Here is a 56,390-nt window from a genome sequence, read left to right on the forward strand (position 1 = left end):
ACCTCAGCCTGGGCATGAAAACGCCCCAAGAGGTACATGAAAAAGCCAGCCCCCATAAGGCGCTGGCTTCAACAAAAACCGTCAACGTATTTTAGGACGGGTCACAGAAAAAATACCCGGCTGAGTCCCGTCCACGTAATGACTACGAGAAAATCCGTCACGCATCTTGTGGGAGCGGGCCGGAAAACCAGCCCCGAATCAATCGCATCACCACAACCCCACCGGAGTCATAGACCTTCCCGTCGGTTCGCTTTACATGTTTCTCCTACCGGTGGTCCCCATAGGATTTTTTGCCCCGGCCTATCTGAGACATCACAGAACCACGGGCGTCGGAAAAAAGGGGTTGCGTACAGCGATATCCACCAGGCCACACCCAGCGTCGATATAATTTACATGTATGTAATGACAATAGGCTTTCAGACCCTGACCATCTGCTCTAACTCCCGATATGACCTGCAGTATCTTTGTATGGCCTGATAACTGCATGTGTGCGCGGGAGTTCGGGCCAAAGGCCCTGCTCTCATTTCTGATTTATCTGGAACAGGAAGACTGGGAGGTCTGAATATGAAATCGAATAAGCTAGTCGCTGCGCTAACGCTGTGTGGCGCCATCTTTGCTGCACCCCTGAGTGCGGCCCCCATCCTCAGCGATATTGTGTTCGTGGTGGATGAGTCCGGCTCGATGGGCACTGTCCAGCAGAACCTGCGCAACAATATTGGTCTGTTCGCGAGCATTCTGACCGGCACCGGTCAGGTTAACGCCAACTACGGCCTAGTGGGCTATGGCGACTATAACGCAGCCCCGCGTATGGTCACCGATCTGACCGACGTCAGCAGCTTCTCTACCGCAGCAGGAAGCCTGACGGCCGGCGGTAGCAGAGAGCCTGGCTATACCGCCACCGCTTTCGCCCTGAATGCCCTGGACGGCCAAAGCGACCTTTTCTCGTTCCGCTCCAATGCGGTGAAAAACATTATTATCCTGACGGATGAGCCGCACGACTCATACAACAGCTCGTCATACGGAACCATTGACGGCAGCGCCGTTGATGAAGCCGCGGCCGATGGCGCTCTCGACGACAATAACGCACTGTATAACGGTGTTCTGTCCGGCACTAGCACCACCTACTCCTATGAGACGCTGATTACCGACCACGGCGGCTCGGTATTCGATCTCACTGCGTTTAACACGACCGACCAGGACACGATTGAAGATTTCGTGACCTATTTTGCCAACGCCAAGCTCAAGGAAACCCTGGATTTCTGTGACCTGAACCCCACCGACCCGGCCTGTAACGGAAGCAGCAACCCGGTTGCCGAACCTTCCGCCTTTGCCCTGCTGGGCCTCGGCCTGAGTGGTCTGGTAGCCATCCGTCGCCGGAAGGCTGCCGCAGCCTGAACCTGAAGGGTTAATTCCCGCTCAGAAGAAGCAGAAAGGCCGGAGCCCTTGGCTCCGGCCTTTTTCGTTTTCCCTGAACGACTCGCCCCCTTCAGCCCGGCCCCGGGCTGGCCTGCATCGCCTCTCCATCAATACGGTCGGCGCCCCAACTTCGGTGTACCAGCGCCGTAATCCGTTCGATTTCCTGCGCAGACACTGCCTCCGGATTGCCCCGCTCAAGTGGATCGAAGTGGAAGATATACAATCGCGATGCAAACTCCTCGAAGGGCAGCGAGGCCTCACCGAAACGTTCACCGTTGCCCGATGTACTGACGACGATATCGTCGCCCCAATTCTGACCACTGTCGTTGTTGGGGTTGAAGAAATAGACCCGCATCCGCTCCTGCTGGTCCAGGGCTACCCGCAAGACGGTGATAGCATGCCATCCGATAAACCGCGCGGCACTGTCCGTCACCGCAATGCCAGCTGGCTGGGGATGAATCAACGGTTGATTGCCGTTGTAGTAGGGGTGATAGCTCACATAGAAGTGGCGCAGAAAGCCCTCAAGATCCTCCAGCTGACCGGTGGCGACGTCCACATTGATACGGAAACCGCGCCCGGACCACCAGCCATGGAACTCGGGATTTACCCAGCGATGGGGATCGCCCTCGCGCCCGACACAGAGTCGGCCCATTTCTGCGTATATCCGGTCCAGGTGGGGCACAACCAGCAGGGACACCGGATCAAGGTCGAGCGTGATTTCAGCGGCAACGCCGGTACCACTCATGCGGGACGACACCGGCTGCCCCTCGAAATGCATGATGATCTCGTCATCCCGGGCAGCCCAGGCAACCATCTGCAGCAAGTAGTCGGGGTCGTTGTAGGCCCACATCGACAGGGCCCGGGCTGATTGGCAGGTGGGGTTGTTGCCCTGCCCCACCCCCAACGGCTGACCAAGCATGGACAGCACACCCTGAATCAGCCAGGCACGGGGCTCCGCCCCCCCACCATAGGCCAGCGCTATCCGCTCACGGTTGTAGGGCGACAGGGGAAGCTGCACCTGACGCCATAGCGCCGGAGCCACCGGGGGCTGGTAGAGAATCCCCCGCTCCAGCATTAGGGCCAGACCGTAAAGGCCCTGGCAGGTTTGCGGGTAGATACCCTGCTGGATTAATGCGTGCACCAGATCCTGGTAACACAACAGACAATCGCGCCCCGTGCTGGAAAGCCCCAGCGCTTCGGAGAGCAGGGTCGAAGCGTGCTCCAGCAGGTAGCGGACCAGTTCGCCATGGTAGGGCGACACCAGCCCGGTATCGTGCATGGCCCGGGCACAGCCGGTGGCCTCACTCTGCAGGGCGGCGTTGTCCATGGCGGCCAGCCGCTCACGATAGATGTCTATTCCCGGGTCTTCGCGACAGGCCTGGGTCGGCCCGAACAGACTGCTGACCAGCCGGTCGGCGCCACTGCCGCTGCCCCCGAGATCAATATCGGGATTATTGCGGCAGATGGCTATCTGGGTGATCATCTGATGAACCCCCGCCACCTGGATCGGACGCTGGTTCAGCACCCGCCAGATCTCGTCGATCAGCCGGTCAATAATGTGTTCATAGCCAATACGCTCCGCCAGATGGCGGATGACACCGCGACTGATCGTGGCCAACCGCCCCTGCTGCTCCCGCTCAGCCTCCGTGGGCACACCGAACAGTAACTCCAGGTTGATGGCCAGCACCTGCGCCAGGTAATGGTGAGCCTGTTCCGCGGATAGCTGGGGATGCTGGTAGCCCCCCTTGGCCACCGCCAGCAGACGCAGCTCGCTGAGCGCCTCGACCACGACCGTTTCCATCTGCGGGCTACGCAGTGAATAGGTGGTCAGTGACGGAATCAGGATCTGGGGGTGCGCCCAGTCCGATCCTTCAAAAATTCCGCAGCGCTCGATCGCCTCGGCCCGCGCCTCGACCGCGGCGCAACCGCCTTCAAGCATCAGCACTTCCCGCACACTCTCGTACAGGCCGGGTATCTTCGCGGGGCGGGTGATGGCCAGGCTCACGGTGACCAGTTCCAGGGCGTCGTCCAACTGCCGGACCCTGGTCGCCAGTTCCTGTTGGCTATCGTCCGATGGCGAGTTTTCATTGTTGTTGGTCAAACCTGAAATCCTTAGGGCGTTTGCCCTGTATCAGTGCTTCAGGTTGATTATACATAGAAGTCCACCGCCTCCTGTGATGCATTATGTTACTGCATCACAAAGAGGCCAGACGACACAATAGCCAGAGGGCGGGTCAGTCTTCCTTCAGGCGAAGGGTATTGAGCGTGCGCTCACGCACCCGGGTCAGAAGTTCGTCATTGTCCACAAGGGACTCACCATAGGACGGAATCAGCTCTCGCAGGCGTGCCTGCCATTCCTCCGTCTTGACCCGCTCCGGGAAACAACGGTGGATCACGTCCAGCATTGCATGGGCCGCGGTAGACGCGCCCGGGGAGGCCCCCAGCAAGGCAGCCAGAGTGCCATCCTTCGCGGCAACGATTTCGGTACCGAACTCCAGCTTGCCGCCGCCACCCTTGGCTTTCTTGATGATCTGTACCCGTTGACCCGCATCCTGCAGTTTCCAGTCCTCTTCCCGCGCATTGGGAAAGAAGTTACGCAAAGCCGCAACCCGGTCACCATGTGACTGGAACACTTCGCCGATCAGGTAGCGGGTCAGATCCATATTGGTCCGGCTCACGGACAGCATGGGTCGCAGGTTAGTGGGCTTGACCGAACCGAACAGGTCGAAAATCGATCCCTGTTTGAGGAAGCGGGTGGTAAACCCGGCAAAGGGGCCGAACAGCAACGCGGGCTTGCCATTGATAATCCGGGTGTCCAGATGGGGCACCGACATGGGCGGCGCACCAATGGGTGCCTTGCCATACACCTTGGCCCGGTGCTGCTCGACAATATCGGGCTTCTGGCAAACCAGCCACTGGCCGCTGACCGGGAAGCCACCATAACCCTTGGACTCATCAATGTCCGATTTCTGCAGCATGGGCAGGGCACCACCGCCGGCACCCAGGAATACGAAACCAGCTTCCAGCTTCTTGCGCTCTCCGGTTTTCTGGTCCTTGACCTCCACTTTCCAGCGACCGTTCTTGCGCCTGGACAGGTCCTGCACCGGGCAGCCGAGCATCAGCTCGAAATTCTCGGTACTCTCCAGGTGCTTCACCATGCTGCGGGTGAGAGAGCCAAAATCCACATCCGCGCCATGGCCGATACGAGTGGCAGCGACTTTCTGCATGGGGTCACGGTTGTCGACCACCAGTGGCATCCACTGCTTGAGCACATCCGGAGATTCGGTGTACTCCATCTCGCGGAACAGATGATGGCCCTTGAGCTTCTCGAACCGGCGCTTGAGAAACGCCACGCTGTCATCGCCCCACACAAAGCTCATGTGCGGCGTACGGTTGATGAAGGACTTCGGGTCCGGGAGCATGCCCTGCTCCACCAGCCAGGACCAGAGCTGGAGAGAGATCTCAAAGGACGCATTGATGGTCAGTGCCCGGTCAATGGCCACGTCACCGTCATCACCTTCGGGGGTATAATTGAGCTCGCAGTAGCCGGCATGACCGGTACCTGCATTATTCCATCCATCCGTGCTTTCATGGGCAACGTGATCGAGACGTTCAACCATGACGATGTCCAGGGACGGATCCAGTTGCCTGAGCATCATGCCGAGAGTGGCGCTCATGACGCCACCTCCGACCAGCACTACGTCTGCCTGTCTTACAGCCATTTTCAAGTGTCCCGTTTGATTAATTCGTTGATCTACTGAGCCACTGAGAGCCTTGAGAGCAAGGCGCGGTGGCGAAGGTTTGGTGGTTCCAAATCAAGTCAGCGCAACGCGGCTATCAAGGCTCTCAGTGGCTCCCGAAGGGCGTGACACTGGGGCCTCTGGCCGGTGTTGCCAGCCCTTGATGTGGAACCACCACACCTTCGGACTGGCGCCTTGGCCAGAGGCCCCAGCGTCACGCAGTAGGTCAACGAATTAACCAAACGGGACACTAATCACCTTAGCGAGTTATCGAACCTGTCGGGCCGCCACGATCAGCAGCAGTGCCCGAAAAGTGTGACATTATCCCCGTTTCAGCGAGGATAATAAAATGCTGAGCATGCCAACTATCTGCCACGTGATAGGCGCGCTCTTCGAATGCCCGTTACACCGAGGACGGTTGAGCCCATATCATGCGTACCAACACGTACGCAGTCACCGCAACTTTAGTCGGATGGTGGGGAAAAGGGCCCCTCCTCGCCATAGGGGATTACCGGGTGCTTACCTTTGAAGCGCTTTTACGGTAACGTCTGCCACCGATAGATACGACAGGAATCATCAGCCCGTTCAGTCTTCTGCTCGGTCACGGGCCTCCAACACAGGAAACTTCGATGCTGCTCGCTTTGCTCGCCATTATCGCAGGCCTGGTCCTGCTGGTCTGGAGCGCCGACCGCTTCGTGGACGGCGCTGCGGCCACCGCTGCTCACCTGGGCATGCCGCCACTGCTGATCGGTATGGTGGTTATTGGCTTTGGCACATCCGCTCCGGAGCTCGCCGTGTCCGCCATTGCCGCGACTGACGGCAACCCGGGCCTGGCCCTGGGCAATGCCTATGGCTCCAACATCACCAATATTGCCCTGATCGTGGGGCTGGTGGCTCTGGTCAGCCCCATAGAAGTTCACTCCCAGATCCTGCGCAAGGAACTCCCGATCCTGATCGGCATCACGCTGCTGGCTGGCTGGCAGCTGCTGGACGGCGAGCTCACCCGATTCGATGGCTGGGTACTGATCGGCGTGTTCGCCGTTGTCATGGGTTGGTCCATTTTTCAGGGCATCCGCGGCAAGACCGATACCCTTAGCGGAGACACCGAGAAAGAGTTGGCGAGTCACCCCATGCCTCTGCCCCGGGCCATAATGTGGCTGGTCGTCGGGCTGGTGCTCTTGCTGGTGAGTTCGCGGATGCTGGTCTGGGGCGCCGTCTACGTGGCCCAGACCCTGGGGGTGAGCGATCTGATCATCGGTCTGACTATCGTTGCCATTGGTACCTCACTGCCGGAGCTGGCTGCCGGCATTGCGTCCGTGCGCAAAAACGAGCATGACCTGATTCTGGGCAATATTCTTGGCTCCGGTATTTTCAATACCCTTGCCGTAGTGGGAATGGCCTCCGCCATCGCCCCAATGACCCCAGACGCCGTCGTGCTCTACCGGGACTGGTCGGTGATGCTGGCGGTAACGGTGGCACTGTTCCTGATGGGCTACGGAGTCTTCGGCGGCAGGCGCATTATCCTGCGATGGGAAGGGGCTGTATTGCTGGCGGCCTATATCGGTTATACCGGTTATCTTGCCTCCACCGTCGTCAGTGCCGCCAGGGCGACCGGGCTTCCGGCTCTCTAGTGTCCCGCAGGCGAGCTGATGCAGATCCGCTGAACCGGCACACTAGCCCGCCTCACCATCACCCAGCAGTTCCTCGAGCTGACCGCGCACCTGCGTCATCAGTTCTGGCACCTGGTCCTTGGTCATGCCTGAAGTATCAATGGGTGTACCAACTTTGACTTCCACCGGTTGACCCAGGTTAATCTTCCAGCTTCGGGCCTGTAACACCCGATGCACGCCGCGGATGGCCATGGGCACGATGATCGCTTCAGTGTCCAGTGCCAGATGGAAACACCCTTTCTTGAACGGTTGCAGGCGGGCGTCCGGTGAGCGGGTACCCTCCGGGGCGGCCCACAGCACAATCCCGCTCTCCATCATGGCGCGGGCGCGAGCGAGGTCCTGGACCGCACGGTGGCGGTTGTGGCGGTCAATAGATGGAAACTCCGCCGCTTTCATGGCTGCGCCCAGCAGCGGAATGCCGAACATCTCTTTTTTGGCCAGCATGCGGACCGAACCAGGCATGGACACGAACGTAACCGGGATGTCGTACTGGCTGGCATGGGTGCTCATGATGATATACCGCCGCCCATCACCAAACTCCGGTATTTCCCCCCGAACGGTGAGGTTCACCCGGACCATGTGTAGCAGCGTGGTTGACCAGCCCCGGGTGTAGGCATCAACGGTCTCCCGGTCAAGCCGACGGATCGCTGCCCGGCCCAGCACCAGCAGGCTGTAGAGAGCGGTCAGTCCGAAGGAGCCGAGAATCACGGCCACCCGCCGCAACAGGGTGGCGGATTCGGTGAGGGGATTGGATCTGAGTCGCATAACTGGCAGCTCCTGCCGGGCTGGCATCCTGCAAGGTTCGTCAACCATTCAGGACGCTGGTGGGAAAAGCCGGAGATTATAGCCCGGGTCAGCAACCGTGATCCAAGGACCTGTGGCCGGTTCCTTGAACATCCGCATGGTTCAGGCAGCTGAACATGGCTCCATCCACCACAAACATGGATCGGTGGTCGTGGCGGATTTGGCGCAGGAAGCGTCAGGGCGAGTAACGCGACGCTTACAGCTTGCCTATTCCGGGCGGAAAATCATCGCAACAGAGTTCAGGCAGTAACGCTGGCCAGTCGGTGGAGGCCCGTCCGGGAATACATGGCCCAGGTGACTGTCACAGCGAGGGCAACGGATTTCGGTACGGGTCATGCCGAGGCTGCTGTCATCCAGATAGCGAATATGCTCCGGATCATACGGCTCGAAGAAGCTTGGCCAGCCAGTTCCGGAATCGAACTTGGACCGGGAGCTGAACAGCGGCAGGTCGCACAGACGACAATGGTAGGCACCGCTCTGCTTGTTATCCAGCAGAGTGCCGCAGAACGGCCTCTCGGTGCCGTGGTCCAGCAGCACGGTGCGCTCTTCGCCGGTGAGGTCGGCGGCAAGACGGTCGACCTCCTGGGGGGATAGTGGAGTCAGATCATACCCTGAAGCGGATTGGGTCATGGCTTAACCTCTGTTGACAGGCCGGATCGCATGCCCCTCCTCAGGTCGTCGCCGGATCAGGCCTTCTTCAACCTGTCCGGATAGACTTCCCTGACCTTTCTCAGCTTGGGAGCAGCCACCGCCATAATATACGGTTGCTGGGGATGCTTTCCGGCAAAATTCTGATGATACTCTTCCGCCGGATAGAATGTGTCCAGCGGCTCAAGCGTGGTGACCACCGGGTCCGGATACACGCCCGATGCATCGATCTGGCGAATATAGTCTTCGGCAACCCGTTTTTCTTCCGGTGACGAAAAGAAAATCGCAGAACGATACTGAGGACCGCGATCATTGCCCTGCCGGTTCAGTTGGGTCGGATCGTGAGCCACGGAGAAAAAGACCCGCAGCAATTCACCGTAACTGATCACCGTTGGATCGTACTGAATTTCCACCGCCTCTGCATGCCCGGTCGTGCCAGTACAAACGGCTTCGTAGCTGGCAGACTCGCGGTCACCACCAGTGTAGCCCGAAACAACACCGTGAACGCCGTCCAGCGCCATAAAGACGGCTTCCACACACCAGAAACAGCCACCGGCAAAAACGGTAGTGGAAAGGCCGGCCCCCTCTGACACCAGATCATGCCCGGGAACCGGGAAACGGCTCCGGGGGACAGTCAATCCGGGAACGCTACAGGTCATACTCATTACCTGACTCCTTCTGTTCAGCGCTTTCGACAGCCAAACCCCCTGCCAGGTTCCGTGGACGGGGAAAGCTGCACTCTCTCAGTTGCCATTCTGTAACGTTTGGTTACATAGCGCCAGTCGTATTAACAGCCCTGTGAACAGGTCGTCCCAAGAACTGAAACCTGCCCCTCAGAAAAACGCGGCTCCCAGTGCAGCACTGCCCGGCGCCAGCAACCAGACCGGCACCCTGACCACGGCCAGCGCCCACCAGGCGGCCAATACAAACGCCACCCCTGCAGGTGAATGTACGGCTGAGGTCCATACCGGATCAAAGAGCGCCGCCAGCAGCAGCCCCACAACGCCAGCGTTCACACCGGCCAGCATCGAGCGGGCCTGATCATGTTGACGCAGCCACTGCCAGAGGGGAAGTCCGGCAAAAACCAGCAACACGCCGGGCAGGAACACCGAGACCAATGCCACGATACTCCCGGGAATCCCGCCAACAGCGCCCCCCAGAAACGCTGAAAAAGTGAACAGCGGGCCTGGCACAGCCTGGGCCGCGCCATATCCCGCCAGGAAAGTATCAGCCGTGACCTGGCCCGAGGCAACAAACCCCTCTTCAAGCCAGGGCAACACCACATGCCCGCCACCAAAGACCAGCGCCCCTGAGCGGTACATCTCGGCCGCCAGCCAGCTCTGTGTTCCTGCCTGCATCGGCAGGAACGACATCAATAGAAGTAGCGCAAAGAGCATCAGGAACACCATCGGACGACGCCCCTGAACCGGAAGTGACAATACCGCCTGTCGGTCGCCGGGCGGTACCCGCAGCGCCAGCCCGGCCACTCCGGAAATTCCCAGGGCCACCAGTTGCATGGCGGCAGAGCCTGCCACCAGCAGGATCACGGCCACCAGCACCGCCAGCCCCTGGCGTACCCGGTCCGGACACAGGGTGCGCCCCATCTGCCACACAGCCTGTGCTACCACTGCCACCACAAACAGCTTCAGCCCGGCCACCCAGCCGCCCTGTGCTGCCCCGGGCCATACACCAAGCCCCAGCGCAAATAGGGTCATCAGCACGGCAGAAGGCAGGGTAAAGGCCAGCCACGCAGCCAGCGCCCCACGGTAGCTGCCCCTCAAAAAACCGATGGCCAGCCCCACCTGGCTTGATGCCGGCCCAGGCAGTAATTGGCAGAGCGCCACCACCTCGCCATAGGCGCTCTCGCTCAGCCACTGGCGGCGACGCACGAATTCATCGTGGAAATAGCCAAGATGCGCCGCCGGGCCGCCAAAGGACGTCAGTCCCAGTCGGAGGAATACCTTGAACACTTCACGGAACGTCGTCACTTCGCTCACGCTATCGAATCTCCGCTATTTCCGGTCCGGGTTAATGATAAATGACATTTGTCGGCACGCGGTTCAGGAACCATACTGTTGTCCTTACGACAGGAAAACCGACGGAGGTGGGCACCGATTCCATGACAGCACAGGCGCCTGTACCCAACGACGATGACCTATTGCGATACCGGCTGAGCCTTCGGATGGGGCCTGTACACGCCCGTCAACGGCTGAGTATCGAGAATGAATCAGAACAATGGGTGACCGGCCGTGATCACCGTTCCTTCCATCTCGAGAACCTCTATTCAGCCCATGGCTTCATACGGACCTGCCTTAAACTCTCCGGCCTGCTTGGCCGGGGCCAGGCCAACAGCCGCGTCCTGAAAACCGTTGAACACACCTTCCGGATCGCCTCCCTGCCGCCGGCGTTCGAAGGTTTCCGGATCCTCCACCTCACCGATCTGCACGTCGATATGGATCCGGCCAACCTGGAGGCCGTCATCCGGCAGATCGAACCACTGGAGTATGACCTGTGTGTATTGACCGGAGATTACCGAAAGCTGACCTGGGGCCCGGTGGATGCCGCCCTTGAAGGCATGGCGAGGCTGCGGGAGGCAATCCGGGGCGAGGCCCTGGCCGTACTGGGAAATCACGACAGCATCCGCATGGTACCCGGACTTGAGGACATGGGTTTCAGGCTCCTGCTGAACGAGCACCAGAGCATCCGTCGGGATGACCAGATCCTCTACATCGCCGGTGTCGACGACCCCCATTTCTACAAGGTGCACAACCTGCAACGGGCCGGTGACGACATACCAGACGGGGCGGTGTCATTGTTGCTCAGCCACAGCCCGGAGATCTGGCGGGAAGCCGCCCATGCCGGCTACGACCTGTTTCTTTGCGGCCATACCCACGGCGGTCAGATCTGCCTGCCCGGGGGTTTTCCCGTAACCCTGGATGCTGACTGCCCGCGCGCCATGGGCAGGGGTTACTGGCGACACAACGGCATGCAGGGCTATACCTCGCCCGGTGCCGGCACCTCCGTCGTCAACGTGCGCCTTAACTGCCCGCCGGAGGTGACGATACATGAGCTGACACAGGGACCGGAATAGTCAGCCGGAAGCTAATGAGGCCTTTTACGAATACCCAGCCGAAAGAGCAAAGGTGACGTCAGCATATTGCCGGCAACAAACATCAGCACCACCCCGATGGCCTGCCAGGCCGGCCATTCCAGTGACAACCAGGCGAATACCACCGGGATCACTGATTCCGGCAACTGGTCGAGACCGGTCGCCCGGGCACTCGCCTCCAGCCTCAGACGGCGCTTGATGAAACTGCTTAACAGGTCTCCGCCCAGAGCCAGCGCCCCGTAGACGGCGCCGAAGGCCAGAGTCAGGCCAAATACCGGCGCACAGAGCGTACAGGCCGCAAAACCGGCCACCAGCCCACGCCAGGTCTTGCTGACCCCGAACACCGGGCGGCCATCCCGCCAAAGCCGACCACCATCAACCGACGAGGAGAAGCGATGGCGGAACATCCTGGCGGCGATCACGGGTGCCCCGTTCGCCAGAATCAGCAAGACCAGCAACCAGACGGTGAGCATCCGCCAGCATTCTCCTGTCTATCTGCGATCTATCTCAGCCCTTGAGGCCACCCTTCGTGAGTTCCAGCGGGTCGAGCAGCTTTTCGAGCCTGCTGCGACTCAGCCCACTCTTCTCTTCGGCCACATCCATGATCGAGCGTCCGCTGGCGTAGGCTTCCTTGGCTATTTCCGCAGCCTTGGCATAGCCAATTTCCGGATTGAGGGCGGTCACCAGAACAGGGTTACGCCCCACCGCCTCATCCAGGGTGGCCTCGTTTACGGTGAAACCGGCGATGGCCTTTTCACCCAGCAGGTGGGCGCTACTGGCCAGAAGCTGCCCCATGTCGAGCAGGTTCGCACCCACCAGGGGCAGCATCACATTGAGCTGAAAGTTGCCCGACTGGCCGGCAATGGCCACCGAGCTGTCCAGGCCCATCACCTGGGCCGACACCATGGCGACAGATTCCGGAATCACCGGGTTGACCTTGCCCGGCATGATCGAACTGCCCGGCTGCAGGGCTGGCAGGCTGATTTCCGCCAGGCCATGAATAGGTCCGCTGTTCATCCAGCGCAGGTCATTGGCGATCTTCGTCAGCACGATCGCCATGCCGCGATACTGCGACGACAGGTTCACCGGCGCGTCGATGGCACTCTGCCCGACAAACTTGTGTTCCATCTCCCGGAAGCGGAAGCCGGTCAATTGATACAGCACCTTGACGAATTCGCCGGCAAATCGGGTATCGGCATTGATACCGGTTCCGACGGCGGTACCGCCCTGAGGAACGGCGAGCAGTTCCTCACTGCTGTACTCCAGCCGCCGCCCCACACCTTCCAGTTGCTCGCGCCAGGCCCTTAGCTCCTGCCCCAGAGTGACCGGCATGGCGTCCATAAGGTGAGTGCGGCCGGTTTTCACCTGGCCATTGAGCAGGTTTTCCCGCTCATAGATCACCCCCTCCAGGTGCGTGAGGGCCGGCAGCACCGAGGTCTGGAGCGCTTTCACGGCACTGACATGGATCGCTGTGGGAATCACGTCATTGGAGCTCTGGCTCATGTTCACGTGATCGTTGGGATTGACCGACAGCTCATCCGTACTGGCCAGGCTGGCAATCACCTCGTTGACGTTCATGTTGGTGCTGGTGCCCGATCCCGTCTGGTAACGGTCCACCGGAAACTGGTCCTCAAGGCCACCCTCAAGGATCCGGTCGCAAGCCCTGGTGATAGCGGCATAACGATCATCATCAAGCAGCTTGAGGTGGTGATTGGCCTGGGCCGCCGCCTTCTTGACCAGGACCACAGCCTCGATAAAGCCCGGCGGCATGGGTTGCCCACTGACAGGAAAGTTGTCCACCGCCCGCTGGGTCTGGGCACCCCAAAGCGCGTTAACCGGTACCTGAACTTCCCCCAGGCTGTCTTTCTCGACCCGCGTGTCGCTCATCCCGTACCTCCTGTTGTCCTGATTGACCAATGTCTACAGCCCCCGGCGGGACCCGGCGTTGCCATACAGCCTCGAGCATTAACATCCAAAAGGAAGCCACGCCTCGGCGTTTTCCAGGGGCTTCACCTACTGTGTAGTTGTAGGGTGGCAGGAGAGCAATAACAACCATCGAACATTCATGGCGCCGGACTGTCCGACAGGATATCCAGCTCCTTCACGCATCTGTCCAGGAAAGCATCGGGATCAGCAAGCACCGCCTCGTCAGCCACCACACCGAACTGCACGTTACCGGCATAGCTCACGATACTCACACCCAGACCGATGTCTCCGGCCTGGGGCACCCAGAACATTTGCTCAAGCACCCGGCGCCCTGCCAGGTAGCGCGGCTCACGGGTTCCGGGCACATTGGACACCACGGCACTGGCCTTACGGTAGAACAGGTCCGCGATGGGGCGCCGCAGGGATGGCGGCAGTAGTGACGCCAGACCACTCAACCCCCAGGCGATAACCGGCTGCCAGCTCCGTTTGAGTCGACGGGTTTCATGCTTGATGCGCCAGAGCCGCTCCAGGGCGAAACCACCGTCCACCGGCAGGGGCACAAAGACGGTGCCAAAGTAGTTCCCGGGCATTTGCGGTGCCGGTCTCAGGCTGGCCGGCAGGCTCCGGCGAATATCCACCGGAACGGCGGCATGGACAACCGACTGTTTCAATACACGCGCAGGAACCGCCATGGCATCTCGCATGGCTGCGGCCACGCAGGCCAGGAGCACATCGTTGGGGCTGCAACCATAACGCCGGGCCACAGACAGGAAGCGCCGTAACGGCAGCGGGCCAGACCACCGGCAGTGACGACGCCCCAACAGCGTTCGCCTGAGAGTGGAGGGCGTATCTTCCTCCTCGGTGACCATACCGGTCATCTCGTTCAGGGCTCGCAACCCAGCCATCACCCCTCGCTCCATCGCACCCGCCTGATGGGACTCCGGCAGTTCATCATGCTGGCTGCCCGACACACCACCGGCGGCGGCACCGGAACTCTCCCGCCAGCCGCGAACGCCCGCACTGACAGCGTCACGGCAGGCCTGAAGCACCTGAGGCCAGCGCCTCGCGGTGTGGTGCTCACGGTTTCCGCAGGTAGCGGGCCGCTCATCAGCAGAGCGGGTACAGATGCTGTCAAACACATCCAGCAACGACATGCCGTCACCGTAGCAATGATGGATGCGAAACAGCAGCGCGGCCCCGCCCTTGGCATTGGGCACCAGCCAGAAGGCCCATCGGGGCCGGTTACTGCGCAAAGGCTGGTTCAACCGCGCCGACACCCACTGCTGAAGGCGCGCCTCATCCATGGCTTCCGGTACCTGAACCAGATGATTGGCCAGATCAAAATGGCGGTCACGCTCCCAGCACCAGCCGCAGGACCTCTCCACCGGCATCATGCGAAAACGCTCCCAGGTCAGCCAGTAACGCTGCAGGAACGCACGCAATTCCCAGAAACTGAGCCCATCGACGCGCATCAGCACCGTAATAGTCAGCGGGTTCTGCGGGCTTTCAAGGTTCAGCCACGCCGCATCCATCGGCAGTAATCGCAGCGGCTCCCTGTCATTTACGGCGTCACTCAAAGTGTCGGATCCCGGGTTTCCTGATCATTATGTTTTTGACGTTTTTGAAGTCAGTCATGATAAGCGTCACTCAGAGGCTTATCAGGTCTCAAAATACCGATCCGGCATTGTGACAGAGGCAGGAAACCTGCTCCACTCCCATACAGGCGGGTAGATTACTATTGCGCCACAACAGGCATGTAAACGTATACTCGGGTAAAGGGCCAGCCATTCAGGCTTCGGAGGTGGCCATGAAAGCAAGCCATATACGCAAACTGATCAAGCCCATCGAGATCGCCTACTCGGAGATGTTCTCCGGCCAGGTATATCTCATTGGCGAGGGTGCCGTGTCGGTACGCAATCACAGTGGCGAAGCGCTGCACACGGTCATCTGCGTCCATGGCTACCTGGCAAACCATTGCTATTTCACCCAGCTGTACGACGCTCCCACGACCGAACTGATCCTGCTTACCTGCAGCAACTATCACATTCCGGTCAACGGTGTGACGCCGGAGGACGCCTGCTGGCAGTCTCCCATCAATGAACTGGAAGGCACCATCGGCTACGATGCGGAATTGCTGATACAGGCACTGGAACTGCTACCCTCTTCTGAGCATGTCCGTGTTCATGGGCATTCCCGTGGCGGTGCGGTCATCCTCGAAGCGGCCGCCCGTCGCCCGGACCTTTTCCGTGATGTGGAGCTGTTGCTCGAGGCCCCCGCCCTGCCCCAAGGCCGGCCCCACGCCCTGGTGACGATGATGCTGGAACCGGTCAGTCACGGCATGTGGCCCTGGCTGATCCGCCTGATCAACAGCGCACCCTCATCGGTTTATGGCCAGACTTTCTTCGGCCGCATGAACCCTCGCAAGAAAACACTGCTCGGCAAGCTGTTCTCCTCCACCCGCGATCACCTTACCATCGTCCGCAATCTGGAGGATGTCCTGGAATGGATGGATACCACGCCTACCGATATATACGACAATGTCAGTCGCGGCACCGTCCTGATCCCGGGCACCGACCGGATACTGGACAAGAGTGCAATGCTGGAGAGTGCCCAGGCCTGCGCTAACCTGACTGTCCAGGAAACCGATGCCCCCAGCCACTTTATCGCCCTGGATGACCAGGCATTTATTCCTCCACTGGAGGGCGTGGCCGACGGCGGGAACGCCGACCAGTCCGGGGCAGCCCGTTAACAGCCGGCCTGTCAGGCGATAATCGTATCCAGCTGATTATGGATCTCTTCCTCGATCCGCCCCTTGAACGGCCTCAGCATCATGCCGAGCTCGAGATGCACATGCAGTTCGCTGGGGGAAATGTCCAGGTGCCCCTTGACCCCGGACCGGTGGAAGCGCATCAGGTCGCCGTCCCATTCGTAGTGCACGTCAAACTTCTGTGACAGATCCTGAGCCAGGGTTTCAGCGGCTTCACGGGCGTGCTCCCGATCCAGGGAATGGCTGCGGCGGACATCAATGGATGACATGAATGGTTACCCTCTGACAGTTGATTTGCGCCCAGTTTATGGGCGCCCGCGCTAACAGGCCAGGCATTGTGTGGCAAAAAACTTTAGACTTACCCGAAGGTTCCCTAGAATAGGGGCGCCTGCAGCCCACTGCAGACCCGGCTCAGCCGTCTTCAGGTGGCTGCCCCAGTGCCCCGACGCCGAACTCCACAGGACATTCCATGAGCCAACAGCAGTCAGCCCCGGAATCACATCAGAACGGCCCCGGACAGGACGATACCACCGACTTCGGCTTTCGCAAGGTACCGAAAAACCAGAAGGCCGGCCAGGTCGCCGAGGTATTTCACTCCGTGGCCAGCAAGTACGACCTGATGAACGACCTGATGTCCATGGGCATTCATCGCCTGTGGAAGCGCTTCACCATAGAACTCAGCGGTGTCCGCCCGGGCCACCAGGTACTGGATATTGCCGGCGGCACCGGCGACCTGACCATGAAGTTCTCCGATCTGGTGGGCATCAACGGCAAGGTGATACTGGCCGACATTAACGCCTCCATGCTGGAGGTTGGCCGCGACCGCCTGATTGACCGGGGCTACGCAGGAAACATCGAATACGTGCAGGCGGATGCCGAGCATCTGCCCTTCCCGGACAACTCGTTCAACGCCGTCAGTATTGCCTTTGGTCTGCGCAACGTCACCGACAAGGACCAGGCCCTGCGGGACATGACCCGGGTACTCAAGCCCGGCGGCAAGGTCATGGTGCTGGAATTCTCCAAGCCCACCAACCCGCTGCTAAGCAAGGCCTACGACACCTACTCGTTCCGGGCCCTGCCATTGATGGGTCAGCTGTTCGCCGGTGACTCCGAGAGCTACCGCTACCTGGCGGAATCCATCCGTATGCACCCGGACCAGGAAACCCTCAAGGGCATGATGGAGGCTGCCGGCCTGGTCAACTGCCGCTACTACAACATGACCGGTGGCATCGTGGCCCTGCACGTGGGAACCAAGCCCTGATGTCACGGATACCCACCCTGCACGCGGCCATTACCGGAACGCTGGAACTGGCGCTGAACCGGGCCCTGGAGCTGGACCCACCGGGTCGCCGCGACCTGCTGACAGCCCTCACCGGCCCGGTCTGCTTCGAAGTCAGCGAGCCGGTCGGCATGGTGATCAGTCTGCAGGGAACCCGCCGGGGAGTGGCGGTGTCCGGCACCCGTCCGGAGGCTCCGGCACTGGTGATGCGGGGGCGCCCCCTGGCACTGGCGGCCCTGGCCATCGGTGACAATGACGCCATCAGCGACGGCCGGCTCAGCGTTGAAGGCGATACCGGCCTCGCCCATCAGTTGCAGCAGGCCCTGGCCCGGCTGGATCCGGACTGGGAAGCCGCCCTAGCCCGCTACACCGGCGATATCCCGGCCCACTTTATCGGCCAGCGCATCCGTGGCGCCGTGCGCTGGAGCCGCCAGGCCATGGCCTCGATGACTGCCAGCCTGGAAGAATACATCCACGAGGAAACCGGCGCCCTCCCGGGCAAGCGGGAGCTGGAACCCACCTTTGAGGAAATCGACCAGCTCAGTCTGCGAACCGAACGCCTGGCAGCCCGGGTCAACCACCTCGAAAATCCTGCATCCACAAGCTCCGGCCAGTCCGGGACGGAGATGCCGTGACCAGACTGCAACGCCTGTTCCGCATTGCCTGGGTTTTCTGCAAGTACCGGCTGGATACCTTCCTGCCGATTGCCGAGTTGCCGGCCCCGCTGAAGCTGTTTTTCCTGTTCGCTCCGTGGCACATTTTCCCCAAGGGCAGGCTGGATCGTGGCGACCGCCTGCGGCTGGCCCTGGAAGAACTGGGGCCGGTATTCGTCAAGTTCGGCCAGATCCTCTCCACACGACGGGACCTGCTACCGGACGACATGGCCGAATCCCTGCGCCGGCTGCAGGATAACGTGCCGCCTTTCTCCAGTGACACCGCCCGGGCCATCGTCGAGGAATCACTCGGACGCCCGGTGGACGAACTGTTTGCCGAGTTCGGTCGCGACCCCATGGCCTCGGCATCCGTGGCCCAGGTGCACGCAGCCACCATGCCCGACGGTCACCGGGTGGTGGTGAAGGTCATCCGCCCGGGCATCGAGCGGGTCATCAGTCAGGACCTGGCGCTGATGTACCTGATGGCACGGCTTCTGGAGAAATACTGGTCCGAGGGCCGTCGCCTGCGCCCGGTAGACGTGGTGGAAGATTACGAGCACACCATTCACGATGAACTCGACCTGCAACGGGAAGCCGCCAACGCCAGCCAGTTGCGCCGTAATTTCGAAGGCTCGTCACTGATCTACATTCCCACCATAGACTGGGATCACACCAGCAAGCGGGTACTGGTGATGGAACGGGTCTCCGGCATTCCCATTGCCGATGTCCCGGCGCTGCACGACGCCGGAGTGGACATGAAGGTGCTGGCGGAAAAAGGGGTGGAGATCTTCTTTACCCAGGTGTTCCGGGACAGTTTCTTTCACGCTGACATGCACCCGGGCAACATCTTTGTTGACGCGACCAACCCCGCCGACCCGCGCTACATTGCCATTGATTTCGGCATTGTCGGTACCCTGGCGCCCGACGACCTCAGCTACCTGGCCCGCAACCTGCTGGCCTTCTTCCGGCGTGATTACCGTCAGGTGGCGGAATTGCATATCCAGTCCGGCTGGGTGCCGCCGGAGACGAGGGTCAACGACTTCGAGGCGGCCATTCGCACCGTGTGCGAACCCATCTTTGAGCGACCACTGAAGGATATCTCCTTCGGCCATTTCCTGCTGCGGCTTTTCCAGACCGCACGGCGCTTCAATATGGAAGTACAGCCGCAGCTGGTATTGCTACAGAAAACCCTGCTCAATGTAGAGGGCCTTGGCCGCCAGCTTTACCCGGACCTGGACCTGTGGAGTACTGCCCAGCCCTTCCTGGAGAACTGGATGAAGCGGCGCATTGGCCCCACCGGCCTGTTCCACACCCTGCAGTCGCGGCTGCCGTCCTGGCTCGAACAGTCACCGGAAATGCCCCAGCTGGTACACGATGCCCTGGTGCAATTACGCAACTCCGGCAACCAGGCGCCGGCAAAACAGGATACACTGGCAGCTATAAAGGCAGGCGAGCGACGGGCTGACCGACGCTGGCGCCAGCTGGTGCTGGCTGCCGCCCTGGTCGCAGGCGCCTGGCTTGGTGTGCAGGGTGAACTGGAGCCCCTGGTACGGGCCATGCCCTGGTATGGCTGGGCCATGATGGCCAGCGCCACCTGGCTGGTCGCCAGGGGCAGCCGCTAAGCCGTTAAACCATAAAACAGCGCAACCGAACTGTGTCATGACCATGCAAGATTCAACCGATACCTTAACCGGCGCCGACTGGCTCGACAGCGTTCGCTGGAACGCCGACGGCCTGGTACCCGCCATCGCCCAGGACGCCGACACCGGCGACATACTGATGATGGCCTGGATGAACCGTGAATCCCTGGCGCTGACCGCGCAGGAACAGCAGGCGATCTACTGGTCCCGTTCCCGGGGCAAGCTCTGGCGCAAGGGCGAGAGCTCCGGCCACGAACAGCGGGTAAAGGAAATCCGCATCGACTGCGATGACGACGTCATCCTGCTGAAAGTGGAACAGCGTGGCGGCATCGCCTGCCATACCGGGCGTCGCAGCTGCTTTTACCGGGCCCTGGAAGACAACACCTGGATCACCAAAGACCCGGTACTGAAAGACCCGGATGCCATCTACGGAGACGGAGGCCACCGCCATGAGTGATGTACTTGAGCAACTGTCAAAAGTGCTGGAGGCCCGCAAGGCGGCCGACCCGGACAGTTCCTACGTGGCGAGCCTGCACGCCAGGGGCCTGAACAAGATCCTCGAGAAAGTGGGCGAGGAATGCACCGAAACCCTGATCGCCGCCAAGGATGCCGAACGCTCCGGCAAAACCGATGAAGTAATCTACGAGACAGCCGACCTCTGGTTCCACACTCTGGTCATGCTGTCACGGTTTGGACTTGGACCGGATGCTATTCTTGAGGAATTGGGTCGGCGTTTCGACCTGTCGGGGCTGGAGGAAAAGGCGGCCCGCCAGAAATGACCGGGCAGCAGACTACCCCTTTCGGGAGCAATATAGCCTTCCTTATGGGGTGTTCGGTTGGCGCCGGGGTTGGCGTACAATACTAACAGGCAAGTTAATCTAAAGAGGTCGTGAGACATGGGAATTAGCATCTGGCAGCTTCTGATTGTTCTGGGCATTGTGATCCTGCTGTTCGGAACCAAGAAGCTGCGTAACATCGGCACCGACCTCGGTGGTGCGATCCGCGGATTCAAGAAGTCCATGAGCGATGAAGAAAGCCCGGAGGACAAGACCGAAAACAACTCTATCGAAGATCAGGAGAAGTCCACGGTCCAGGAATCCAGCACCGAGAAGAAAACCGAAGAAAAAACCCATAGCTGAGCCGCCCCCGCATGTTCGATATCGGCTTTATTGAGCTGGTGATCTGTGCCGTCATCGCCCTGCTGGTTCTGGGTCCGGAACGCCTGCCTGCGGCAGCCCGGACGGCTGGCCGCTGGGTGGGCGGTGCCCGTCGCATGGTCACCCAGTTCACCTCTGAACTGGACCGCGAGCTCAAGGCTGACGAACTGAGGAAGGAACTGCGCAAGGCCGGTGATATCGGACTCGACGACGTGGAAAAGAGCGTACGTGGGGCGATCGACGAGGCCAAGCAGTACGAGGACATGATCCTCTCCGACAAGGACACCCGCAAACCGAGACCCGCACCGGCCACACGCCGGGTCGCCGGTGAAGGGGAGGAACAGCCTGACAGGGCGGACACTCCGGATGCCCCGGCGGAACCCCCGCAGGATGCAGGCCACGACCAACAGGATGATGGCGATGGTGGCGAAGACAACAAACACCAGCGTTTCAGGGACTGGGAGCCACCGGAAAAGCCCGGCTATGACCCCCATGCCATGATCCGCAAGGGCAGTCACACGCCCCCCGCCAGCGAACCCACCGACTCCGCAGAGCCGGAGACGCCTAAGGATAAACCGGAACGCCATTCATGAGTTCAGCCTCTCCGGGCAATCTGCCTCCTGGTTCCGAACAGCAGGAAATGCCCCTGATCGAACATCTTCTGGAGCTGCGCAACCGTCTGCTGAAAATGGTGCTGGCCGTGCTGGTGTGTTTCGCGGTGCTGTTCCCGTTCCGCAACGAGCTGTACCTGATCATGGCCGGGCCGCTGATGGAACTACTGCCGGTGGGCCAGTCCATGATCGCCACCGACATCACCGCCACCTTCTTTGCCCCCATGAAACTGGCGCTGGTACTGTCGGTATTCGTAGCCATACCCATCATTCTCTACCAGCTGTGGAGCTTTATCGCCCCCGGGCTCTACGCCCACGAGAAAAAACTGGCCTTTCCGCTGCTGTTCTCGTCGATACTGCTGTTCTACCTGGGCGCCATATTTGCCTATTACGTGGTCTTTCCCCTGGTGTTCGGTTTTTTCACCGCCGTTGGCCCGGAAGGCATTGTTGAGCTGCCAGACATTACCAGCTACCTCAATTTTGTCCTCAAGATGTTCTTCGCGTTCGGGGTCGCCTTCGAGATTCCGATTGCCACCATCCTGATGATCCTGTCCGGCGCCACCACACCCCAGGAACTGTCCGCCAAACGGCCCTATGTGGTGGTGGGCTGTTTCATCATCGGCATGATGCTGACACCACCGGACCTGATTTCCCAGACCCTGCTGGCGGTGCCCATGTGGCTGCTGTTCGAGATCGGCGTGCTGTTTGGGTACCTGGCCGTGCGCCACCGCCCGGATGACGGTTACCCCGACGACGTATGAACCTGGCCCTGCTGTCGGAAGAGGACCTGCTGGACGACCACAACGCCAGGCTGACCGGCCGCCGTCGTGACCACCTGGTCGATGTGTTGCGGGCCGGCGAGGGGGATACCCTGCCCGTTGGCCTGGAGGATGGCCTGATGGGCACCGGTACCGTCACCCGGCTGACGGACACCGCGGCGGAACTCCGGTTGGAGCTGAACCAGTCACCGCCAGCACCACTGCCCCTGACGCTGATCCTCGCCATGCCGCGCCCCAAGATGTTCCGGCGTGTGCTGCAGACCGTCGCCGCCCTGGGCGTCAAGGACATCTGGCTGATCAACAGCTACAAGGTCGAAAAAAGCTTCTGGCAGACCCCCTGGCTGCAGCCGGAGCACCTCCGGGAGAACCTGACCCTGGGTCTGGAGCAGGCCATGGACACCCGCATGCCGCAGGTGCAGCTCCGCCAGCGCTTCAAGCCCTTCGTGGAAGACGAATTGCCCACCATACTCCGTGACCGTCCCGGATTGGTGGCCCACCCCGGCACCCCGACGCCCTGCCCCACGCATATTCAGCGACCAGCCACCCTGTGCATCGGGCCGGAAGGGGGCTTTATTCCCTACGAGGTGGAGAAGCTGCAGGAGGCAGGCTGTCAGTCCGTTCACCTTGGACCCCGGATACTGCGGGTGGAAACGGCGGTGCCTGTGCTGATTGGCCGCCTGTACGATCTCTGCGGGTAAGCGAGCGGGCCCACACCGCCAGCAGGACCAGCACCGGCACCAGCAACACGAAGAGCGTCAGCGGCGTGTCCGGCCTGGCTTCCAGTAACCAGCCTCCTGTCAGGGTACCGATGATGTAACCCAGGGTATGGGTACTCGTCAGCCGGCCGGCCACTTCACCCTGGGCATCCGGATGACACTGGCGCAGCAGGCTGCCATACCAGGGTGTCAGCACCGAAGCTCCGAAAGCCAACGCCGCAATTCCGCCATAGACGGCAGCCAGGCTTTGCGCTCCCCCCAGCATCACCCCCGCCAGCAGCAGAGCACTGCCCCAGATCATCACCAGGGTGACGTTCCCCTGTGCCCATCCGTGAACCATTGGCCCGAAGACAAGCCCGACGAGGGATGCCAGCACCAGTGCTGCAGCCGTCAGGGACGAGCCGACGTCCGCCGACACCCCCGCCAGTTCCGTGAGGAAAGGCCCGAGCACGAACTGCACGGCGCCCACCCACGCTGTCAGCAGCAATGCCATCAGGTAGAAAGGCGTTCCCGCCCCCCAGCGCAGACGAACGCTGACGGAGGATGCCGGTGCGCGGGTCGCCGGGCCCAGCGAACGGGACCGATAGCCACCAGCCACCAACAGCACCGCCAGCACACCGGCCAGCAGCAGCACCATCATCATATCCAGCCATGCTGCAAGCGCGATCAATGCCGGGCCCACAAGACGCCCCGCGTGTACGGCCATCTGCAGGCGGGATAGCCGGTAGCCCCACTCGGCCGGCCCCGCGTCCGCCACGGCCAGGCGCTGGGCCGCCGGGAAAACTCCGCCGGCGCCAATGCCATGGGCCAGCCTTGCCCCCAACAGACAGGCAGCGGCCAGTGCTCCCTGAAGACCCGCCCCCAACACCAGCAGCAACATTGCGAAGCCAGCCAGCACCATCATCGAGGCCCGCCCGCACACTCGGCCCGCACCCCGCCGATCCACAATCCGCCCCCACAGAGGCGCCCCCAGAAGCACGGGTATCATGCCGGCCGACAGGATCAGCGACCAGGTTCCCGCCGACAGCCCGGTTCGGTCGATCAGCCAGGGCAGGCAGGCCACCAGGGCCGACTGCAGGATCCCCATCATCAGTACCGGGCCCCAGGCTTCCATTCCCCGACTCTTCATCCGTTTACGTTCCTGCCTTGTTTTGTCTGATTTGTAATTGCGAATCATTATTGTTTATTTTACTGTTGTTTGCAATTCGTCGGCCAAGGACATCGCCATGACCTCATCAAGGGAATCCCTAGACCCCTCCGTGAATGCCTACTTCAACGCCCTGCTTCGGGAGACCGGGCCCTGGCCCTGGCATCCGCTACCAGGGCACTACTCGATTACGCACTCTGGAACGGGGGCAACACTGCTGATCCCCTGCCGTTTCCACAGCCGGGGTGGACGGCATCTGCTGGGGCCCGAGCTGTGGATGGATCAGGGTGAAGGCGTTGCCCCGATCAGCTTCCTGAAGGCAGTCGAGTGGACCCTGTCGTTGCCCGAACTTGGCGACAGGGCGTCTGTCCAGAACCGGCAGAACCTTCTCCGTCGGGTACAGCGCAGCCATGAGAACCTGAATCTGGCCCAGGCCTGCCGTTTGCGACATTCTCCCGACCCGGAGCACGCCCCGGAGCCCTTCATCCAGTCCGAACAGGCCCTGGTCAACGGGCACTCGATCCACCCCTGCCCCAAGGATCTGGGCAATATGGCCGCCGAAGAAGTTTCGGCCTTCGCCCCGGAGTACGGTGGCCGGTTTCCGCTGATGTGGTACAGCGTGGCGCCGGAGCATCTGCGCTCCCACGCCTCTGCGCAGGCGTCGCTGTCTGGAGCGGTTCGTTCATTACTCTCGCAGGAATCCCCCGGCGTCCGCCAACGTGTCGAAACGGCCCTCGCCGAGGGTCAGGCGATCATTCCCTGCCATCCGTTCCAGCACAGACACTGGCAGGCCCACCCCGGTTTACGGCAACTGCAATCCGACGGGCGCCTGCGATGTCTGGGCATGGGAGGGTCGCAATGGCACGCCACCTCATCCCTCAGGGCGATATGGGCCGACAGGCAGGAGTGGATGCTGAAGTTCTCCCTGTCCGTTCGCATCACCAACTCCCTCAGACACCTGCAACCACAGGAGGCCGTACGTGGGCCCGTACTTGCCGACCTCCTGACCAGCGACTCCGGGCGCTGGTGGCGGGCACGGCACCCCCGTTTTCAGGTACTGGACGAGCCGGTCACAGCCGTCATCTGCGACCAGGACGGGCAAGCGCTGCCGGAAACCACCCTGGTACTGCGGGACAACCCGTTTCGGGGTGAGGCGTCCCGCAACTGCGAACTGCTTGCGACGCTGCTCCAGGACAACCCCGCCACCGGCCTCTCCCGGCTGGGCGCCTGCCTGCGAGCCAGAAATGCCGGCGAAGAGGAGGCCATGGCCTGGCTCGGCGCCTATCTGGAGCTGGCCGTAAGGCCGCTGCTGGACGCGCAAAGCAACCTGGGGCTGCTGTTTGGTGCTCACCAGCAGAATCTGATCCTGCGCCTGGACAGCCAGTTCCAGCCTGTCGCGGCCTGGTTCCGCGATTGCCAGGGCACCGGTTTTTCCTCCCTGGCGCACCGCCGGTTTGGCCCCAGCCTGACGGATACCGTGCAGACCAGCGGGAATGAACTACCGGATGAACTCGGGGTTCGCCTGTTCTGCTACTACCTGTTCATCAACAGCACCTTCAACGTCATCAGCTCGCTGGCGGCAGCGGACCTCTGCCGGGAGGACCGTCTGTGGCATCAGCTCAGGGAATGGCTACAGCAACGACAGGCCGAACACCCCGCGGACGCCAGCGCCCTCGACTACCTGCTGACGAGCCCGCAGCTTTACGCAAAGAACAATTTCCTGTGCTCCCTGCGGGCACTGAATGAAAACACCCTTGATGATCTCGAATCCATCTATCACCCGATGCCCAACCCGCTGGTGACCGGGCAACCCGAAAAAACCAAGGATGACGACTACCATGACGCGCTTATCGCCCATTGAACTGCTCCCCACTTCAGACGGCCAGCAGCTGCAGATTTCCCTCGACTCGGAAACCTGGCAGGCCCGCCGCCAGACCAGCGCCGCCGGGGAGACGCTGCTTGACTGGGAAGGACCGGAGCTCGACGCAGACACCAGTCGCCGCATACTCGACACGCTTTTCCATACCCTGGATACACCACGGCTCGAATTGCTGGGGCGCGCCAGCGCCGCCTTCGACACGGACCACCCTGCCTGGTCCCGGGGGGAAGGGCGCGCGGCCCTGGAACGATCCGCCTTCTACCAGATTCGGGAACACTGGCTGGATTCCGCCTTGTGGGCGCTCATACCGGAAACCATCGTTGACACCGACGGCGTCAGCCACCCCCGGCGCCCCGCCGTGGGCGACCAGATTCTGTACCGCCGCTTTGCTCCCTCGCTGGGCAAAACCATCACCCTGCGACAGGCAACTGTTGAAGAGGACGGTGAACGCTTTCACCGCTGGCAGAACGATCCACGGGTGGCGAAGTTCTGGGAGTACCCGTGGAGCCGCGACAGGCTGGACGCCATGCTGGAGGACCGGCGAGCCGACCCCCATTCGCTGCCGCTCATCCTGGAAGCTGATGGCGAGGCCGGTGGCTACTTTGAAACCTACTATGTGGCCGAAGACCGCCTGGGCCCCTACTGCAAGGCCGGCCCGTTCGACCAGGGCATGCACGTCCTGGTGGGTGAACGGCGATTCCTCGGCGCCCAGCAGACGAATCTCTGGCTCAATGCCGTCTGCCACTTCCTGTTTCTGACTGAGCCGCGCACCCAGGCCCTGTGGGGCGAACCAAGGGCCGACAACCAGGCCATGCTGCGCTACCTCGAGACGACGACCTGGGAAAACCATGGCGAATTCGACTTTCCCCACAAACGTTCGGCGTTGCTGTGCAACCCCCGCCAACGGTTTTTTGCCAACACCCGACTGTAACCGACAGGAATGACCGTAATGGAACATGCCAACGACTGGCAGATCGTCAACCAGCGCCTGATGGCGCGGATCCTCGCGGAGTGCAGCTACGAAGGACTGCTGTCACCGGAGCACCGGGGCGACGACCTGTTCGAACTGGACACCGGCGCGCATCGCTACCACTTCAGGGCACGGCGAACCCCCTGGGATTTCCTGTGGATACGCCCGCAATCCATTGTGCGCGACGGCTTCCCCAGCAGCGATGCCATCCAGCTGGTGCTGGACTGCCGCGAGTCATTCGCCATGAGCGATATCACCCTTGGCAACTTTATCGAGGAGTTGAACAACACCCTGACCGGAGACCTGCTACGCCAGCAGACCCTGGCGCAACAGACCGCCGGTCAGTTGCTTGAACTGCCCTCCGCCAGACTGGAAACGCTACTGGATGGACACCCGAAAGTCCTGGCCAACCGCGGCCGGCTCGGCTGGGGCATGGAGGACCTTCACCGCTACAGCCCCGAAGCGGGCCAGCCGGTGGTATTGCGCTGGCTGGCCGTGCATCGCGCCACTGGCGCAAGAACCTTCGGCCACCCAGGGCCAGCGCAATGCCTGACCGATGGTGACCGCAGGGACCTGGCACCCTACCTGGATGCCCCGGACTGGCAGCTGTTGCCCGTCCACCCGTGGCAATGGCAGCACTGCATTCAGCCCCAGTATGCCGCCATGCTGCAGAGCGGCAACCTGGTGGACCTGGGCGAGCGGGGCCATCGCTACCTGCCCCAGCAGTCGATCCGCACCCTGTCAAATGTCGACCAGCCCGCCTCATGCGACCTGAAACTGTCGCTGACCATACTGAACACCTCCTGCTACCGGGGTATACCGCCGGAGCCCATGGCGCTGGCGCCTGAGCTGTCCCGCTGGCTGTCAGCCACCGCCGGCCAAGACCCATTTCTCGCAGAGGCAGGGCTGACCGTACAGCAGGAGCTGGGCGGCCTGCACCTGCCCCAGCCCCACCAGCAGCAGGTTGCGGGCACCCCCTACCGTTACCGGGAAATGGCCGGAGCGGTATGGCGGGAAAGCCTGGCCAGCAAGTGTGCCGACGGCGAGAAGGGCTGGATCTTCGCCGTCCTGATGCAGACCGATGCGACCGGCGCCCCCCCTGGCCGCCGAGATGATTCGTCGCTCCGGCTGGACGGTGGAACGGTGGCTGACCCGCCTCTTCGACCGCGTCACGCTACCGTTGTACCACCTGCTGTGCCGTTATGGCATCGGCCTGGTGGCCCATGGTCAGAACCTGGGCGTTATCTTCCGGGATTTCCGTCCCGAACGGGTGGTGATCAAGGATTTTCATGGCGACCTGAGACTGGTGGAAGGGCCCCTGCCCAACGAGGCGGGACTGCCGGATGCCCTCGCAGGTGCACTCCCCAGGCTGCCTCCGGCGCACCTGCTCCATGACCTCTACACCGGGCACCTGGTCACCGGCCTGCGCTTCCTGTCGCCGCTGCTGGAAGATCACCTCGGCTACCCCGAGAAGGCGTTCTACCAGTTACTGCACGACCGGCTGCAGCACTATCAACAGGCCCATCCCGACATGGCGCACCAGTTCGAGCAGTTCAGTCTGCTGCGTCCCGTCATGGAACGGGTCTGCCTGAACCGGGTCCGCTTCCGCATCGGCTACGGAGACAACGCGTCACGCCCCCTGCCAGCGCTTGGCCCGGACCTGCCCAACCCCCTTCACCCCCATCATCACCAGACCCTGGAGACCAGCCATGACTAAGGACATCCTCGACCTGGCCGGCATCGGTATTGGCCCTTTCAACCTGAGCGTGGCCGCCCTGCTGGATCAGCACCCCAACGTAAACGCCGCCTTCTTCGACAGCAAACCGGCATTCAGCTGGCACCCGGGCATGCAGCTGCCGGGAGCAAGACTGCAGACCTCCTGCCTCAAGGACCTGGTCACCGGCGCCGATCCCTGCAACCGCCACAGCTTTCTCAACTACCTGGTGCAGCATCGCCGGTTCTACCCCTTCCTGAGCGCTGACATGACCGCCATCAGCCGGCGCGAGTTTGCCGACTACCTTGGCTGGGTGGCGGGGCGCCTTCCCAGCCTCCGTTTCAGCCATGGCGTCGAATCGGTCCGCTTTGAGGACGGGCTTTTCGAGCTGCGCTTCGTGAACGGGCAAGCGCCGGTCTACGCCCGTAACCTGTGTATCGGCACCGGCATCCGCCCCAACATTCCGCCGGCCTGTGAAGCGCTGCCCCCGGGCCGCAGCCTGCATTGCATTCACCTGATGGAACGGGCCAGGGACTTCACCGGCCAGCATGTTGCCGTGGTCGGGGGCGGCCAGTCGGGGGCCGAGGTCATGCTTGGCCTGATGGATGGCCTCTGGGGACAGCCTGCCAGCATCCGCTGGTTCTCCCGCCGTGCCAACTTCGAGCCCCTGGACGAGACGCCCTTTACCAACCTCTATTTCTCGCCGGGCTACGTGGATGCCTTCCAGGGGCTGCCCGAAAACCGCCGCAGGGAACTGGTGCACTACCAGAAACTGGCATCGGACGGTATTTCACCGGATACCCTGCAGACGCTTTACCAGCGCCTTTACGAGTATCCTCTGGAGCACCCGGGGCGGCCTGCCCCCGAGCTGCTGCCGGGGCGTTCGCTCTACGCTGTCACCGACGGTGCCCCCATGAACCTGCTGACCCGCAACCGACTGGATGACCGGTTCGAGGAATTCCGGGCCGACCAGTTGCTGCTGTGTACCGGGTTTGACCATGGGCTGCCTTCCTGCCTGTCACCCCTGAACACCAGGCTGCACCTGGACACCATGGGTCGGCCGAGCCTGGGAAAGGCCTTCAACCTGGACTGGGACGGGCCTGCCGACCGCGCCATCTACACCGTTAACCAGGGCCGCTTCAGTCACGGCATCGCCGAGTCCCAGCTCAGCCTGACCAGCTGGCGTTCCGCGGTTATCGTCAATCACCTGCTTGGCGAAGAACACTACCCCGTGGCCGAACAGGGTGTATCGGTTCGCTGGCGCAGCGAAACCGCACATGACAATCCGCCGATGGAGGACGTTCCCAAAAAAATGTCGCCATCAGGAATTGAATCTATCTGATAATCGTTTACACTTGCGCCTTATTTACATAGGGAGAACTACTGATGGCTGTACGAACGATTGTCCCGTGGACCGTGATATCGCTGGCGCTTACGGCACCCATGGTGGCACACGCCGCCTCACAGTCACTGGACGAGCTGGTGGTGGTCGGCAGCCGAGCACCCGCGCAGATCAGCCAGGTTCCGGGTACCGTCTGGGTCCTGGAAGGGGAAGAGCTGGAGCAGCAGTTCCAGTCCGGCCAGGATCTGAAAACGGTGATCGGCAAGCTGGTTCCGAGCATGGATCTGGCTCCGGAAACCCGCACCAACTATGGTCAGAATATGCGAGGCCGCAGTGTGCTGGTCATGATCGACGGCGTGTCCCTGAACGGCTCCCGCGGTCTGAGCCGGCAGTTCGATTCCATCGATCCCTTCAATATTGATCGCATTGAGGTACTGTCTGGTGCCACCGCCATCTACGGCGGCGGCAGTACCGGTGGTATCGTCAATATCATCACCAGGAAGGGGCGCGAGGGGGATGCTCAGTTCAGCACTGAACTGGGCGCATCCAGCGGCTTCAACAACACCGAAGACCGCACTTTCCGGGTCGGCCAATCCATTGCAGGGGGTAATGAGACCATCAAGGGAAGGCTTGCCATTGCCGCCCAGGACAATGGCGCCATGTACGATGGTAACGGCGACCCCATCATGCCGGATATTTCCCAGACTGACCTGCAGTACAACCGCAGCGTGGATGTGCTCGGCAGCACCCAGATCCGCATTGACGACAACCAGAGTCTGGATCTGACCGCGCAGTTTTACCGCTCCCGCTACGAGGGTGATCAGGGTGTCTGGCTGGGCCCCATGCTGTCGGAAATCAATGACCCTGAAATCCGGGACGGATTCTCCAGCGACCGTGACCCGGAGACTGAACGATACATGTTCAACCTTGCCTATCAGCACGGTGATTTCCTGGGGCATACAGCCTACCTGCAGGCCTCCATGCGCAATGAGGAGTCCGCCTTTCACCCCTACCCATATCGTAGGGCAACCGCACCACAGAGTTACTTTGGCGCGTCCAGTCAGGAAACCCGCCAGTATCTGGTCAAGGGTCTGCTCGCCAAGGACCTGGGTGATGTCCGCCTGAATTACGGGATCGACCTTGATCGGGAGGACTTCTCCGCGAGCCAGATGATCTTTGAAAACATGGCGGCATTCTCCAGTGGCGGGCTGGTATTCGACGAGGAATTCACCGTGGACCGCTACCCCGACTACCGGGTGGAAGGCATCGCGGCATACCTTCAGGCGGAGTGGGATGCCACCGAGCGCCTCCAGCTGAACGCAGGTATTCGTCAGCGTTACGCACGTCTTGAAATGGAAGACTTCGTGGGCACCCAGCAGGCGGTTGAAGTGGAACGCGGACTGGCCTCTGGTGCCGATGCCATACCCGGCGGCGAAAGCGACTACGACGTGACCCTGGTGAATGTCGGCGCCATCTACAACCTTCCCGAAGATCATCAGATCTGGGCCAACTTCAGCCAGGGCTTTGAAATTCCGGATCCCGGCAAGGTTGCCGGCAGGGGCTCGTACAGCCTCACCGGCGGTCGCTATGTGCTGACCGACTCCCTGAACATCGACGACAACCCCATTCCCGGCCTGGAAACCAACCAGGTGGAACTCGGCTGGCGTACCTACCAGGCAAACTGGGATGCCCAGGTCGCTGCCTACTACACCTGGTCCGACAAGGAAGCGGAAACCAATCGCACCACCCTGACCGTGGATGTGGTTGACCGGAAAACCCGTGATTACGGTCTTGAAGGCGCGCTCACCTGGTATGCCAACGAGCAATGGTACGTCGGTGGCACCGGCCATTATGTGCGCTCGGAAGTGGAGGACGACGATGGCGATTGGCAGAAGAATGTGGTTACCGCTGCCAGTCTCCCGAACGCCACTGCCTTTGTTCGCTGGCAGGACAACCTGACCTCGGTCCGGCTGCAGGGCTCCAGGGCCTTCGACATTGAAGACGACGCCGGTGATGAAATTGATGGCTACACAACCTTCGACCTGATGGCGGCACGTAAGCTGCCCCTGGGCCGAATCAACGTTGCCGTTACCAACCTGCTGGACGAGCAGTACGATACCGTCTGGGGGCAGCGCGCCCAGTTGTTCTACGGCTATGAAGAGCTGTTCGACTTCAAGGGCCAGGGCCGCACCTACTCCCTGACCTACTCCGTGGATTACTGATGGCATGCTGACAGGCAGTCTTCCGGGGCCCGCAGTGCGGGCCCTTGTACTGGTATTGCTAAGCTTCACCGCCAGCGCCGGCACCGTGGTCTCCCACGATGCCGGCGAACTGCGTATTGAGGAGCCCCCCGAACGGGTCGTGGCGCTGAACTGGTGGCTGGTGGAGCATCTGCTGGCCCTGGGCGTGACGCCGGTGGGTGTAGCGGATGCCGAAGGCTACCGGGAATGGGTGGCAGAGCCGCCCCTGCCGGACTCGGTGAAATCCGTGGGCGCGCGCCAGTCGCCCAACCTGGAGGCCATCCGCTCTCTCGAGCCAGACCTTATACTGGTAACCGGCCACCTGAGGGCCGCCGTACCCGCCCTGGAAACCATAGCGCCCACCCTGGTGCAGACCACCTACGAGACCGACTCGAACCCCTGGGAACGCGCGCAGCAACACCTGGTCACGCTGGGCCGGGTTCTGGGCCGCGAGCAACAGGCGCAGGCCGTGATCCGACAGGCAGAGCAGGACCTGAGTGATACCCGGCAACAACTGGCGCAAGCGGGGTTGGCCAACCAGAGCGCCTTTATCGTCCGTTTCCTGGATGACCGGCGCCTGCGCATTCACGGCGACAATTCCATGCTGCACCAGGCCCTGGAACAGGCCGGCCTGATCAACGCGTGGCCCCGTTCCACCAACCTCTGGGGCTTCACGCCGGGAACCGTGGCCGACCTGGGCGGGCACCCGGACGCCTGGCTGATCTATATCCGCCCATGGCCGGAAGCCGACCGGGAACGACTCCAGCAGAGCGAACTCTGGCCCTACCTGCCAATGGCGAAAAGCGGTCGAATCACCGGAGTGGGGCCGGTCTGGACCTTTGGTGGTGTGCTCAGTGTCCCCCGCATGGCGCGGATGCTGGCGGATCAGTTAATGGCCGGTGAAGAGGTATCCACCCCATGAGTCAGATGCCAACACTGCAACATCCCTGGACACGACTCTCGCTGCTGGCCCTGGTACTGCTCGCGGTTGGTTTACTGCTGTCGCCGCTCACCAGCCCTGACAACCTGACGCAACTGCCTGGCGCACTGATTCTGTCTGCTTCCGCCAGTTTCGAGCAGGCGGTGCTGCACTTTACCCTGATGCCACGGCTGACCGTGGCCCTGCTGACCGGCGCAGCGCTGGGCTTTGCCGGCACCCTGGTGCAGCAGGTCTTGCGCAACCCCCTGGCCGCGCCCACCACACTCGGTGTGGCCGCCGGCGCCCAACTGGCGCTGGGGCTGGTGATGCTGTTTGCGCCCGCCCTGCTCGCCTGGCGGGAAGCCTGGGCCATGGCCGGCGGCATGGGCGCCCTGGGGCTGGTCCTGTTGATGGGCGCCCGGCGCGGTTTCGATCCGCTGACGCTGACCCTGTGCGGCCTGATCGTCAGCCTCTACCTGGGGGCCATCAACACCGTCATCCTGCTGTTCAACCAGGAGCAGCTGGCAGGCCTGTTCATCTGGGGGGCCGGTGAGCTCAGCCAGACGGACTGGCGCAGCACCCTCGACCTGCTGCCCCGCCTGCTGGCAGCCGCCGGCATCGTACTGCTGCTGTGGCGCCCCCTGCAGGCCCTGGACCTGGGCACGGAAAGCGCCCGGTCCCTGGGACTGTCTCCCGGTGTCACCCGCATTCTCGCCCTGGCACTGGCGGTTTACCTGACCGCACTGACCGTCAGCCACGTGGGCGTGGTCGGGTTCATCGGCCTGGCCGCACCCGCCATTGTCCGCCTGCTGGGCGCCCGCACCCTTCGCCAGCGACTGCTGGCCAGCGCCCTTGCCGGCGCCCTGATCTGCCTGGTGGCCGACGGGATTGCCCAGCAACTGACCCTGGCCTTCGGCCACCTGCTGTTTCCCACCGGGGCGGCCTCGGCACTCATTGGCGGGCCGGTACTGCTCTGGGTACTGACCCGCACCCGGCTGATGCCTTCCCGCCCCGCCGAGTCCATGTCGATGGCGACGCCCCGGCGGGGATTTTCAGTGGCCGGCCTGCTGGTTCTCACCCTGGTCGTGCTGGGCAGCCTGGCCATCACCCTGTCACTGGGCCCCACCTGGGATGGCTGGCACTGGACCGGGTTGAGTGGCGATCCGGCGATACTGGCCATGCGGCTGCCGCGCATGACCACCGCACTGATGGCCGGCGGCCTGCTGGCGGGTGCCGGCGTGATCGTGCAGAGGCTGACCCGCAACCCCATGGCCAGCCCGGAACTGCTGGGCATCAGCACCGGCGCTGCCCTGGGAATGGTGTTGCTGGTACTGACCGTTGGCACCGGCAGCCGCACCCTGCAGATCCTGGCTGGCGGCCTGGGAGGAACGCTGGTGCTGCTGGCACTGCTCCTGCTGAGCCGGCGCAACGGTTTCTCACCGCAACGTCTGCTGCTCGGCGGCATCGCCCTGTCTGCTCTGCTGGATGCGGGCATCCGGATGGTGCTGGCCATGGGCGATACCCAGTCGGTCATGCTGCTGAACTGGCTGGCAGGCTCCACCTGGCTGTCCGGCGAGACCGATGCCCTGGCCCTGGTTGCGGCGACACCGGTACTGGTGCTTCTGGCATTGCTGGCAACACGCTGGCTGGACCTGCTGCCACTGGGCGACAGTGCCTCCCGGTCCCTCGGCCTGCCCCTGGCGCCGGTGCGTCTTGCCTTGCTGTTACTGGCGGCGCTGATGACCGCGGCGGCCACCCTGGTGGTCGGCCCATTGTCATTTGTCGGCTTGATGGCGCCCCACCTGGCCAGGCTACTGGGCTATCAGCGGGCCCTGCCCCAACTGATCGCGGCCTTTGTTATCGGCAGCCTGCTGATGCTCTGGGCGGACTGGCTGGCCCGCTCGGTGGTCTACCCCTACGAGCTACCCGCCGGGCTGGTGGCCACACTGATTGGCGGTGGCTATTTCCTGATCCGGATGGGCCGGATGCCAAAGAGCCGGTAGGCGTATTCCCGGGTAGGCAGTTATTGATACGCATTTACATCTGAATTAGTATCCAACTTTCACCAAACGAGCCTGATGCCATGTTCACACTGGACGCCGTCAGTTACCGGTTACCGGAAAAAACCCTGCTGCATCCCATCCACCTCACCATTGAACACGGTCAGGTGGTGGGACTGATTGGCCATAACGGTTCCGGTAAATCGACACTACTCAAACTGCTGGCCCGCCAGCTGACACCCTCCGGGGGACGGATTACCCTGGAAGGCAAGGGCCTGCACCAGTGGGGTGATCGTCCGCTGGCCCGTCAGATTGCCTACCTCCCCCAGCAACCACCGGCCACGGACGGGCTCACCGCGCGGGAACTGGTGAGCTTTGGCCGCTATCCCTGGCATGGCGCACTGGGGCGGTTTTCCCGGGAGGACAGGGAACAGGTGGAACGGGCCATGGCGCTGACGGATACCGAAGGCTTTGCCCACCGGGGCGTGGATGAGCTGTCCGGCGGCGAACGCCAGCGGGTCTGGCTGGCCATGCTGCTGGCCCAGAATGCCCGCTACCTGCTGCTGGACGAGCCCACCTCGGCGCTGGATGTGGCCCATCAGGTGGAAGTGCTGTCGCTGGTGCGCAAACTGGGCAAGGAGCTGGATATGGGCGTGGTGGTCGTGCTTCACGACATCAACATGGCCGCGGCCTACTGCGACCACCTGGTGGCGCTTCACAGCGGCCGGCTACTGACCGAGGGCACCCCGGACCAACTGATGACCCGGGACACCCTGGAAGATATCTACGGTATCCCCATGTCGATCCTGCCCCATCCCCACAATGACGGCGCTCGCATCGCGGTCGTGTAACACCCCTGATTCAGGCGCTTTCGGGAAGCAGCGCACCCTTGGGAGGGCGATCGATATGGGGGCAGTTCCGGCACAGGGGCAGGTCCGGAAGCCGATAGCGAATGCAGCAGTGACGCCGTTGACGCATGGGCTCACATCCTTCCCCCTGCTCCACATAGCGAACCGGGCTGGCCATGGGATTGGGGCGCCCATCCGGGCGCTGTTGCCGCGCGATAAGCTGGCGACCATCTTCCAGCGAGGCGTCGGGAATACCCGCCGAGCTCATGGTACTGATCAGCCATTCGAAGTAATTGGCGGCGTTATTCCACAACACCCGGCGTGACACCTTCACCTGCTGACACCAGCCCTCTATAAGGGGCTCAAAGTTGTGGTCCAGCAATTCCCGGAAACGGTCAAAGGGCCCGTCAGGGGCCACCTGGAAAGGTCTGCCTTCATCCGGCAGGCGAAACGCCTCCGGCAGACCGTCGTCATCAAGAATGACCTCAATCCGATCCAGTGACACCGGCAGCTCACGCCCCAGAACCAGGTTGGCCGCCACCACGGGCACCGTCAGTTTGACAAAATAGTACCGCGACCACAGAGACAGCAGGGCCCGGTCATCGTCCCCCGGCTGCACGCGACGGTACTCGGAAAGCAGCCAGGCGAGGCCATCCGGCGAAACCAGATCCCTTGCCGCTACCCCCTTGCGCTGATCCTGACCCGGCAACACCAGCATATGCCGGTAGTGCTCGAAATCACCAGTAAACAAAGGGGCAAGGGCAGGAATCGTCATAAGCCATCCATGTCGTTGTCGAAGAGAGCCTCGAAGGGGATGCTCTTATTGCGCAAGCTCAACGCTAATGAAAACGCTTATCATTATACGCAGAGCCAGGCAAAAGACAAAGGCAAAGGCACTGACCATTCAGGGGGATACAGACGCTATAGACCGGTTGAAGGCCTGAGCCGAACGTCGCTCAGCCCTTCAATCGCTGGAAACCGGAGATAACAGCGACCAGAATGGCCCCGGCAATCACCCCGATCAGACCGTCAGCCAGCACCGGCCCGATCGCCGCCATAACCGAACCAAGACCAGCGGTAAATTCACGGATCCATTCGTAGAGGGGCGCAACGCCGTGAACCAGGATACCGCCGCCCACGAGGAACATGGCTGCGGTGCCCACAACCGAAAGGGTTTTCATCAGCCAGGGTGCGGCAGCCAGTATGCCAGCCCCCAGTCTCTGGGAGAATGACGAGTCACGCTCGGTCAGGTGCACCCCCAGATCATCCAGCTTGACGATGCCTGCCACCAGGCCATAGACACCAACTGTTACCGCAACGGCAATCACCACCAGCACGGCCAATTGCATGGTGATGGACTCGGCACTCACCGTGCCCAGGGTTATGGCAATGATCTCGGCGGAAAGGATGAAGTCGGTGCGGATGGCGCCCTTGATCTTGTCCTTCTCCAGTGCCTTCATGTCTTTCGAGGGATCCGCCAGCGCCTCCCGCAGTTTCTCACGGTGGGCCTGATCCTCGCTCCGGTGAAGCCATTTGTGGACCAGTTTCTCGAAGCCCTCATAGCACAGGAAAGCGCCCCCCAGCATCAGTAGCGGCGTAATCAGCCAGGGCAGGAAATAACTGATGGCCAGCGCCAATGGCACCAGGATCACCTTGTTGATCGCTGAGCCCTTGAACACGGCCCACACCACCGGCAACTCCCGGGCCGGCCTCACGCCGGTCACCTGCTGCGCGTTCAGCGCCAGGTCATCCCCCAGTACACCGGCGGTTTTCTTGGCCGCCACCTTGGTCATCACCGAGACGTCATCAAGGAGGACGCTGATATCATCAAGCAGAGTAAGCAGGCTGGCGCCGGCCATAGTCAGTTTCCTTTTAAAATCGATACTTTAGAAATATCGTAATTGCAATAATAAGAAGCAAACTCACCGGCACAACTGTCTCATGGCAACGGATCAATGCTCTCGATATATTGGCCGTCGTGGTGTCTGAAAAACAGGTTGCAACTGGTCAGCTCCGGAGCGCCGTCTATCACTTCAACATAGGGATTTAACTGAACCACAAACTCGACACTGTGACCTTTTGACGTTTCTGAAAGACGGGTAAAAAGTGCCTTCTTCTCTTGAACGAACTCTTGGGCACTCGGCAGCTCCGGATCTGTCCAGGGCATACGGACAATGAGAGAGTCACAGCCCTTCGCGATACTGCCAAGTTTCTCACCGGGCAAGTAGATCTCAAACATTCCCCCATCGGAAAAACGATAGGCCAGCTCCCTGTCCATTAACTGTTTTGTTCTGAGCAGCTCCGATGGAGTAATTGAAAGCCGGGCATAGAAAGCGCCTTCCTCCTCGATCACCTCAGGTGACTGGGCCGTCGCGCAGCCCGAAAGAACGATCAGGAAGGCGCCAAGCAGGCGATTAGCTAGTTGCATTTTTCGCCTCGCATTGATCAGAGTATTTTAGGCCTGTCGCATGATACGACTGCCAATCAGCGCGGTACTTAGAGGGAGTACCTGCGCCGAGAGGCGTGTTGTGGTGGCGCTTCCAGTAAAGAGACTGGGAATTCAGATTATCAAAGTCTGGAATTTCGCTCTTGGCGACGATTTGACCAATTCTGTAATAATGAACTCTAGCCATCGCAGCAGCATAAAGGTCATTATTTTCAAGCTCATCCGCGCTTTCGCCACTTTTTTTGCGGAGGGACCTGACGGTTTCCGCCAGTGTATTTCGATAGGCCAGAAAATTGTTCCAGATATCACCGTGCGTGGCGGGTTCCATCTGAAACAGCCCTAGTGCAGGGCCGCCTATCTGCTTTCTATACCGCAACCCCATGCTTTCGTGGATTGCCGTACCCAGCAAAAGTTGGCTAGCGGCTTTTGAATAGCCAATCTCGTCATTTAGTAGACACAATGCTGGCTCAATAACCTCAGAGAGAAAGTCCTGAGGAGAATAAAAGGCGGTTCTGTTCATTGGAAACAATCCTTGTCCAGTGACTAATTCTGGGTCCTTCCGTCCCACAGGTATGTTTTTTACCTACCTTTGGAACTAATTCTTACGGCTGAGAGCTTAAGTCAGCCCCAGCAGGCAGATCAATTGGTAACTTCGCATTTCAGTCCAATAACCCCACAAAAAAACTTTGAACGATGAGGGGGAAATCCATTTGGCTTGATGATATAAAACTATAAGCCCATGGCTTCGGCCGCCACCCGGTTTTTCAGCGGAGAGGCCCGGTCAAGCCAGCGCATGCCGGTGCTGCGTAACCATCGCAGGGGCAGTTCGTCGCGGGCGAAAAGCTGTTTGAAGCCTTCCATGGCGGCCATCATCGCCAGGTTCTCGCCCTTGCGCCGACGCTGGTATCGCTGCAGCAGCATCAGCTCGCCTGGAGACTGACGGCGGTGGAAGGCGCCTTCCAGCTCGGCCAGCAGGGCGGCGACATCGCCATAGCCCAGGTTGGCGCCCTGCCCGGCCAATGGGTGGATGGTATGGGCCGCATCCCCTACCAGGGCCAGGCCCGACTGGACATACTGTTTACTATGGCGCTGCCGCAGCGGGAAGGCGTGCCGCCGGGAGACAGCTTCCACCTGCCCCAGTCGACCTTCCAGGGCACGGGTCAGTGCCGCCATGAACAACGCATCGTCCAGATCCAGCAGGCCACGGGCTTCCGGGGTGTCCTGGGACCAGACAATCGAGCAGAAATGCCCGCCCTTCCCCTCGTCGTCCGCGTGTAACGGCAGGAACGCCAGCGGGCCGGAGGCGCTGAAACGTTGCCAGGCAGTGTGCTGATGAGGCAGCTCCGTCTGCACGGTGCAGACAATGGCCTCCTGGTCGTAATCCCACTCCCGGGTGGGCAGACCGGACCACTGGCGGATGCGGGAATGGGCGCCGTCAGCGCCGACTATAAGCTGTGCCGTCAGTGTCTCACCGCCCGACAGGGTCACCTGCCAGCCGTCTTCCGTCTGCACCATGCCATCCACTGTCTGGCCGTCCAGGCAGGTAAGTTCACTCTCCTGCACCGCCTCGAACAGGCCCCGGACCAGGTGTCGGTTCTCGACAATAGTGCCCAGGGCGGGCACACCCAGCTCGGCGGCATCAAAACGGATACGGCCAATGGCCTCGCCATCCCACACATCCATGGCCTGATACGGGCAGTGGCGGGTGCGGGTGGTTCGCTGCCACGCGCCCACTCGCTCCAGCAGGCGCTGGCTGGCTACCGAAATGGCACTGACCCTCGGCTCAAAATCATCCACCGTATGGGCTTGCGCCGGTGCTTCCAGCAGTTTCGCCACCGGGGCCGCCTCCACCAGCGCCACCCGCCAGCCCTGTTGTGCAGCACCCAGGGCCGCAGCACTGCCGGTCATGCCACCACCAACGACAACAATATCGAACTCACTCATTGCCAGTGCTCCCGGTCACGATCCGATGGCTGCCTGGAGGAACCACCTGCGGTCACGCCCATGGCCCGGCGGGCAAACCAGTGCTTGGCGCCCGGCAGCACATCGAGCCCGGCCAGACCGGCATTGCGGACAGCACCAACACCAGGGTATTCACCGCCGAACAGGCGAACCAGGGAATCGGAGAAACCAATGGTCTGCTGCTGATCCGACGCGTGCTGTTGCTGGTAGCGGCTCAGCACCGTCAGGTCCCCCGGTGACCGATCATTGTCCCGGGCAAAACGGAACGCATCCAAAAGGGCCATCAGTCCCCGCAGGGCCAGGTTGAAACCCTGCCCCGCCACCGGGTGAAGGGCGTGGGCGGCATTGCCCACCAGGGCCACGCCGGGGCGCACGCATTCATCGGCGGTGACCAGGGAAAGCGGATAGTGATGACTGTCGCCGAAGCGGGTGAAGCGCCCCAGCCGCCAGCCGAAAACCTGCTGCAATCGGGCGCATCGGCCCGCCTCGTCCAGGGCAAGTACCTCATCCAGATCCCCTGGGCTCAGGGTCCAGACGAGGGCCGAGCGGTGTCCGGGCTCCGGGCCACCCACCTGGGGCAGCAGTGCCATGGGCCCGCGCTCGGTAAAACGTTCCCAGGCCGTACCTTCATGGGGGCGTTCGGTGCTGACATTGGCAATCAGGGCATACTGATCATAATCCCGCTGGTGCACGGCGATACCCATATCCTCCCGCAGCCCGGAACGGCCACCATCCGCTACCACCAGACAGCGGCTGGTAAGCGAGACATCCTCATCGCCCTGACGAATGCGGACGCTTACACCTTCAGTCAGGGTAGTGGCAGATTCCGCCTGGGCCGGAGCCAGCCAGCGAATAGCCGGTTGCTGGCGCAGGGCATCCATCAGGCACAACCCCAGCCAGCGGTTGTCGGCCACATAGCCCAGCGCCGGTTGTCCGTGTTCCGAAGCCGACAGGCGGGTCACGCCGAAGCGGCCTTTCTCGGAAATGTGGATATGGCGGATAGGCGATGCCTGCCGGCTGATGGCCTCCCACAGGCCCAGGCGCTCGAAAATCTGGCGGGCGCCCCAGGACAAGGCGGTGGAACGGGCATCGTAGCTGGGCTGATAATCGGTGGGAGCAGGTTCTGCCGACAGCGGAAAGGCTTCCACCACGGTAACCCGGTACCCCGGCACCAGGCGGCAGATGGCGAGCGCGAGGGTGGCGCCGGCCAGTCCGCCCCCTGCAATCAGTATGTCGGTATCAAAGTCCTGCATATGTAGTGTCCCGTCTGGTCAATTTGTTGACCTACTGAGCGCCTGAACGCTTTGAGAGCAAGGCGCGGTAGCGAAGGTTTGGTGGCTCCAAATCGAGCTACCGCAACACCGCTATCAAAGCGTTCAGGCGCTCCCGAAGGGCGTACCGCTGGCGTCTCTGGACCTGTGTTGCCAACCCTTGATGTGGAACCACCACACCGGCGGGCTGGCGCCTTGGCCAGAGACGCCAGCGGTACGCAGTAGGTTAACAAATTAACCAGACGGGACACCGGTGTCCGGGTTACTCCGCCATCAACGCTTCCACTTCCGCAATGTTTTTCGGCACCGCGTCAGAGAGCACCTTGCAGCCTTCTTTCGTAACCACCACGTCGTCTTCAATACGCACACCGATACCGCGCCACTGCGGGTCCACATCCATATTGTCCGGCGGGATATAGAGGCCCGGCTCCACGGTCATTACCATGCCCGGCTCCAGTACCCGCCAGGCATCGCCGACCTTGTAGTCGCCCACATCATGTACGTCCATGCCCAGCCAGTGGCCGGTACGGTGCATAAAGAACGGACGGTAGGCTTCCTTCTCGAGGGCTTCGGCCAGCGGCCCCTCGATAATGCCCAGGTCAATCAGGCCCTGGGTCAGCACTTCCAGCGCGGCCTCGTGGGGCATGTTCCAGTGGTGGCCCGGCTGAACCGCGTCGATGGCGGCGTACTGGGCCTCCAGCACCACTTCATAGATGGCGCGCTGGGCGTCGCTGAACTTGCCGCTGACCGGGAAGGTCCGGGTGATATCCGACGCGTAGCAGTCCACCTCACAGCCGGCATCGATCAGCACCAGGTCGCCTTCCTTAAGCGGCGCACTGTTCTCGATATAGTGCAGTACACAGGCATTGGCACCGCTGCCCACGATGGAGGGGTAGGCGGTGTGGCGGGCGCCATGCTCCATGAACGTGTGGATCAGCTCCGCCTCCAGCTGGTACTCATAGCCACCCTTGCGGGCCCGCTTCATGGCACGGCAATGGGCCTCGGCGCTGACCCGGCCCGCTTCGGCCATCACCTTGATTTCCTTGGCGCTCTTGTACAGCCGCAGGTCGTGCAGCAGGTGTTCCAGGGCAACGAATTCCCCGGGGGGTTGGGCGCCCGCGCGTACCTTGCTGCGAATCTGTTTGACCCAGTCCATGACCATGGTATCGAAGGCCTGGTCGCGGCCCAGGGGGTAGTAGACCCGGCTGCGCCCTTCGATCATACCCGGCAGGATGTCGTCGATATCCGCGATGGGGAAGGCGTCGTCCAGCCCGAAGTGTTCTATGGCCCCGTCCGGCCCGGTGATGGAGCCATCCCACTGCTCCTTCTCGGGATTGCGTTCACGGCAGAAAAGTACCGATTCGCCATGCTCCCGGCCGGGGATCAGTACCAGCACGGCTTCCGGCTCACCAAAGCCGGTCAGGTACTGGAAGTCACTGTCCTGACGGAACGGATACAGCACATCCCGGTTGCGGGTGTGCTCGGGCGCGGCGGGCAGGATGGCAATGCTGTCGCTGACCATCGCTTCCATCAGCCGGCGTCGGCGCTCGGCGTGTTCACTCATCGGAATCCACGGACTCATAGGGTCTCCTGATACTCGAAGTCAGTGCAGGGTCTGGGCTGCAGCGGGTGATGATGGTGCCGGGGGATTGAACTCCGTAAATACGGAAATCACGCCCAGACGGACGTACTCGGTAATGTCGATGAGCTGCATTTCCGCGCCCTCGTCACCGGCATCAGAGTCTTCCACCTGACTGATGGCCACCATATCCTCGATCAGTTCACGGATTTCATCGGGCGCCTCACCCAGCTTTTCACCGGCGGCCAGGGCCATACCTTCCAGGAACCCCCGCACCCACGCCGCCAGGGCCTGCAGGCGCTGCTCGAAGGCATAGTCGTCCTCCGGCAGCAGCAGCTGGAACGCCATATCGGTGGCCTGTAACCGTAACAGGGTCTGACGGTAGGCCTCTGCCATGAACTCCGGCAGTTCCGGGGGCAGGTCTTCACCCTGCTCCAGGGTCTCCGGGGCAATACCGATATGCTCGCAAACCACCTCGAGCCAATGCGGCTGGTCGAGGCGAGCTCCGGCGGCCAGCCGGCCACAGAGGCCACCATGAAGCTCGGAAGGATGACTGAACGCCCGGCAGCGGGTAAAGAGATTCGCCCAGCCCTCGAAATCGGCCGTGCGGGTACCGGGTTCTGCGTTGTCGGTCATGAAATCGCTGTACCTGTCAGTTGAATGGGTATCCAATCCTAGCATTTCCGCCGGTGGAGCGGCATAGGCAAGCGCAAATCGCGGCATCGCCCTGACGGCTGCGAAGCGGAGTGACCATCGCCCTGCGGACGGCCACCACGCTGGAATGGGGTCTGCTGGCCGCAGTGCCGGTGGCCGGCCTGCTGGTTGGCCTCATCCCCGCGGCCAGGGCCTGGAAAATGGGTGGGCGACGGGGCGCCTGGGGCGTGACAGAAGATATGACAGGCTGAAGCCGAAAGGTACGGCGTGCCCCCTGCAAACTGGCCGAATCGACACGTTTTAACGGTGCCGTCCTCCTGGCTTGCCAGGATGGGACCGACGTCACAACAACATGACAGACTGGCAAATTGACCCTTTCCCATCGCCCACTTATAGTGACTAGTGTCCCGGGTGGCTCATACCAACGGCTACCCGGGAGCCAGAGCGAGCAGTGTCAGACCGAAAGGGGCCGCCGGTGTCAGACGGCCCCGCCAAGTACCGGAAAGTCTATGGAACAGTCAGAATTGCAGGCCATGGCGGACAAGCTGGACCGCCTAATTGAGCGCTGTCGCAAGCTGGAGCAGGACAACGCTGCCATGCGTGAACTTCAGGACGAATGGAACCGGGAACGGGCCCAGCTTATCCAGCGCAACGATCTGGCCAAGAACCGGATTGAAGCGATGATCGGTCGACTCAGAGCCCTGGAGCACCACTGATGGCAAAATCCCCCACCACCGTCGAAGTCAACATCCTCGACAAGGATTACCTGGTCGCTTGCCCGGAAGACCAGCAGGACGCCCTGCGCCGCGCTGCCCGTCACCTCGACAGCAAGATGCGGGAAATCCGCACCACTGGCAAGGTTCTGGGCACCGAACGCATCGCAGTCATGGCGGCGCTGAACATCACCCACGAATTGCTGGACGACGACAACGTCTCCGGCGCCGCTGAGCAGCTGCTCCAGAGCATGGACGAAAAGCTCGATACTGCCCTTGGCGGTAGTCACGCGACATCCGGGAACAACTCGTCCCACGGATAACAGAAATTACACAGAATGCGGTTGCAATCGCCCCGGTCAGTACCCGTATAATGATCTCGACTTCCTGGGCTGTTCGCTGGTCGGATACGTCCTCGAGCCGATGCGCAACACCCAGGTGGCTACTTCAGGGCATTGTGAGCAAGTCCCCCACGAAGGGGAAAGCCTAATATGTCACAGCGGCCACCACCTTGAACTTTGGGTTCAAGGGCCACATCCGATAACGGCAGCCCGGGAAGCTTACTCCACCAGACCTTATATCTGACGTGTCTCACACCTTCCAGAACCTTTCAGACTTCGAACCGGAATCCACACGGGACCGCAAGGCTCTCAGACGGCATCTCCGCGAAGCGAGACGGACACTGAACCCGGAACAACAGAAACTGGCTGCCATTGAGCTGGCCAACACCCTGCGCAAGCACCCCCGGGTCATGGGCGCCCGTAACATTGCCCTGTACCTGCCTAACGACGGGGAAATCGACCCACAAACCTTCATGGCCCAGACCCGCCGCCGGAACGTGCACTTCTACCTGCCGGTACTGCACCCGATTCATTCCGGTCAACTGGCTTTCTGCCGCTATGACGAGCACACCCCCATGGCACCCAACCGGTTTGGCATACCGGAGCCGGTGTTCCACCATCGCCTGATTCGGCCAGCCTGGTCGCTGGATGTAATCCTGATGCCACTGGTGGGCTTTGATGAGGACGGGGGGCGTCTTGGTATGGGTGGTGGTTTCTACGATCGCACCCTGGCATTCACCCGGGTACGGCCCCGGCTCAGGCCGGCACTGATCGGCCTGGCCCATGAGCTACAAAGGGTAGACAGACTGCCTGTGGAATCCTGGGATATACCCCTGGATGCCATTGTGACCGATGGGAAACTATACCGGACCGGCCAGGGAAAGAGTTAGCCTTCGGTACGTTCAGACTGGGTACGCTGGGCCTGGAACCACTGCCCCTGGGAGCTGATGTCGGCGGGTAAAGCGCGGGATTCATCCTCCGAGGCCTGGAATGATGTCAATCCGGTAACCGCCAGCCCCACGACAAACACAAGAACTACCGCCCGAATCATGTCCGGCCTGCGCCTCATTGCATCTCCTCCATTGGTGATCCACAGTTTTTGTTGTTGTTTGAAACACCCGCTTTGCCTGCAAAAACAGCCGGATGTTGGTGCTTTCCAGAATTGACAAAAAGCCTAACACGTACGCCGCTATTTACAATTTTTTATAATTAAAATTTGTAAATACTATCGCCGCCACCATTACCGCCAGTCGCATTGCGGGCATTTCAAGACACCCCAGGCCCTCCGGCCGCCTGACACTCCCCAGTAAGGGCCCCGATGTATCAGACGGAAGGATTCAGTGCCCGTTACCTGCCCCCAGAAACAGCCGGTAAGCCTCATTGTCTGTCTCATTGCTGTACCGGAAACCGACGTTATCCAGCATGCCCTCGAAATCCGCCAGCTCGGCGTCCTTGACCTGGGCCCCCATCAATACCCGACTGTAGGCGGCCCCGTGGTTGCGGTAATGGAACATGGAAATGTTCCAGCGGGTGCCGAGGGACAACAGGAACTTCAGCAGCGCGCCGGGCCGTTCCGGAAACTCGAACTGGAACACCTTCTCATTGTCCACCGTGGGCGCATGGCCTCCAACCATATGGCGGATATGCTGCTTGGCCAGGTCACTGTCGGTCAGGTCCACCACCTGGTAGCCGGTCTCCCGCAGGCTCTGCACCAGGTCCTCGCGACCATGGCCGCCTGACTGGATCTGGATGCCCACGAAGATCCGTGCTGCTTCCGAGTCGGAATACCGGTAGTTGAACTCGGTGATACTGCGCTTGTGCAGGGCCTTGATAAAGGTCTTGAAAGCCCCCGGCCGCTCGGGGATGGTCACCGCCAGGATGGCCTCCCGCTTCTCCCCCACTTCAGTACGCTCGGAGATGTAGCGTAGCCGGTCAAAGTTCATATTGGCGCCGCTGAGAATACCTGCCAGGTTTTCGCCTTCCAGCTGCTCACGCTCTACGTATTTCTTGATGCCGGCGACGGACAGGGCGCCGGCAGGCTCACTGATCGACCGGGTATCCTCGAAGACATCCTTGATGGCCGCGCAGATTTCGTCGGTGGAGACGGTGATCACCTCATCTACGTTGTCCTTGCAGATCTCCCAGGGGGCTTCGCCAATCTGCTTGACGGCCACACCATCAGCAAAAATACCCACCTCGTCCAGCACCACCCGCTCTCCGGCCGCCAGGGCCGCCTGCAGGCAGTTGGAGTCTTCCGGTTCCACGCCGATGACGCGGATCTCCGGCCGCAGGTACTTGATGTAGGCCGCCATGCCGGCAATCAGGCCGCCCCCGCCAACGGGGATGAAGACTGCGTGCAGGTTATGGGAGAACTGCCACATCATTTCCATGGCCACCGTCCCCTGCCCGGCGATCACATCCGGATCGTCATAGGGGGGGATATAGGTATATCCGTGTTTGTCCATCAGCTCCTTGGCATGGGCGGCCGCCTCGTCAAAGGCGTCGCCCTTCAGCACCACTTTCGCCCCCCGGTCGCGCACGGATTTTACCTTGATGTCCGGCGTCGTCCGGGGCATCACGATCACCGCCTTGATACCCAGTTTTTTCGCCGCCAGCGCCACGCCCTGGGCATGATTGCCGGCAGACGCGCAGATTACCCCCTTGGCCTTCTGCTCATCCGACAGCTGGGCAATCCGGTTGTAGGCACCACGAATCTTGAAGGAAAACACCGGCTGCAGGTCTTCACGCTTGAGCAGAATATTGTTGCCCAGACGCTTGGAGAGACTGCGGGCTTCGGTCAGCGGGGTTTCGATGGCCACATCGTATACCCGCGCATCAAGAATCTTTTTGATGTAGCGTTGCGGCATGGTGCTTTACGTCCGGTTCAGATGGGTGACTTGACAGGATTTCGCCCCGCTGGATGGGGCAAACGAACAGTGTAGAAAGTTTGCACGGTCCGCGTCTATAACTGAACGGCGGGGGGAGGCTATAATATGCCCTTTGCGCCACGCCCGGCGCCACTTTTCATAACGAACAAACCGGAGGCCAGCATGACGCAGGACGAACTCAAGCAGGCGGTAGCCAAAGCCGCCCTGGATCATGTCGCGCCCCGCCTGGACCGGGACAGCGTGATCGGCGTGGGTACAGGCAGCACCGCAAACTTTTTTATTGATTACCTGGCCGACATCCGCAATGACTTTGATGGCGCAGTGGCCAGTTCCGACGCCACCGCGCAGCGCCTCAAGCAGCATGGCATTCCGGTCTACGACCTGAACGCCGTCAGCGAACTGGAATTCTATGTGGATGGCGCTGATGAAACCAACGCCAACCTGGAACTGATCAAGGGCGGCGGCGCGGCACTGACCCGCGAGAAGATCGTGGCCGCCGTTGCCCGCAGCTTTATCTGCATCGCCGACGAGTCCAAGCAGGTGGACATTCTCGGTGAGTTCCCGCTGCCGGTAGAGGTAATCCCCATGGCCCGCAGTCACGTGGGCCGCGAAATTGTCAGGCTGGGGGGCGACCCGGTATACCGGGAAGGCGTAACCACTGACAACGGCAACATTATCATCGACATCCACAACATGGACCTGTCCCGGCCGATAGAGGTGGAAGAGCGCCTGAACCAGATCGTCGGCGTGGTGACCAACGGCCTGTTCGCCCGGCGTCCGGCGGATCTTCTGCTGCTTGGCACCAGTGAGGGTGTCCGCACGATCAAACGCCCGGCGTGAGCCAGTATTGACGGACCTGCCGGTGACCGACCTTGGTTGAGTTTCGGATACGCCTGGTTGCCCGTATAATGGCGCGCACTTTTTCATCGCAGTTTCTTAATTCCACTACCGAAGAGAAGGATCCGTCATGAACTTTGATCACATCCCGGCTGGCAAGAACCCGCCTGAAGACATCTACGTGGCCATCGAAATTCCGGCCAACAGTTCTCCGGTCAAGTATGAGATCGACAAGGACATGGGCGCTGTCATGGTAGACCGCTTCATGACCGCTCCGATGTTCTATCCGGCCAACTATGGCTTTATTCCCCACACCCTGGCGGACGACGGCGATCCGCTGGACGTGCTGGTCATCACCCCTTACCCGGTTCAGCCGGGCTCGGTGATCCGCTGCCGCCCGGTAGGCGTGCTGAATATGGAAGACGAGGCCGGTGGCGACGCCAAACTGGTAGCCGTGCCCCACGACAAGCTCACCAAGGCCTACACCGACATCAAGGACATCAACGACGTGCCGCAGCTGCTGCGGGAACAGATCCAGCATTTCTTCGAGAACTACAAGACGCTGGAGCCCGGCAAGTGGGTGAAGGTGCAGGACTGGGCCAATGCCGACGCGGCCCGCAAGGCTATCGAGGAATCCGTGGCCAACTATCAGGGTAAGTAATCAGCAGGGGAAATGATCACGCCCCGAAATAAAAAGCCGGACCCGAGGGTCCGGCTTTTTGTGTCCATCCGCCGGCCGGCGGGGATCGGATCAGCCCCGGGAAAGCAGTTCCCGCAGATCGGTAATGGCCGAGTTGGCCCGGGCCAGATAGGCCGCCATGGTTAGGGAATGGTTGGCCATGATACCAAAACCGCTGCCGTTCAGAATAACAGGGCTCCACATCTGGGCCTGTGATTCCTCCAGTTCGATGATGATCTGACGCACGCTGGCCTGGGCATTCTTGTCTGCCAGCACCTTCCGGAAATCCACTTCAATAGCACGGAAGATGTGCAACAGTGCCCAGGAGGTTCCCCGCGCTTCGTAGAACACATTGTCGATCTGGGTCCACGGCGTTTTGACGTCTGCGCCCCGCTCCTGTTCGGTCAGCGGGTCAAGATCCTGAACACCGGCCAGAGCATCGGTGATCTCCGGTTTGCCCACACTCTCGCTCAGGGTACGGGACAGGCTGCCCAGACGGGTCTCCAGATCGGCCAGCCAGTTGTTCAGGTTGTCCGCCCGGGCGTAGAAGTGGGCTTCAGGCCCCTCGGGAGCAGACAAACGCTCAAGGTAGCTCTCCAGCGCCCGGATACCACGGCGGTATTCGCCCTCGGTGGAAGGTAACGCCCAGCTGCCGCTATCAAAATGGAACTGGGGCTCAGCCACGGTCAGGTCCGGGTCCTCTGCCGACTGGCTCTGGGACCGGCTTATATTCTGGCGAAGAGCCCGGGACAGGTCCCGCAGCTGAACCAGTACGCCGTACTCCCAGGCTGGCATGTTGTCCATCCACAGCCCCGGGGGAAAGATATCGTTGGAAATATAACCACCAGGCTTGTCCAGCAGGGTCTCGGAAAGCCGGATCATGGTGGCAGTAGTGGCAAACCCGGTGACCGGCTCACGTCCCATTTCCTGCGCCACTGTCCGGGTGTGCTCACGAACGGAGAAAGTGTCAGGCTCGCTGCTCCAGATCATGCCCAGAATAATGGTAACCAGCAGGTAGACCAGCACCAGGGCAATAATGATCTTGCCGATAGGGCGACCATGACCGGAGCCACCGGACGAGCTCTGATAACCGGAGCTGCTGCCGGAAAAAACGGATTTGAGTCGGTTAAGCATATGCGCCTGTCCTTTACCGATGAACCGATAAGCCGGTTTCAAAGATGAATGATCTGTCAGATTTATGCAATGCCAGCGGGGACTTATCCCGAGCCGCCGGAGACGGGTGGATCCCCCACAGGTTCGGGCCTGCCCAGGTGATAACCGGTGGCACCATCAATTCCTATCGTCTTGAGGGTACGCCATTCCGACTCCGTTTCCACGCCCGCGGCATAAACCTTCACACCCCGACCGTGGGCAATGGTAATCATGGACTCCAGATAGAACCGATTGTCGTCATGCCGGTCAATGCCATGAACAAAGCTTGAATCAATACGCAGGGCCTGGATAGACAGATTCTTCATGTAACTGAAGGCTATGCCGCCAACCCCGAAACGATCCACCAGCAGGCTGGCCCCGGTCCGGCGAAGCTGACGAATGAATGCCTGGGCCTCCTGACGGTGGTAATGCAAAGCCTGTTCGGGGATACCGATCCACAATCGCCGGGCGTCCCCTCCAGCGGACTTCACCATCTGCAGAATGCGCTCAGGAATATCAGGCAACACCACTGACGAGGCACCCAGCGACAGGCCAACCATGGCCGACGGCTCCTCCCGGAGCCGCTGCAGCGCCCGCTGCACCACCAGCAGGTCGAGCCGGCCAATGAGACCAAACCGCTCCGCCATGGGCGCAAAAAGATGGCCTCTCACCCACTCCCGCTCAACCAGCAAGCGGGAAAACACCTGCCGGAACAATACGGTGTCATCGTCCACCGCCATCATCGGCTGCTCCCACAACCACAGCGCCTCGCGATCCAGGGCTGACTCCAGCAGACGCCGCCAGTCTTCCGCGCCGTGATGCACATCGGCACCACTGTCAGCCAGTGCACACTGGCTGACACCCTCGGTCTGGGCCCGCCGCAGGGCGGTATCGGCGGACTCGAACAGGGCCCGGACCGATACGCCTTCTCCGGTACCGGCCACCCCTCCGTGAACCACCAGCTCCACCAGAGCATTGCTGCCTTCGCCGGCAAACTCCACACAGACCGCCTGCAGCGCCTCAACCAGCTCACGCCCCCAGATCTGCGCATCGGCGGGAGCACCACCGGGGATGAATACCGCAAACTCGGCCCCGCTCCGGCGACCGGCAAAGCTGCCGGCATGTCCGTCCACAAACCGGTGCACACATCGGGCCAGCTGGACCAGCATGGCATCTGCCTCCAGCCGACCAGCGCGCTGATTGAAATCGGCGAATCCGGATACCTGTGTCAGTAGCAAGCTGCCAGGCCGCCGCCCCTCTTCCGTGACCGCCTCAACGGTCAGGCGCTGGTCAAAGGCATTGCGGCTGGACAGACCGGTCAGCGGGTCCTCGTTGTTGAGCTTGCGAAGGTGGGCAATGAGAGCAGCCTGACCGGCAAACAGCTGTTCAAGATCATCGGTCATCTGGTTCATGGCATGGGTAACCTGGTTCAGCTCACGGGTTGACCGGATCTGCGTTCGCTTGCGGAAATCCCGATGCCCGATGGCCTCTGCCTGGCGCTCCACTGCCCTCAGAGGACGCAACAACCTGCCCAGAAGAACGTAAAGAACAGCAATGGCAATAGCGCCAATGACGACCGAGGACAGCACCAGCCACTGGCCAACCTGCCACAGGTCGCGATAGGCGTTACCGGGATGGCCCACCACCCGAACCTGCCCCAGCCATCGCCAGCCCTTCATGACCGCTGCGGTACCTTCCGGCCTGGGCAGATCCGCGAAACGGACGAACCAGTGGGGCACGTCCAGGTCAGACAGGGCCTGGGCGCGACCGGCCACCACGTTGCCGTCGTGGTCAACAAACTCCACCACCAGGTACTGGCTGCTGTCGAAAACGGAATCAATCAATGAGCTGACCGCCACCGTATCGGTGGCATCAATGGCATTGGACAGTGACAACCCGATGGCCGTGGCCGCATCCCGGGTCTGCCCCTCCAGTTCCTCGATCACATAGTTATGAAAACTCCTGCCACTGATCACCATGCTGACCACCAGCAGTACCAGCACCAGGGCGCCGGTGAAGAGCAGCAACAGGGTTCGCAACGTGATCGCGCGGGTTGAACGTATTTTTTGGCTTTCGTGCTGCATCCGTGCCATACCTTGGGTCTGGAGCGTTTCGGCCAACGAAAAACGGGCCCATATAGGGTCCACGTCTCAGGTTCACAAAGATTTACAGTTCGCTGCCTGCGTCTTCGGTTACAAACACTATAGACTGCAGTAACAAAGAGATCCTGCAATCCCCCGGGAAAAGGTATCGGATACATCCGGTCATGCCTCGGCCAAGGGGGCCTTCAGCACGTTTTGGCGACACCCAGGAACAACCCGTACAGGACAGACTGATACCACCATGACTGACGAGTCCCAAAAAGAAAAACTGCGACAGCATTTCGCCCGCCGGGTGACCAATCAGGCCCGCGTGGTTCTGGACACCTGGCAGAAGATCCATGCCGATCCCTCCGCGTCCGCGCCTTTCCGGGACGATCTCAGTGCCGCTGCCGACAAACTGGCCCGTTATGCCGGTCGGTTTGAAATGTCCGCCTACGTGGACGCCGGCAAGGCCATCATGGCGGCGACCCGACAGTGGCCCGAGCAGCAGCCCCCTGACGCTGAAGCCCTGCAGGCCCTGCGGGACGCCATCATGTCACTGGAGCAGAGCACCCAGCGTCGCTCTGACCGTCAAAGCAGCGAGCCGCCCCGGGTCTACCGCAAGACGCCGGTCTATGTCGCCCTGAGCAATCACGAATTGGCCACACGACTGATCCGTCAGCTGGAGTTTTTCGGTTTCCGGGCGGAAGCGTTCGACACCCCTGCTGAACTGATGGACGCCTGCGCTCTTCACAAGCCGGAAACCATCCTGATGGATGTTGGCTTCGGCGGTGAACCGGACAGTGGCCTTACCACGGTTGAAACCCTGCAGCAGCGCCATGACACCCCCATACCCATCATCTTCGTCAGCGAAGAGGACGGCACCATCGAAACGCGCCTGCGGGCCTCCCGCTGTGGCGGAGAAGAGTTTTTCTACCCGGCGGTGGACCCTGGCCAACTGATCGAAAAGATCGAGACCTACACCCACAACAATGCGGTAGAGCCCTACCGCGTGCTGGTGCTGGATGATTCCCGTGCCCAGGCCAAGTTCATGGAAACGGTGCTCAGGAAAGCGGGCATGACGGCCCACATTATCACCGACCCGATGCAGATCATCGTCGCGCTGGAGGAGTTCAATCCGGAGATCATCATTCTCGATATGTACATGCCCGGGTGCACGGGCATGGAGATCGCCCGGGTCATCCGCCAGCAGGATCGTTTCCATAGCGTGCCCATCATCTACCTGTCCGCCGAAGACGATGTCCAGAAGCAGCTTCACGCCATGAGCCTGGGGGGTGACGACTTCCTCACCAAACCCATCGACCCCAAGCACCTGGTGGCCACCATTCACAATCGCGGTCGACGCGCCCGCTCGCTACTGGCGCTGATGATCCGCGACAGCCTGACCGGCCTGTTCAACCACACCCACACGCTTTACCTGCTGGAACAGGAGATCGTGAAGGCACAGCAGAAGAATCATTCGCTGTGCTTTGCCATGATCGACGTGGACTATTTCAAGAAGGTGAACGACACCTTCGGGCACCCGATTGGCGATCGCATCCTGCGGGCGCTGTCCATGTTCCTCAAGCAGCGACTGCGCAAGACCGATCACATCGGCCGCTACGGTGGCGAGGAATTTGCCATCATCATGCCGGAGACGCGGGAGAGCGATGCCCGCACCGTGATCAACGATATACGTGAACGCTTCGCGGAACTGACCCAGAGCGCAGGTGACCGGGAGTTCCACGTCACCTTCAGCTGTGGCGTCGCCCACTGGAAGGGCGAGGCGGCGTCCACCTTCTGCGAGCGGGCAGACCAGGCCCTTTACCGGGCCAAGGAGTCCGGCCGCAACTGCGTGATCGGATCCGAGGACTGAGCCTGGTCGCTGACCTTCGGAACCACTGGGAGCCTTGAGAGCAGGGCGCGGTGAACGGTCATCCGCCTGTTGCGAACTGGACGGCATCATTCCGTTTCCTGCCATGAAACCATAGTCTTATGGACGCAACTCCCGCTAACGTCGAAAATATGCCACCAAACGCAACGAATCCTGTCAGGCTGCCCGAATTCATACGGTCGTTTGTCAAAAACTGTTGAACCAACAGCTTTCAGGACGCATTATGGGCACAAAATTCGACAAAATCCGGCATTTTCCCAAAATACCAGCAAGGCAAGACTGATCATGGCCACCATCCTTGTCCTCCATGGACCGAATCTGAACATGCTCGGCACCCGCGAGCCTGATGTTTACGGCCATGAGTCTCTGCAGGACATCAACGACCGGCTCCATGCCGCTGCCTCTGATCGCGGCCACCACTTGCTGCACCTGCAGTCCAATGCCGAGTACGAACTGATTGAACGACTGCATGACGCCCGCGCCGAGGGCATCGACTACCTTATTTTCAACCCCGCTGCGTTCACCCACACCAGTGTGGCCTTGCGGGACGCAGTACTGGCTTCCGGTATCCCCTTCATCGAGGTGCACCTGTCCAATGTGCACACCCGGGAGCCGTTCCGCCACCACTCCTATTTCTCCGATATCGCCGACGGCGTTATCTGCGGTCTTGGCAGTCAGGGCTACGATCTTGCACTTACCGCCGCCCTGCAAAGAATCACTTCATAAACACCGATACAACGGGACGTTTACTACCATGGATATTCGCAAAATAAAGAAACTGATCGAACTCCTCGAGGAATCCGATGTTGAAGAACTGGAGATTCAGGAGGGTGACGATTCGGTCCGCATCTCCCGCCGCCGTGAGCAGGCTCAGGTAAACTACGCCAACTATCCGATGCCGGCCCCCCAGCCCCAGGCAGCCGCACCAGCGCCGGCGCCAGCCCCGGAATCATCCGCCCCGGCCGAGCCGGAAGCGCCCAAGGGCCACGCGGTCAAATCGCCGATGGTTGGTACCTTTTACCGGTCGCCGTCGCCGACAGCATCCGCCTTCGTGGAAGTGGGCCAGAACGTCAAGGCCGGGGACGTGATCTGTATCGTCGAAGCCATGAAGATGATGAACCAGATCGAGGCCGACAAGAGCGGCACCATCACCGACATCCTGGTCGAGAACGGTCAGCCCGTCGAGTTCGACCAGCCACTGGTAATCATTTCCTGATCAACAGGTGACATAACATCATGGCCATGATTGAAAAAGTTCTGATCGCCAACCGCGGCGAGATAGCCTTGCGGGTGCTCAGGGCGTGCAAGGAGCTGGGCATCAAGACGGTTGCCGTCCACTCCCAGGTCGACCGTGACCTGATGCATGTGCGCCTGGCGGACGAATCCGTCTGCATCGGGCCCAACAGCGCCACCGACAGCTACCTGAACATTCCCGCCATCATCAGTGCCGCCGAGGTCACCGACAGTGTGGGCATCCACCCGGGTTACGGCTTCCTGGCGGAAAACGCGGACTTCGCAGAGCAGGTCGAGAAAAGCGGCTTTACCTTTATCGGCCCCCGGGCGGAAACCATCCGCCTGATGGGCAACAAGGTCTCCGCCATCAATGCGATGATCAAGGCCGGCGTGCCCACCGTACCCGGGTCTGACGGCCCTATCGATAACGATGACGAGCGCACCCTGCGCATCGCCCGTGAAATCGGCTACCCGGTGATCATCAAGGCGGCCTCCGGCGGCGGTGGTCGCGGCATGCAGGTGGTCCACTCGGAAGCGGCACTGCTGAAGGGCATTCAGGTCACCCAGAGCGAGGCCAAGAACAGCTTCGGCGACGCCACCGTGTACCTGGAAAAGTATCTGGAACGGCCGCGCCATGTGGAAGTCCAGGTACTGGCGGACACCCACGGCAACGTCATCCACCTGGG

General features: G+C 61.2%; 52 protein-coding genes, 1 other RNA gene and 3 pseudogenes (1 of these 56 running past the window's edge). 33 read left to right on the top strand and 23 right to left on the bottom strand.

What is annotated here, in order from left to right:
• Window positions 1-564: 564 nt before the first annotated feature.
• Window positions 565-1,395, top strand: a complete 831-nt coding sequence (locus ACFOZ5_RS16300; protein ID WP_379889236.1) for a VWA domain-containing protein — start codon at window positions 565-567, stop codon at window positions 1,393-1,395.
• Between the two features lie 91 nt (window positions 1,396-1,486).
• Here ACFOZ5_RS16300 and ACFOZ5_RS16305 read toward each other — a convergent pair whose 3' ends face one another.
• On the bottom strand, window positions 1,487-3,517 hold the full coding sequence (locus ACFOZ5_RS16305; RefSeq protein ID WP_379889238.1) for a hypothetical protein: 2,031 nt from the start codon (window positions 3,515-3,517) through the stop codon (window positions 1,487-1,489).
• Window positions 3,518-3,650: 133 nt separating this feature from the next.
• Window positions 3,651-5,138, bottom strand: a complete 1,488-nt coding sequence (gene mqo, locus ACFOZ5_RS16310) for a malate dehydrogenase (quinone) (protein ID WP_379889240.1) — start codon at window positions 5,136-5,138, stop codon at window positions 3,651-3,653.
• 647 nt (window positions 5,139-5,785) lie between these two features.
• Here mqo and ACFOZ5_RS16315 point away from each other — a divergent pair.
• Complete coding sequence (locus tag ACFOZ5_RS16315; RefSeq protein ID WP_379889242.1) at window positions 5,786-6,787, top strand: calcium/sodium antiporter; 1,002 nt, start codon at window positions 5,786-5,788, stop codon at window positions 6,785-6,787.
• Between the two features lie 42 nt (window positions 6,788-6,829).
• Here ACFOZ5_RS16315 and ACFOZ5_RS16320 read toward each other — a convergent pair whose 3' ends face one another.
• The 4 genes from ACFOZ5_RS16320 to chrA all read right to left on the bottom strand — a co-directional run bounded on the left by ACFOZ5_RS16320 (window position 6,830) and on the right by chrA (window position 10,275).
• Window positions 6,830-7,591 (bottom strand): lysophospholipid acyltransferase family protein, encoded by a 762-nt coding sequence (locus ACFOZ5_RS16320; protein WP_379889244.1) that lies wholly within the window; start codon window positions 7,589-7,591, stop codon window positions 6,830-6,832.
• Window positions 7,592-7,837: 246 nt separating this feature from the next.
• On the bottom strand, window positions 7,838-8,260 hold the full coding sequence (gene msrB / locus ACFOZ5_RS16325) for a peptide-methionine (R)-S-oxide reductase MsrB (protein ID WP_379889246.1): 423 nt from the start codon (window positions 8,258-8,260) through the stop codon (window positions 7,838-7,840).
• Between the two features lie 56 nt (window positions 8,261-8,316).
• On the bottom strand, window positions 8,317-8,943 hold the full coding sequence (msrA, locus tag ACFOZ5_RS16330) for a peptide-methionine (S)-S-oxide reductase MsrA (protein ID WP_379889248.1): 627 nt from the start codon (window positions 8,941-8,943) through the stop codon (window positions 8,317-8,319).
• A gap of 168 nt (window positions 8,944-9,111) precedes the next feature.
• On the bottom strand, window positions 9,112-10,275 hold the full coding sequence (chrA, locus tag ACFOZ5_RS16335; RefSeq protein ID WP_379889250.1) for a chromate efflux transporter: 1,164 nt from the start codon (window positions 10,273-10,275) through the stop codon (window positions 9,112-9,114).
• A 122-nt stretch (window positions 10,276-10,397) separates the two neighbouring features.
• On the opposite strand from chrA, the gene ACFOZ5_RS16340 reads away from it, so the two are divergent.
• Complete coding sequence (locus ACFOZ5_RS16340) at window positions 10,398-11,369, top strand: metallophosphoesterase (RefSeq protein ID WP_379889252.1); 972 nt, start codon at window positions 10,398-10,400, stop codon at window positions 11,367-11,369.
• An 11-nt stretch (window positions 11,370-11,380) separates the two neighbouring features.
• Here ACFOZ5_RS16340 and ACFOZ5_RS16345 read toward each other — a convergent pair whose 3' ends face one another.
• The 3 genes from ACFOZ5_RS16345 to ACFOZ5_RS16355 form a co-directional block, all read right to left on the bottom strand.
• Window positions 11,381-11,860, bottom strand: a complete 480-nt coding sequence (locus tag ACFOZ5_RS16345) for a CDP-archaeol synthase (protein WP_379889254.1) — start codon at window positions 11,858-11,860, stop codon at window positions 11,381-11,383.
• A 34-nt stretch (window positions 11,861-11,894) separates the two neighbouring features.
• On the bottom strand, window positions 11,895-13,274 hold the full coding sequence (locus tag ACFOZ5_RS16350) for a class II fumarate hydratase (RefSeq protein ID WP_379889256.1): 1,380 nt from the start codon (window positions 13,272-13,274) through the stop codon (window positions 11,895-11,897).
• A gap of 176 nt (window positions 13,275-13,450) precedes the next feature.
• Complete coding sequence (locus tag ACFOZ5_RS16355; protein WP_379889258.1) at window positions 13,451-14,890, bottom strand: WSD1 family O-acyltransferase; 1,440 nt, start codon at window positions 14,888-14,890, stop codon at window positions 13,451-13,453.
• A 230-nt stretch (window positions 14,891-15,120) separates the two neighbouring features.
• Between ACFOZ5_RS16355 and ACFOZ5_RS16360 the strand changes: the two genes are divergently transcribed.
• Window positions 15,121-16,062, top strand: coding sequence for an alpha/beta hydrolase (locus tag ACFOZ5_RS16360; RefSeq protein WP_379889260.1), 942 nt, complete (start codon window positions 15,121-15,123; stop codon window positions 16,060-16,062).
• A gap of 11 nt (window positions 16,063-16,073) precedes the next feature.
• On the opposite strand, the gene ACFOZ5_RS16365 is transcribed toward ACFOZ5_RS16360, so the two are convergent.
• The gene (locus tag ACFOZ5_RS16365; protein ID WP_379889262.1) at window positions 16,074-16,349 is read right to left on the bottom strand and encodes a polyhydroxyalkanoic acid system family protein; all 276 of its coding nucleotides are present in this window, start codon (window positions 16,347-16,349) and stop codon (window positions 16,074-16,076) included.
• 200 nt (window positions 16,350-16,549) lie between these two features.
• On the opposite strand from ACFOZ5_RS16365, the gene ubiE reads away from it, so the two are divergent.
• The 9 genes and pseudogenes from ubiE (at window position 16,550) to ACFOZ5_RS16410 (ending at window position 22,897) form a co-directional block, all read left to right on the top strand.
• Window positions 16,550-17,341: a bifunctional demethylmenaquinone methyltransferase/2-methoxy-6-polyprenyl-1,4-benzoquinol methylase UbiE gene (gene ubiE, locus ACFOZ5_RS16370; RefSeq protein ID WP_379889264.1), complete on the top strand. Its 792-nt coding sequence runs from the start codon at window positions 16,550-16,552 to the stop codon at window positions 17,339-17,341.
• Window positions 17,341-17,994, top strand: coding sequence for a ubiquinone biosynthesis accessory factor UbiJ (locus ACFOZ5_RS16375; protein WP_379889266.1), 654 nt, complete (start codon window positions 17,341-17,343; stop codon window positions 17,992-17,994). The genes ubiE and ACFOZ5_RS16375 overlap by 1 nt, the downstream gene beginning before the upstream one ends.
• Complete coding sequence (ubiB, locus tag ACFOZ5_RS16380) at window positions 17,991-19,634, top strand: ubiquinone biosynthesis regulatory protein kinase UbiB (RefSeq protein WP_379889268.1); 1,644 nt, start codon at window positions 17,991-17,993, stop codon at window positions 19,632-19,634. The genes ACFOZ5_RS16375 and ubiB overlap by 4 nt, the downstream gene beginning before the upstream one ends.
• Before the next feature lie 43 nt (window positions 19,635-19,677).
• Window positions 19,678-20,109 carry a phosphoribosyl-AMP cyclohydrolase gene (gene hisI / locus ACFOZ5_RS16385; protein ID WP_379889270.1) on the top strand — a complete coding sequence of 144 codons (432 nt, stop codon included), beginning with the start codon at window positions 19,678-19,680 and terminating at the stop codon, window positions 20,107-20,109.
• On the top strand, window positions 20,102-20,431 hold the full coding sequence (locus ACFOZ5_RS16390) for a phosphoribosyl-ATP diphosphatase (RefSeq protein WP_379889272.1): 330 nt from the start codon (window positions 20,102-20,104) through the stop codon (window positions 20,429-20,431). Before hisI ends, ACFOZ5_RS16390 begins: the two co-directional genes overlap by 8 nt.
• Before the next feature lie 117 nt (window positions 20,432-20,548).
• Window positions 20,549-20,791 carry a Sec-independent protein translocase subunit TatA gene (gene tatA, locus ACFOZ5_RS16395; protein WP_379889274.1) on the top strand — a complete coding sequence of 81 codons (243 nt, stop codon included), beginning with the start codon at window positions 20,549-20,551 and terminating at the stop codon, window positions 20,789-20,791.
• Window positions 20,792-20,802: 11 nt separating this feature from the next.
• A pseudogene (tatB, locus tag ACFOZ5_RS16400) lies at window positions 20,803-21,076 on the top strand (Sec-independent protein translocase protein TatB); the annotation flags it as partial.
• Between the two features lie 322 nt (window positions 21,077-21,398).
• Window positions 21,399-22,181: a twin-arginine translocase subunit TatC gene (gene tatC, locus ACFOZ5_RS16405; protein WP_379889276.1), complete on the top strand. Its 783-nt coding sequence runs from the start codon at window positions 21,399-21,401 to the stop codon at window positions 22,179-22,181.
• A complete protein-coding gene (locus tag ACFOZ5_RS16410; protein WP_379889278.1) occupies window positions 22,178-22,897 on the top strand; it encodes a 16S rRNA (uracil(1498)-N(3))-methyltransferase in 720 nt (239 codons plus the stop codon). The genes tatC and ACFOZ5_RS16410 overlap by 4 nt, the downstream gene beginning before the upstream one ends.
• Before the next feature lie 358 nt (window positions 22,898-23,255).
• On the opposite strand, the pseudogene ACFOZ5_RS16415 reads toward ACFOZ5_RS16410, so the two are convergent.
• Window positions 23,256-24,092, bottom strand: a pseudogene (locus ACFOZ5_RS16415) (MFS transporter); the annotation flags it as partial.
• Window positions 24,093-24,141: 49 nt separating this feature from the next.
• Between ACFOZ5_RS16415 and ACFOZ5_RS16420 the strand changes: the two are divergent.
• From ACFOZ5_RS16420 to ACFOZ5_RS16460, 9 genes and pseudogenes are all read left to right on the top strand, one after another.
• Window positions 24,142-25,923 (top strand): IucA/IucC family protein, encoded by a 1,782-nt coding sequence (locus tag ACFOZ5_RS16420; protein ID WP_379889280.1) that lies wholly within the window; start codon window positions 24,142-24,144, stop codon window positions 25,921-25,923.
• On the top strand, window positions 25,901-26,872 hold the full coding sequence (locus ACFOZ5_RS16425; RefSeq protein ID WP_379889282.1) for a GNAT family N-acetyltransferase: 972 nt from the start codon (window positions 25,901-25,903) through the stop codon (window positions 26,870-26,872). The genes ACFOZ5_RS16420 and ACFOZ5_RS16425 overlap by 23 nt, the downstream gene beginning before the upstream one ends.
• A 282-nt stretch (window positions 26,873-27,154) precedes the next feature.
• Window positions 27,155-27,973, top strand: a pseudogene (locus ACFOZ5_RS16430) (IucA/IucC family protein); the annotation flags it as partial.
• 49 nt (window positions 27,974-28,022) lie between these two features.
• Complete coding sequence (locus ACFOZ5_RS16435) at window positions 28,023-28,628, top strand: IucA/IucC family C-terminal-domain containing protein (RefSeq protein ID WP_379889284.1); 606 nt, start codon at window positions 28,023-28,025, stop codon at window positions 28,626-28,628.
• On the top strand, window positions 28,621-29,967 hold the full coding sequence (locus tag ACFOZ5_RS16440) for a lysine N(6)-hydroxylase/L-ornithine N(5)-oxygenase family protein (RefSeq protein ID WP_379889286.1): 1,347 nt from the start codon (window positions 28,621-28,623) through the stop codon (window positions 29,965-29,967). The genes ACFOZ5_RS16435 and ACFOZ5_RS16440 overlap by 8 nt, the downstream gene beginning before the upstream one ends.
• A 44-nt stretch (window positions 29,968-30,011) precedes the next feature.
• The gene (locus ACFOZ5_RS16445; RefSeq protein ID WP_379889288.1) at window positions 30,012-32,189 is read left to right on the top strand and encodes a TonB-dependent receptor; all 2,178 of its coding nucleotides are present in this window, start codon (window positions 30,012-30,014) and stop codon (window positions 32,187-32,189) included.
• Between the two features lie 4 nt (window positions 32,190-32,193).
• The gene (locus tag ACFOZ5_RS16450) at window positions 32,194-33,129 is read left to right on the top strand and encodes an ABC transporter substrate-binding protein (protein WP_379889290.1); all 936 of its coding nucleotides are present in this window, start codon (window positions 32,194-32,196) and stop codon (window positions 33,127-33,129) included.
• A complete protein-coding gene (gene fhuB, locus ACFOZ5_RS16455) occupies window positions 33,126-35,129 on the top strand; it encodes a Fe(3+)-hydroxamate ABC transporter permease FhuB (RefSeq protein WP_379889292.1) in 2,004 nt (667 codons plus the stop codon). Before ACFOZ5_RS16450 ends, fhuB begins: the two co-directional genes overlap by 4 nt.
• Window positions 35,130-35,209: 80 nt before the next feature.
• Window positions 35,210-35,977 (top strand): ATP-binding cassette domain-containing protein, encoded by a 768-nt coding sequence (locus ACFOZ5_RS16460; protein WP_379889294.1) that lies wholly within the window; start codon window positions 35,210-35,212, stop codon window positions 35,975-35,977.
• A 10-nt stretch (window positions 35,978-35,987) separates the two neighbouring features.
• Here the strand turns inward: ACFOZ5_RS16460 and fhuF are convergent, their stop codons facing one another.
• From fhuF to ACFOZ5_RS16500, 8 genes are all read right to left on the bottom strand, one after another.
• Window positions 35,988-36,749, bottom strand: a complete 762-nt coding sequence (fhuF, locus tag ACFOZ5_RS16465) for a siderophore-iron reductase FhuF (protein WP_379889296.1) — start codon at window positions 36,747-36,749, stop codon at window positions 35,988-35,990.
• Between the two features lie 181 nt (window positions 36,750-36,930).
• Window positions 36,931-37,833, bottom strand: coding sequence for a DUF808 domain-containing protein (locus ACFOZ5_RS16470; RefSeq protein WP_379889298.1), 903 nt, complete (start codon window positions 37,831-37,833; stop codon window positions 36,931-36,933).
• 80 nt (window positions 37,834-37,913) lie between these two features.
• On the bottom strand, window positions 37,914-38,402 hold the full coding sequence (locus ACFOZ5_RS16475; RefSeq protein ID WP_379889300.1) for a hypothetical protein: 489 nt from the start codon (window positions 38,400-38,402) through the stop codon (window positions 37,914-37,916).
• Window positions 38,389-38,940 (bottom strand): hypothetical protein, encoded by a 552-nt coding sequence (locus ACFOZ5_RS16480; RefSeq protein WP_379889302.1) that lies wholly within the window; start codon window positions 38,938-38,940, stop codon window positions 38,389-38,391. The genes ACFOZ5_RS16475 and ACFOZ5_RS16480 overlap by 14 nt, the downstream gene beginning before the upstream one ends.
• A gap of 209 nt (window positions 38,941-39,149) precedes the next feature.
• Window positions 39,150-40,364 carry a UbiH/UbiF/VisC/COQ6 family ubiquinone biosynthesis hydroxylase gene (locus ACFOZ5_RS16485; RefSeq protein WP_379889304.1) on the bottom strand — a complete coding sequence of 405 codons (1,215 nt, stop codon included), beginning with the start codon at window positions 40,362-40,364 and terminating at the stop codon, window positions 39,150-39,152.
• Window positions 40,361-41,635, bottom strand: coding sequence for a 2-octaprenyl-6-methoxyphenyl hydroxylase (gene ubiH, locus ACFOZ5_RS16490; RefSeq protein WP_379889306.1), 1,275 nt, complete (start codon window positions 41,633-41,635; stop codon window positions 40,361-40,363). The genes ACFOZ5_RS16485 and ubiH overlap by 4 nt, the downstream gene beginning before the upstream one ends.
• 280 nt (window positions 41,636-41,915) lie before the next feature.
• The gene (gene pepP / locus ACFOZ5_RS16495) at window positions 41,916-43,235 is read right to left on the bottom strand and encodes a Xaa-Pro aminopeptidase (RefSeq protein WP_379889308.1); all 1,320 of its coding nucleotides are present in this window, start codon (window positions 43,233-43,235) and stop codon (window positions 41,916-41,918) included.
• A gap of 21 nt (window positions 43,236-43,256) precedes the next feature.
• Window positions 43,257-43,868: a UPF0149 family protein gene (locus ACFOZ5_RS16500; RefSeq protein WP_379889310.1), complete on the bottom strand. Its 612-nt coding sequence runs from the start codon at window positions 43,866-43,868 to the stop codon at window positions 43,257-43,259.
• A 110-nt stretch (window positions 43,869-43,978) separates the two neighbouring features.
• Between ACFOZ5_RS16500 and ACFOZ5_RS16505 the strand changes: the two genes are divergently transcribed.
• The 5 genes from ACFOZ5_RS16505 to ACFOZ5_RS16525 all read left to right on the top strand — a co-directional run bounded on the left by ACFOZ5_RS16505 (window position 43,979) and on the right by ACFOZ5_RS16525 (window position 45,830).
• A complete protein-coding gene (locus ACFOZ5_RS16505) occupies window positions 43,979-44,137 on the top strand; it encodes a hypothetical protein (RefSeq protein WP_379889312.1) in 159 nt (52 codons plus the stop codon).
• 258 nt (window positions 44,138-44,395) lie between these two features.
• Complete coding sequence (locus ACFOZ5_RS16510) at window positions 44,396-44,602, top strand: TIGR02449 family protein (protein ID WP_379889314.1); 207 nt, start codon at window positions 44,396-44,398, stop codon at window positions 44,600-44,602.
• Window positions 44,602-44,922 (top strand): cell division protein ZapA, encoded by a 321-nt coding sequence (locus tag ACFOZ5_RS16515; RefSeq protein ID WP_379889316.1) that lies wholly within the window; start codon window positions 44,602-44,604, stop codon window positions 44,920-44,922. Before ACFOZ5_RS16510 ends, ACFOZ5_RS16515 begins: the two co-directional genes overlap by 1 nt.
• A gap of 58 nt (window positions 44,923-44,980) precedes the next feature.
• Window positions 44,981-45,161: non-coding RNA, 6S RNA (gene ssrS / locus ACFOZ5_RS16520), on the top strand.
• A gap of 24 nt (window positions 45,162-45,185) precedes the next feature.
• A complete protein-coding gene (locus tag ACFOZ5_RS16525; protein WP_379889318.1) occupies window positions 45,186-45,830 on the top strand; it encodes a 5-formyltetrahydrofolate cyclo-ligase in 645 nt (214 codons plus the stop codon).
• Here the strand turns inward: ACFOZ5_RS16525 and ACFOZ5_RS16530 are convergent.
• Together ACFOZ5_RS16530 and ilvA are read right to left on the bottom strand one after the other, a co-directional pair.
• Entirely contained in the window at window positions 45,827-46,009 is a 183-nt protein-coding gene (locus tag ACFOZ5_RS16530) for a hypothetical protein (protein ID WP_379889320.1), read from the bottom strand. The two genes, ACFOZ5_RS16525 and ACFOZ5_RS16530, sit on opposite strands and share 4 nt — an antisense overlap.
• Before the next feature lie 268 nt (window positions 46,010-46,277).
• Window positions 46,278-47,807, bottom strand: a complete 1,530-nt coding sequence (ilvA, locus tag ACFOZ5_RS16535) for a threonine ammonia-lyase, biosynthetic (protein ID WP_379889322.1) — start codon at window positions 47,805-47,807, stop codon at window positions 46,278-46,280.
• Window positions 47,808-47,990: 183 nt separating this feature from the next.
• On the opposite strand from ilvA, the gene rpiA reads away from it, so the two are divergent.
• Together rpiA and ppa are read left to right on the top strand one after the other, a co-directional pair.
• Window positions 47,991-48,668 carry a ribose-5-phosphate isomerase RpiA gene (gene rpiA / locus ACFOZ5_RS16540; protein ID WP_379889324.1) on the top strand — a complete coding sequence of 226 codons (678 nt, stop codon included), beginning with the start codon at window positions 47,991-47,993 and terminating at the stop codon, window positions 48,666-48,668.
• A 127-nt stretch (window positions 48,669-48,795) separates the two neighbouring features.
• Entirely contained in the window at window positions 48,796-49,326 is a 531-nt protein-coding gene (ppa, locus tag ACFOZ5_RS16545; protein WP_379889326.1) for an inorganic diphosphatase, read from the top strand.
• A gap of 90 nt (window positions 49,327-49,416) precedes the next feature.
• On the opposite strand, the gene ACFOZ5_RS16550 is transcribed toward ppa, so the two are convergent.
• Together ACFOZ5_RS16550 and ACFOZ5_RS16555 are read right to left on the bottom strand one after the other, a co-directional pair.
• Window positions 49,417-50,478 carry a DUF2333 family protein gene (locus ACFOZ5_RS16550; RefSeq protein ID WP_379889328.1) on the bottom strand — a complete coding sequence of 354 codons (1,062 nt, stop codon included), beginning with the start codon at window positions 50,476-50,478 and terminating at the stop codon, window positions 49,417-49,419.
• A gap of 83 nt (window positions 50,479-50,561) precedes the next feature.
• On the bottom strand, window positions 50,562-52,580 hold the full coding sequence (locus ACFOZ5_RS16555; protein ID WP_379889329.1) for a bifunctional diguanylate cyclase/phosphodiesterase: 2,019 nt from the start codon (window positions 52,578-52,580) through the stop codon (window positions 50,562-50,564).
• A gap of 259 nt (window positions 52,581-52,839) precedes the next feature.
• On the opposite strand from ACFOZ5_RS16555, the gene ACFOZ5_RS16560 reads away from it, so the two are divergent.
• From ACFOZ5_RS16560 to accC, 4 genes are all read left to right on the top strand, one after another.
• Window positions 52,840-54,453, top strand: a complete 1,614-nt coding sequence (locus ACFOZ5_RS16560; protein WP_379889331.1) for a diguanylate cyclase — start codon at window positions 52,840-52,842, stop codon at window positions 54,451-54,453.
• Between the two features lie 303 nt (window positions 54,454-54,756).
• A complete protein-coding gene (aroQ, locus tag ACFOZ5_RS16565) occupies window positions 54,757-55,197 on the top strand; it encodes a type II 3-dehydroquinate dehydratase (protein ID WP_379889333.1) in 441 nt (146 codons plus the stop codon).
• Window positions 55,198-55,225: 28 nt separating this feature from the next.
• Window positions 55,226-55,687 (top strand): acetyl-CoA carboxylase biotin carboxyl carrier protein, encoded by a 462-nt coding sequence (accB, locus tag ACFOZ5_RS16570; RefSeq protein WP_379889335.1) that lies wholly within the window; start codon window positions 55,226-55,228, stop codon window positions 55,685-55,687.
• 26 nt (window positions 55,688-55,713) lie between these two features.
• Window positions 55,714-56,390, top strand: partial view of an acetyl-CoA carboxylase biotin carboxylase subunit gene (gene accC / locus ACFOZ5_RS16575; protein WP_449288628.1) — the 5' portion only. It continues 664 nt past the right edge of the window; only the first 677 of its 1,341 coding nucleotides appear in the window; it begins with the start codon at window positions 55,714-55,716; its stop codon lies beyond the right edge, outside the window.

It is taken from the genome of Marinobacter lacisalsi (assembly GCF_042651045.1).
Taxonomy (GTDB): domain Bacteria; phylum Pseudomonadota; class Gammaproteobacteria; order Pseudomonadales; family Oleiphilaceae; genus Marinobacter; species Marinobacter lacisalsi.

What these genes read in the sequence shown, in the direction of transcription:
- ACFOZ5_RS16320 (WP_379889244.1), bottom strand. Translation starts at nt 7,591, where the DNA reads ATGCGACTCAGATCCAATCCCCTCACCGAATCCGCCACCCTGTTGCGG.
- ppa (WP_379889326.1), top strand. Translation starts at nt 48,796, where the DNA reads ATGAACTTTGATCACATCCCGGCTGGCAAGAACCCGCCTGAAGACATC.
- mqo (WP_379889240.1), bottom strand. Translation starts at nt 5,138, where the DNA reads ATGGCTGTAAGACAGGCAGACGTAGTGCTGGTCGGAGGTGGCGTCATG.
- ACFOZ5_RS16375 (WP_379889266.1), top strand. Translation starts at nt 17,341, where the DNA reads ATGTCACGGATACCCACCCTGCACGCGGCCATTACCGGAACGCTGGAA.
- ACFOZ5_RS16440 (WP_379889286.1), top strand. Translation starts at nt 28,621, where the DNA reads ATGACTAAGGACATCCTCGACCTGGCCGGCATCGGTATTGGCCCTTTC.
- ACFOZ5_RS16340 (WP_379889252.1), top strand. Translation starts at nt 10,398, where the DNA reads ATGACAGCACAGGCGCCTGTACCCAACGACGATGACCTATTGCGATAC.
- ACFOZ5_RS16350 (WP_379889256.1), bottom strand. Translation starts at nt 13,274, where the DNA reads ATGAGCGACACGCGGGTCGAGAAAGACAGCCTGGGGGAAGTTCAGGTA.
- ACFOZ5_RS16390 (WP_379889272.1), top strand. Translation starts at nt 20,102, where the DNA reads ATGAGTGATGTACTTGAGCAACTGTCAAAAGTGCTGGAGGCCCGCAAG.
- msrA (WP_379889248.1), bottom strand. Translation starts at nt 8,943, where the DNA reads ATGAGTATGACCTGTAGCGTTCCCGGATTGACTGTCCCCCGGAGCCGT.
- ACFOZ5_RS16410 (WP_379889278.1), top strand. Translation starts at nt 22,178, where the DNA reads ATGAACCTGGCCCTGCTGTCGGAAGAGGACCTGCTGGACGACCACAAC.
- ACFOZ5_RS16435 (WP_379889284.1), top strand. Translation starts at nt 28,023, where the DNA reads ATGATTCGTCGCTCCGGCTGGACGGTGGAACGGTGGCTGACCCGCCTC.
- tatA (WP_379889274.1), top strand. Translation starts at nt 20,549, where the DNA reads ATGGGAATTAGCATCTGGCAGCTTCTGATTGTTCTGGGCATTGTGATC.
- ACFOZ5_RS16550 (WP_379889328.1), bottom strand. Translation starts at nt 50,478, where the DNA reads ATGCTTAACCGACTCAAATCCGTTTTTTCCGGCAGCAGCTCCGGTTAT.
- ACFOZ5_RS16555 (WP_379889329.1), bottom strand. Translation starts at nt 52,580, where the DNA reads ATGCAGCACGAAAGCCAAAAAATACGTTCAACCCGCGCGATCACGTTG.
- aroQ (WP_379889333.1), top strand. Translation starts at nt 54,757, where the DNA reads ATGGCCACCATCCTTGTCCTCCATGGACCGAATCTGAACATGCTCGGC.
- ilvA (WP_379889322.1), bottom strand. Translation starts at nt 47,807, where the DNA reads ATGCCGCAACGCTACATCAAAAAGATTCTTGATGCGCGGGTATACGAT.
- ACFOZ5_RS16360 (WP_379889260.1), top strand. Translation starts at nt 15,121, where the DNA reads ATGAAAGCAAGCCATATACGCAAACTGATCAAGCCCATCGAGATCGCC.
- ACFOZ5_RS16480 (WP_379889302.1), bottom strand. Translation starts at nt 38,940, where the DNA reads ATGAACAGAACCGCCTTTTATTCTCCTCAGGACTTTCTCTCTGAGGTT.
- hisI (WP_379889270.1), top strand. Translation starts at nt 19,678, where the DNA reads ATGCAAGATTCAACCGATACCTTAACCGGCGCCGACTGGCTCGACAGC.
- ACFOZ5_RS16300 (WP_379889236.1), top strand. Translation starts at nt 565, where the DNA reads ATGAAATCGAATAAGCTAGTCGCTGCGCTAACGCTGTGTGGCGCCATC.
- ACFOZ5_RS16425 (WP_379889282.1), top strand. Translation starts at nt 25,901, where the DNA reads ATGACGCGCTTATCGCCCATTGAACTGCTCCCCACTTCAGACGGCCAG.
- ACFOZ5_RS16560 (WP_379889331.1), top strand. Translation starts at nt 52,840, where the DNA reads ATGACTGACGAGTCCCAAAAAGAAAAACTGCGACAGCATTTCGCCCGC.
- pepP (WP_379889308.1), bottom strand. Translation starts at nt 43,235, where the DNA reads ATGAGTCCGTGGATTCCGATGAGTGAACACGCCGAGCGCCGACGCCGG.
- ACFOZ5_RS16485 (WP_379889304.1), bottom strand. Translation starts at nt 40,364, where the DNA reads ATGAGTGAGTTCGATATTGTTGTCGTTGGTGGTGGCATGACCGGCAGT.
- ACFOZ5_RS16470 (WP_379889298.1), bottom strand. Translation starts at nt 37,833, where the DNA reads ATGGCCGGCGCCAGCCTGCTTACTCTGCTTGATGATATCAGCGTCCTC.
- tatC (WP_379889276.1), top strand. Translation starts at nt 21,399, where the DNA reads ATGAGTTCAGCCTCTCCGGGCAATCTGCCTCCTGGTTCCGAACAGCAG.
- ACFOZ5_RS16450 (WP_379889290.1), top strand. Translation starts at nt 32,194, where the DNA reads ATGCTGACAGGCAGTCTTCCGGGGCCCGCAGTGCGGGCCCTTGTACTG.
- ACFOZ5_RS16420 (WP_379889280.1), top strand. Translation starts at nt 24,142, where the DNA reads ATGACCTCATCAAGGGAATCCCTAGACCCCTCCGTGAATGCCTACTTC.
- msrB (WP_379889246.1), bottom strand. Translation starts at nt 8,260, where the DNA reads ATGACCCAATCCGCTTCAGGGTATGATCTGACTCCACTATCCCCCCAG.
- ubiE (WP_379889264.1), top strand. Translation starts at nt 16,550, where the DNA reads ATGAGCCAACAGCAGTCAGCCCCGGAATCACATCAGAACGGCCCCGGA.
- ACFOZ5_RS16500 (WP_379889310.1), bottom strand. Translation starts at nt 43,868, where the DNA reads ATGACCGACAACGCAGAACCCGGTACCCGCACGGCCGATTTCGAGGGC.
- ACFOZ5_RS16365 (WP_379889262.1), bottom strand. Translation starts at nt 16,349, where the DNA reads ATGTCATCCATTGATGTCCGCCGCAGCCATTCCCTGGATCGGGAGCAC.
- ACFOZ5_RS16515 (WP_379889316.1), top strand. Translation starts at nt 44,602, where the DNA reads ATGGCAAAATCCCCCACCACCGTCGAAGTCAACATCCTCGACAAGGAT.
- ACFOZ5_RS16475 (WP_379889300.1), bottom strand. Translation starts at nt 38,402, where the DNA reads ATGCAACTAGCTAATCGCCTGCTTGGCGCCTTCCTGATCGTTCTTTCG.
- ubiH (WP_379889306.1), bottom strand. Translation starts at nt 41,635, where the DNA reads ATGCAGGACTTTGATACCGACATACTGATTGCAGGGGGCGGACTGGCC.
- ACFOZ5_RS16510 (WP_379889314.1), top strand. Translation starts at nt 44,396, where the DNA reads ATGGAACAGTCAGAATTGCAGGCCATGGCGGACAAGCTGGACCGCCTA.
- fhuF (WP_379889296.1), bottom strand. Translation starts at nt 36,749, where the DNA reads ATGACGATTCCTGCCCTTGCCCCTTTGTTTACTGGTGATTTCGAGCAC.
- rpiA (WP_379889324.1), top strand. Translation starts at nt 47,991, where the DNA reads ATGACGCAGGACGAACTCAAGCAGGCGGTAGCCAAAGCCGCCCTGGAT.
- accB (WP_379889335.1), top strand. Translation starts at nt 55,226, where the DNA reads ATGGATATTCGCAAAATAAAGAAACTGATCGAACTCCTCGAGGAATCC.
- ACFOZ5_RS16445 (WP_379889288.1), top strand. Translation starts at nt 30,012, where the DNA reads ATGGCTGTACGAACGATTGTCCCGTGGACCGTGATATCGCTGGCGCTT.
- ACFOZ5_RS16345 (WP_379889254.1), bottom strand. Translation starts at nt 11,860, where the DNA reads ATGCTCACCGTCTGGTTGCTGGTCTTGCTGATTCTGGCGAACGGGGCA.
- ACFOZ5_RS16315 (WP_379889242.1), top strand. Translation starts at nt 5,786, where the DNA reads ATGCTGCTCGCTTTGCTCGCCATTATCGCAGGCCTGGTCCTGCTGGTC.
- ACFOZ5_RS16530 (WP_379889320.1), bottom strand. Translation starts at nt 46,009, where the DNA reads ATGAGGCGCAGGCCGGACATGATTCGGGCGGTAGTTCTTGTGTTTGTC.
- ACFOZ5_RS16460 (WP_379889294.1), top strand. Translation starts at nt 35,210, where the DNA reads ATGTTCACACTGGACGCCGTCAGTTACCGGTTACCGGAAAAAACCCTG.
- fhuB (WP_379889292.1), top strand. Translation starts at nt 33,126, where the DNA reads ATGAGTCAGATGCCAACACTGCAACATCCCTGGACACGACTCTCGCTG.